This is a genomic window from Cohnella zeiphila, assembly GCF_014212055.1.
Taxonomy (GTDB): domain Bacteria; phylum Bacillota; class Bacilli; order Paenibacillales; family Paenibacillaceae; genus Cohnella; species Cohnella zeiphila.
Genome location: NZ_JACJVO010000032.1, coordinates 345120 through 402790, shown reverse-complemented (window position 1 = coordinate 402790; position 57671 = coordinate 345120). Strand labels below are relative to the sequence as shown.

Sequence of the window (57671 nt, the reverse complement as noted above, 5' to 3'; positions counted from 1 at the left end):
TAATCAGACTCCCATACCACATTTACATAACCCGCAAAATCGCCCTTAACCTTAGCCACCAGCGTCACGCGCTGCCTATTTTCTTGTTCCTCCAGATATTTGAGGAATTGATCTACTGGCTTCTTCCATCCTTGATTACGAAAAGCTTCCGAGATTATGGCAGGATCGCCTTCATTCATCAAACGAATGGCAGTTTCGCCCATTAAGATCACCTCGTTTCTATTCTTGTTCTGCTTATTATAAGTTAATTTCTAACTGGCATCCGGTACAAAACGATTAAATTCAGAAAAAGCCAGCCGATCAAGATGACCGACTGGCGTTGGGCTTCTAGGTCCAAATTTACTTTTTTCGATTAACTGCGCCAATACTTTTGATGAGGATAGCGAAACGTATCCGGCTCCATACGCTCGCCGAGGGCGAATTCCCCGTCCGGACGATAGACGAACGGCTCCTCGCCTTGAGAGTAAGAGACGGCGGCCCGGCGGTCCAAGCACTCGAGCAGCACCTGCTGCTTCAGTTCAAGGTACTCGCGCGTGTGCGGTCCGTAGTTCGATTCGATCTCGCCGGGGCGGAACTCGTAATAGACCGTGCGGCGCAACGGATTGCCGTCTCCCGCGGGGGAACCGTGCAGCACCGTAATGTCGTGGAAAATGGCGTCGCCCGCCTCCATGGGAACCGGAATCGCGTCCTCCGTACTGAATCGGTCGGGTCCATCCCGGTCGATCCGCGCTTTGCACGCCTCCGGCGACCACTTGTTGCTGCCGGGGATGACCCATAAGCAGGTCGCGAGGTCCGCCGGGTCCAAGTAGAAGTCGACGTTAAAAATGGGACGGGGATCCGTACAGCCGGACGGAACCTCCGCATCGCGGTGCCACGGTACGATGATGCCTTCATCCGGCATTTTGAGAACCATCGAGTCCCAAGTCGGAATGAAGTTGCGGCCCTGCAGCCTCTCGACCGAACGCAGAATAAAAGGGTGACCGAGAAGCGCCTTCATCGGATCGCTCTTGTCGATAACATATTCAATGCGGCGCAGGACGTTGCGGCCGGTTTTGCCGCCCGTGCCGTACATGTAGTCCGGGTCGTCCCGGACGCCGGCGGCGCCTTTGGCCGTCTGCTTTTCCATCTCGGCTTGAACGGTCTGAAGCTCTTCTCCCCGAAGCACCCCTTTGACGACAAGAAATCCGTTATCCAGAAAAAAACGGGCTTGCTCTTCCGTTATGCGGCTTTGCGTACGCGCATCGGCGTAGAACATCTCAACCTGCGGCTTGCTCATCGAATCGTCTCCTCTTTTTCATAGGGATTGGAGTTTCCTGGTCGTGCTTTCGAGTAAGATTGTATCGAAAACGACGTCCGATGTATTTGGTCCGAACATTGATTCTTGTTGCCGGAATCACTTTCCTTTACGATAGAGGAATCAGGGGGGCGATTGCCATGGTCGATGAAAAGCTGGAACGGTCGGCACCGGGCGGCCTGTCGCCGAGCGAAACGGCTTCGGACCCGCCGGACTTCGATTATCCGCCCTATATCACGCTGGCGCATTTGTTTCATGCACCGAAAGGGTGGGAGATTCGCAACCGGACGATGGGGCAGTTCGTCCTGCAATATGTAGTGGAAGGGAGAGCGGATTACCCGGTCGGCGGGCGTCTGTATTCTACCGTTAAAGGCGACCTGCTGTTCCATCGTCCCGGCGAGCCTCATTCCATCCTGACCTTGGAGGGAGAGCCCTATGTATGTCTATCCTTCGTGTTCCACTTCGGGAAGAGCGAATTCCCGGTACACCGGTTATTCGGAGAGACGCACCTGCTCGGAAACTATGCGGGTACGGAGATCGAAAAAAAACTGAATCGGCTCGTTCTCCTGTACCGGCAGCCGAGTCTTTCCTCGCAGTTGCAAGCGCAGGGCCTGCTGCTTGAGGTGCTCGGGGAGACGGCGGCGGGGCTGAATCGGACGCGGGACGGCTCCGCAGTGGAGGCTCGAACGAAGGCCAAGCTCCTGCTGCTGCAAAATCACATCCGCGAGCATTACGCCGAGAATGTCCAGCACAGCGACCTTGAACATATAGCCGGGCTGAGCCGCAACTATATTATCGTGCAATTCAAGCGGCAGTTCGGTCTAACCCCGATGCAGTACCTGACCTGGGTGCGCATCCAGAAGGCGAGGGAGCTGGCATTGCAGACAAACCTGTCGGTAAGCGAGATCGCAGGCCAAGTCGGATACTCCGACGTCCATACGTTCGGCAGAATGTTCAAGAAAAAAACCGGAACGAGTCTGTCCCAGTTTTGTTCGTCTCTGGTAACGTATAAAGTTTAGCCGCTCGCGTCCGGCCGATAGCTTAACAGCCTGCCGGATCGCCGGCAGGCTGTTTCAAAGCATTTCCTAAGATTACTGACGTTTTGCAAGGATCCGGAACGTGATCCCGAATTTATCCGTCACATTCCCGTAAGCGGGGCTGAAGAAACTTGCTTGCAGCGGCTCGTTCACTCGTCCGCCTTGCTTCAAAGCTTCGAAATATTGGGCAGCCTTTTCTTTGTCGTCGGTTTGAACGACGATGGTGATTTGCGTTCCCTTCTCATAGGCGCTGCCGGTAACATGGTCGGAAATCTGCAGTTCGGAATCGCCGATTTTCAAGACGGCATAATTCACCCAGTCCTTCTTTTCCGGCGGCAGCGGAGCTTCCGGATTTTCCGGCATGTCTCCGAACCGAAGCATATAGGCGACCTTGGCATCCAACGCCTTCACGTATAAATCGATGGCCTCATTCGCGCTTCCGTTCATTTCAAGAAAAGGAATCAAATTCGTACTCACAATCATCATCTCCTAGGTTTAAATGGATTCAACGGACAAGGCAAACTCTTCTTTCCCCTAGATCGGTTTCCCCTGTCACTGTCTATGTCGTAAGTCATGAAGGAAACGTGACAATCGTTTCGTATGCTTCCGTCACATTTTCAGAATTTCTTACGACAAATAAGTAGATAAATGAGAAACGTAGGGAGGGACTGTGGCGTTTGAACGATCACAACCGGCTGGTCGAACAATTCGAGGCGCATCGGAATCATTTGCAGGCGGTAGCTTATCGGATGCTTGGATCACGGAGCGAAGCGGATGACGCCGTGCAGGAGTCATGGATTCGTCTTACCCGCTCCAATACGGGCGAAGTCGAGAATATGGGGGGATGGCTGACAACCATTGTCTCGAGGGTGTGTCTGGATATGCTGCGAACGCGCAGGACGAGACGCGAGGAGCTCGTGATGCCTAGCGCGCCTGAACCGGTTACCGGTCATCAAGACGGCGGCAATCCGGAGCATGAAGCGCTGATGGCTGACTCTATCGGGAGTGCGATGTTCGTTGTCCTCGAGAAATTGAATCCGGCCGAACGCATCGCGTTCGTGCTTCACGATATATTCGCCTTGTCTTTCTCGGAGATCGCCCCCATTATCGGGTGCAACGAAGCCGCAGCAAGACAGCTTGCGAGCCGCGCCCGCCGCCGGGTTCAGGGTGCCGAATCGACATCGGAAGCAGCGGAGCTTCAGCGAAAAAGAGAGCTTGTCGAGGCCTTCCTCGCCGCGTCGCGCAACGGAGACTTTGAGAAACTGCTCTCGGTATTGGACCCGAACGTCGTCCTTCGAAACGACCCCGTATTCGCACCGGTCGCGAATGTGCCGGTGGTTCGCGGCTCAGAGGCCGTGGCCAAGCAGTTCAAGCATTTCACCGATCGTGCCAGGGGCATGAGGCCGGTGCTCGTGAACGGATCGGCAGGCATCGTCGCGGGCCAATTGGATCAACCGATCTTTATTCTCGAATTCGCGGTCGCGGACGGCAAGATCGCCGAGATCGGCATGATTGCCGACCCGACGCGCCTTCGCGGGCTCGACATCGCCGCTTTGAACGATTGATAAAAAGCACGAAAAACGCATTGTCGCGATCGTAGACAATGCGTTTTTTCATGACCAAAGCACTATGTTTATCTTATGCTCCGCTTACGGCTTTTTGATAGTTACGAAGAAGCAGGCTGTCGTCAATGGATCCATGGTGATGAATTTGTCTCCAACCGACCTCGGAGCCGATATATTGAAAAAAACGGGTAGTCCGAATATTCAGCGGATACGTATCCGAACCGATCCGGTAAGTCCCTCTTTCACGGCCGGCAAATACGGCATGCTCGGAGGACGAATACAGAATGATGTCGTGGAACTCAACCGTCACAAACACGTTCCCTCGGAAGACTTTTCTATACAACTCCTCAATATCTTCCGCTCCCCTCATGATGCCGCCTAGCGGATTATTAAGCTGAATCAACGGATGATCGAGCCACACCTCGGTAAACAAGCTTAGATTGCGAGTATTAAACGCATGGTAAAATGTATCCAATACCGCCATAGCGCCTTCTATCGAAGGAACGTTTCCTTCATCGAGGCGGTTTCGGCTTCCGGCGAACACGGCAGAATCCAGAGACTCGATATGGAAAGTAGACATGGTTATGACCTCGCTTCCATGAATTCAATCATCGACAGTATTCCGCTTGTGGCAGCTTCCATTTGATTAGGATCTTTCCGTGCCCTGGAAAGAACGTATCCTCCTTGTACGGCAGCCGTTATCGCTGTTGCCAGTTGCGCTGCATCCGCCTTCGGCGGAAACGCTCCTTCCTGCTGAGCCAATTGCAGTAGGAAAGCCAGTTCTTGTTGCAAACGGGCGAAGTATTCGGAAATAGGTGGCATCAAAGTATTTTGAGTGACCGATATCTCTTGCACGAGTTTGCCAATACGGCAACCGCGAAGCGCTTCTCTCGGCTGCTTTAAATAGTCTTTAACGCGTTCAAGCGGGGGCTTATCCGCCTCAACCAAGGCACTCAGCGCATTTTGCATGTCGTCTGATATTTCGCGTACCGCTTGAGCCGCCAAACTTTCTTTACTTTCAAAATGGTGATAAAAGCTCCCTTGCCCAACGTCGGCCTTCTTCTGAATATCCTTCGGACTCATCGCCTCATACCCATAGTCCCAAAGCAAATCCTTGGTTGCCGATAGCAGGCGTTCCTTTGCGGTCACGAATCAATCCCTCCTTTGTTTTTCATTATACATACTAGTAGGTACAAAAAACAAGCTGCATCTGGAACAAATTTCTTGTGCTGTTGATGTAGCTATCAAGAAACTGCCCCTCCAATGTTAGTTTATGCCTAACAATTGGGGAGCAGTTTATTGATTGGCAGAAGGAATCGGGGACACTCCGGTACCTTTTTGTCATTTTTTTAATGCAAACTCCAATAAGTCGTCGTTAAGGCGCTGCATATGAGTGATGTACAACCCGTGCGGAGCGTTCTCATAGACGACGAACTGATTGTTCGGCAGCAGCCGCGAGGCAACCATGCCCGACATCTCGATCGGGAAGGAGCAGTCCTTGTTACCGTGAACAATCAGCGCCGGGAGCGAAATGTCACGAAGTTCCTCGCGAAAATCCGTCTCGATAACCGCCAGATTGCAATCGAGAATCGCCTTGAGAGAGGTCTGACGCATATCCGCCTTGGTCCATTCAACGATTTCGGGGGAGACGGAGCAGCCGGGCAGACCAGCTCCGAAATACGGGCCTTCGTTCTCAAATAGCCAACGGGGATAATCCCTTTTCCACATCGCCCGGCTACTGTCGATCAGTTCCCTGTTGAATCCGTCCGGATTATCCGCGGTTTTGAGCGGGAAGGGAAGGGCCGTTCCGATCAACGCCAGCCTGTCGATACGGCTGCTGCCGTAACGGGTCAAATACCTGACGATCTCTCCGCTGCCCATGGAGTGCGCCGCCAATGTGACCCCGCGCAGATCCAAATGATCGAGAAGTGAAGCAAGGTCGTCCGCAAGCGTATCGTAATCATAACCTCCTCCCGGATCGTCCGAACGGCCGTGGCCGCGTCTGTCATAGGCGATGCAGCGAAGACCTTTCGTACTCAGATCAATCATTTGATAGCTCCACATCTCGGAGCTCAGCCCCCACCCGCTAATAAACACGACAGGATTTCCCGTCCCCCACTCTTTGTAGTAGAGACGGGTCGCATCCTTGGTTTCCATGTAAGGCATCGTTCATTCCTCCTCGGGGGGTCTCTTTAACTTTCTGCAGCATGCGCTTTGATCGGGAAACGCTTGATCTGTGTCAAGTATAGGCCGCTCTGGCGCCATCATCAATGCAATGCGCGTTACCGTTGCGTTAAGCGGGACTTAACAATAACGCCGGTTTGCTCGGCACGAAGATATTGCTGTAAGCATCGGGCGAAGTATTTCTCGCTGAGTAGCCTTTAATTTAAAACTACAATAGCTTAAGTAAATCATTCGCCGCTGTTTCTATTGTTAACTCTCGATTTTCCTCGTTCAGATGATAAAGTTTGATACCGGGAAGATTTTTTATTTTATCGATGCCAGGATGACTGTCAACGCAAATTGTCCCCAAAATCACATATTGGCCGCTCGAAATCGCTTCCTGGATCATATTTTCAAAGGAGGCTGATAACATTTGCATAAAACCGATCTCGTCGATAACGGTAATCTTCTTTGTTTCCAGCGAATGTCTCGCAGCGGTTAACGCGATGTTTTCGAAGGCGTCGATGTCTACCCCGTATCTCCCTACTCTTAGCGAACTTTCGCTATCAACGCTTGCAATACGAGCAGCCCCGCCGAGAAGGGACACGCATTGAAAACCGATGCGATCCGTAGAGTTACGGATTTCTTCCGTATAAAAGCCTCCAAAATGCTCAGGGCCAATCTTTTGAATCATATGCTTGATTGCCGTCGATTTCCCGACACGGGGTTTTCCGGTTAACAATAAACATTTATCCAAGTCTTCACTCTCCCGATACGACTAGAAAGGAAATGGCGGGCATCAAACACTCCGCTCCGCCTCAACTATGGGAAAACCTCCCGCTAATTTTTGCAAATCCTATCGATTAGCAGGGTCAAAGGGAAAACCTCCCGCTAAACTGGCTCGTTGGCTTCTTTTGAGGAGTTTGGCATGCAATAACGGGAGGTTTTCCTTTTAATCCTTTCTTCTAGCGGCTTTCACTTCTATTTAGAGGGAGAAATTCCTGCTGGTTCTAAAAAAAGAGCCCCCGTCCCCGCCCAAGCAGGCGGTTTCGGAGGCTTCTACACACCCGGCGCGGGGTGAGACGGCGGTTTCCCGCTTTCTCCCGTTGAGCCGAAGCTTACTGAACGCCGAACGTCGCGACTTGATCCTCGTCGGGCGGCAGATTGTTGTAATCCTTGATCGCGTTCGCTCCGGCGGAGCTGAGCTGCAGGTCGCCGATCTGGCCCGCGGTCAGTGCCGGGACGGTCAGCACGATGGTCTGGCCTTGAAGCGAGCCTGCGGTCGGATGCACGTCATGGCCGTTCACTTCGATGTCGAAGAAGTCGGTTTGATCCTTGTAGCCGCGAATCCCTTCGCTGAACGCGATGCGGATTTGCGTCCCTTTCGCCGTGACGCCTGCGATGGCGGGCGCGGCCTCCGTCAAGTTTGACGAGTAGAAGGAGACGCCGCCGTTCGTCGGCAGTTTCGCGCCTTGGTCGTCGGCGACTTGGCCGCGGCTCTGATCGTACGTCAGCCGGAACTGATCGTTCGACTTCAACCGCTGCCCCTTCGTCGAATCGAGATAGATCGTCAGCTTGGTCCGGTCGCCCGACATGACGTAGACGGAGTCCTGGTCGGGACGAATGCCGATGTCGTCCTGATCCGTTACGTCTTCGAGCGAGAAGCCTTTGCCGTTCCCGATCTGCACCGGCTCGCTGAATTGAACCGCCAGCGTATACCGGTCCAGCGCGGAAGCTTGGGTAACCTGCGGCGCCTGATTGGCCGAGGACGATCCCGTGAACACGACCTGGTAAGGCTCGCTGCCATCCTTCGTCCGGATGGCGTTCCAGCCGGCGGCGTCGGTGATTCCGCTTTTGAACTGCAGCCGGTACGTCCGGCCTGCTTGCATCTCATCGTCCAGATAAAGGGTCGCTTCGGTCACGACGAGGTTCGGATCGCTGACGCTGACGGAAGAGATTCCGATAGCGGAGCCGTCTTCCCGCAGCAGGCGGAACTGCGAAGCCGCGACGTTGCGGACCGGCTCGCTGAACGTCACCTTGACGGCGGTGTTGTTGACGGAGACCGCTTGCGTCGCGACGGGATCCGCGTTCTCGGCGGGCGTACCCGCGAATTTCTTCACGTTCGCGCCGTCGTCCGTATTCAGTCCGTCCACGCCCGTGACGCGGCCGATATACACCTTCCCGGCCTCGAACAAGTTCGGGTTCGGCTCCTTGTCGGTACGGAACTGAACCGTGAGGACGGAATCCGTTCCGCTCTTGCGGGACACGTATGCGTCCCAGCCGCTCGACTGCTCCGACCCGTCTCCCGCAAGAATGGCCAGCTGCGCCGAGCCGACGTCCGCATCGGTCACCCCGCGGCTGAACGTAACCTGGACCGTGTTCCGGTTCAGCGCGTTCAATTCCTGCAGCAGAACCGTACCGCCGTACTCGGAATCGACGCCGACGAACGACAGCTCATTGTGGTCTTCATCGACGGCAAGGCCGCTCAGATCCGTCACCTGCCCCAGCGTCAGCGTGTAGATCCGGCCTGCGGTCTGGGAGGCGGTCGTCAGCGTCACCGTGCGGCGAGCGTCGTCATACACGGCGCTCTGGGGAGCGCCAAGCCCTCCGTCGATCGAATAGTTCCGGACGTTGGACGCCGAAGCGGCGTTCAGCCGTTCGCTGAAAGTAAGAACGACTTGCTTGACGCCCGGCCGGACGGAGACCGCGTACGGCGGGATCCGGTCCACGATGCCTCCGAAATAAAGATCGTCCCGGTAATCCATCTCGTTGCCCGCCAGGTCGGAGATGCCTCCGATGCTGAGCCGATAGAGCACGCCGTCCTGCTGCGACGTCGTCGTCAGCGTCACGGTATCTCCCGCATCGTTCAGCGAGGCGAACGTCGCCTGCAGCCCGTGGTCGATCGAATAGTTGGCGAGGCTCGTCGCTTCGCTCGGATTCACTTTCTCGCTGAACTTCACTTGAAGCGTCGAATTGTCCTCGGCCTCGACGGACAAAACCGTCGGCTTCGTATCATCGGTGAATCCGGTGAACGTGAAGTCCCGCGAGTTCATCACGTTGCCGGCCAGGTCGGCGATATCGCGGATGGTGAGCGTATACGACTGGCCGTCCTTCTGCTGGCTCGTGTAGAGAAGAACCGTCGAACCGTCGGTGTCGAGCGTCGCCCGTCTGACTTTCAAGTTGCCCGTCAACCGATAGTTTTTCGCGTTCGTCGCGTCTTGGGAATCGACCCTCTCGCTGAAAACGATCTTCAGCGAAGAATTGCCCAGATTGTCGACCGACTTGACGGTCGGCTTCGTTCGGTCCGCGATTCCGGTGAACGACAGGTTCGTCTGCGTGTTCATGACGTTGCCCGCCAAATCCGCGACGCCCCATACGGTCATCTGGTAGGTAACCCCTTGCTTCTGGCCGGCGGTGCCGATCGTGACGGTCTTGCCGTCGGCGGACAGCGAGAACGTCTTCAGATCGAGGGTGCCGGCCGTGATCTGATAGTGGCTCGGATCGGTCGCGGACGCGTAAGTGACCGGCTCCTGGAACGTAATCTGCAGCGTCCCGTTCGCGCTGTTGGTCAAAGACGTAATATACGGCCTTGTCACGCTTGGCGGCGTGACCGGAGGAGTCGGGTTCGAGATGGCCGTGTAGCGCCAGCCGTCTCCGTCGATGTAGAGCGTATGGATGATGCCCGGCGTCTCGTAGCCGGTCGTGAGCGTGATGCTCTTGCCGTCCGTGGACAGCGTCGCCTGCAGGATCGAGATCGTTCCGCCCTGCTCGTTCTTCAGCGAGAAATGCGAGGTGTCGGCTTTGGACACCGCCTGATTCAGCGTAACGAGCAGCGTCGTGTTATTCAGCGGCTGCACGGTATTCACCGACAGCAGACCGCCGTTCATCTGTTGGTAAGCGGTATAGGCCGCCTCCACCAGCAAGCCCCGCGAAGCCTGCACCGTATAGTTCGGCAGCGTCGGGATGAACTGGTGATCGAGCGCGATGCTGACCGCGCCCCGGGCCCAGAGCGACGTTTTGCCGGTCACCTGGGTCGAACCGACGCCCTCATACCCATAGGCCCTCACGAGCACGGTCGCGAGCTGCTCAACCGTTACCGTGGAGAGCGGCGAAAATTTCCCGTTGCCGGTTCCTTGCATGAGGCCCGCCTTTGTAACGGCCTCGATGTTCGTGTACGACCATCTGGATTTGAGCACGTCGGAATAAGTGGCTTTCGCCGGATTCTCTTCCTTGAGCGACCACAAGCGGAACAGGATGGCGGCGAATTGCTCGCGCGTCATCGGATCGTTCAGTCCGGCGCTTCCGTCGCCGTAACCCGTGAAGATCCCTTTGTCCCTCAGGAAATCGAACTTCTGCTGCGTCGTCATCGAATCCGCGCTCGCGCTCGCTGCGACAGCCGGCAGACAAAGCGCGAGCAGCAGGACGGCGATCAGCACCTTGCGCAATCCTTTCATGGCATCTCCTCCCTTTCGCCTCCCGCCGGGAGCGATCGGCGAATCGTGATGCATGTAAAACGCGGGAAGGATACGTAATGTTTCGGTTTGAAGATCATTTTTTTTATCGTGGAAAAGCCCAATTTTTCGCGTGGTTATAAGCTTTTCCCACAAAATAAAACCCTCCGGAGGGAGGGTCTAAGAGAGTGGGCAAAGAGGATTATAGAGACATTTCGGAGCATTTTGTTGAGGGGGCGCGGAAAAAATTTTTTCGACTCTCCGAATCTCTCACATTTCGATGCCCATAACGGCCGGAACGCCCTCGTCGTAATAGTGCTTGATCGGCTTCATCTCCGTGACCAGATCGGCTGCGGCGACGACGTCCGGGTGCGCGCCGCGTCCCGTCAGCACCAGATGCATTCCCTGCGGGCGATTGCGGATGGTCTCCAACACGTCCGCAAGCGGCAGCACGTCGTCCACCGGAAAACGATCGATCGCGAGCGCGTTGTTGATTTCGTCCAGAACGATCAGATCGGCGGAGGCGGACAGGATTTTCTCCCTGGCGTAACGCCAGGCTTCGCTTAACGCGGCACGATGCTCTTCCGGCGTTTTCGTCCAGGTGAACCCGACGCCCGTCTGCACGATCCCGATGCCCAATTTGGCCAAAACGAGCTTCTCTCCGTACGTCCGCTGAGGAGACTTGATAAACTGCACGATCAGCACCCGCTTGCCGCGGCCCGCGGCCCGAATCGCCAGGCCGACCGCCGCCGTCGTCTTGCCTTTGCCGTCTCCCGTATAAACGAGCACCAATCCTCGTTCCTTACTCGGCGCCGCCATGCTCTTGCCCTCCTTGAACGATGTGATAAATACGCTCCATATCCAAGTGCTTGCGGACGTGATCGGCCAGCCGGTCGAACGCCCGCTCTCGGCTCTCGGCGTATGCGGCCTCCGTCGCTGCCGGCGGAAGGCCCTTGTCCCGGCGAAGCTCGTTCAACCAGAAGCGCCGAAACCCGTCATTGTCGAAAATACCGTGCACATACGTGCCCCATAACCGTCCGTCCGCCGAAACGGCGCCGTCCTCGCGAGCCTCGCCCGTTCCGTCCGCATTCCGCAGCTGAAGGAGCGGCCGAAGGCCCGGGTCTTCGCTTTCCGTAACGCCCATATGAATCTCGTACCCGGCGACGGGGAAGGCGGGGGTGTTGCCAGCACGTTCTTCGGGGCCGCCATGAGCGCGGGCATCGAGTCCGGTGTCGGCACGGATGCCGCCGGCTGCTCCCGGTGCGTCCGTCGGGCCGTCGCACGACTCTTCGCGCCCGGTATCGGGACGGTAGCCGGATCCGATGAGGCTGGCCGCGGAGCCTTCATGGTCTCGTGCGCCGCGCCCAGCCTCCGCTCCGAAGCCGGAGCCCGGCCAACCGGCGGTCGTTCCGACGATGCGCACCGTGCGCTTCTCCCGCTCGAAGCGGGTGGACAGCGGCAGCAAGCCGAGTCCCGGCGTAAGCGGCCGTTCGGACTCCACGCCGTCCGGGTCGAGCAGACGCTGTCCCATCATCTGGTACCCGCCGCAAATGCCGGCCACCCGGCCTCCCCTTTCCGCGAAGGCGAGCAGCTTCGCTTCCAGCCCGATTTGGCGCAGGAAGGCGAGATCTTCGGCGGTGTTCTTGCTGCCGGGGAGGACGACCGCGTCGGGGCTTCCCCACTCTTCGGGCGACGTCACGAACCGGACCCGGACGTCCGGCTCGGCCGACAGCGCGTCGATGTCGGTGAAGTTGGAGATGCGAGGGTAGCGCGGCACGGCGATATCCAGCGGCCGACTCGCTGCGGAGGCGGTCTCGGACCGGCCGTCCAGCGAGGCCGAGTCCTCGTCCTCCAAGCCAAGGTTCGGCAGGTAGGGAACGACGCCGAGCACCGGCTTGCCGATTCGCTCCTCCAGCCAGTCCAGCCCCGGCTTCAGAAGCGAGACGTCTCCGCGGAATTTGTTGATGACGATGCCTTGAACCCGCTCGCGTTCATGCGGCTCGAGCAGCTCCAGCGTGCCGACGATGGACGCGAACACGCCGCCGCGATCGATGTCGGCCACCAGAAGGACCGGCGCGTCCGCCCACCCGGCCAGCCGCATGTTGACGATGTCGCGGCTCTTCAGGTTGATCTCGGCGGGGCTTCCCGCCCCTTCGATCACGACGACGTCGTAGGCGCCGCGCAGCCGGCCGAGCGCCTCCCGGACGATGCCTTCCGCCACCGGAAGGTAGCTCTCGCGGTACGTCCGCGCATCGAGATCGCGATACGGCTTCCCATGCACGACGACCTGCGACGCCATCTCCCGGGTCGGCTTGAGCAGAATCGGGTTCATGTCGGTCGTCGCCGGAATGCCGCAGGCGTCCGCCTGCATCCCTTGGGCGCGCCCGATCTCTTTGCCGTCCGGCGTCACGTACGAGTTGTTGGACATGTTCTGCGACTTGAACGGCGCGACCCGATACCCGTCCTGCCGGAAAATCCGGCAGAGCGCGGCGGTCAGAACGCTTTTGCCGACATCCGACGCGGTTCCTTGCAGCATGAGCGTTCTCGCCGCCGGACGATCGCGTTCCCGGTCCGAAGCCGTCATCGGCGGCCGCCTCCTTCGTTCAGCGCCTGTTCCAGCTCCCGCAGGAACCGGCCGTTCTCCTCCCGCAGCCGGACCGCCATGCGGAAATGCCGCTCGGTCAGGCCCGGGAACAGCGAAGCGTCGCGAACGAGGATCCCCCGGCGCCCCAGCCGGTCCTGCAGCTCCAGGACGGTCAGTCCCGCTTCTTCCGGCAGCTCGCCCAGCAGGTAGTTGACCTCGCCGGGACATACCCGGATGCCGAGAGCGCTCAGCCGATCCGCGAGCCACGGCTTCTCCTCCCGCAGCCAAGCGCGCGTCCGCTCCGCGTACCCGGTCTCGTCCAGCACCGCTTCGCCGATTCGCTGGGCGAGAAAGTTGACACTCCACGGCGGCTGCAATTCCGTAAGTTCCGCGACCGTTCGCGGATGAGCGACCAGGAAGCCGAGCCGAATGCCGGGAATGGCGTAAAACTTCGTCATCGAGCGGAACACGACGAGCCGCTCCGATTCCGCCGCCTCGCGAATCAGCGAGCGTTCCTCTTCGTCTTCCACGAAGTCCATGAACGCCTCGTCCAGCAGCAAATCTGCCGGGCCTTCCCGCAGCCGGCGAATCGTCTCGTCGGGCACGAGCCGGCCGGTCGGGTTGTTCGGGTGCCCGAGGAAGACGACATCCCCTTCGCTCAGGTCGCGGATCGCGGCGGATGCGGCCTCGGCGGCAAGGCCGTCGGCCGGTAGGTTTGGCGCATCGGCGAGACTCTCGGCCTGGGCTGCGCGTCTCCGGTCATATCGGTTCGGCCCGACGTTCCCCAGCTCGGCGGAAAAATCCCGTTCCGCGTCCAGCCGCCATTCCCGGATCGGAACGCCCGCTTTGCTCAGCGCGTCTCCGTACTCCTTGAACGACGGCTGCGCGAGCAGCGCCGAGCGCGGCTTCAGGCCGCGAACGGCCAGATCGATCAGCTCGGCCGCCCCGTTGCCGACCAGAATGGCGTCGGCCGGAATCCGGTACGTCCGGGCCAGCTTGGCGCGCAAAGCGCGCACCGCCGGGTCGGGATAGCGCGCGATGTCCCGCCAATGGTCGCGGAAAACGCGTTCCACCGATGCCGGCGGTCCGAACGGGTTCATATTGGCGCTGTAGTCGAGCCACCCTTCCGGCGGGCGGCCGAACCGCTCCTCGGCGGTGATCCAGTCCCCGCCGTGTCCGTACTTCTCCAGCATACCGGTCAACCTCCTCGGGTCATGCGTTATAGACGAAAGTGACGGCGCCGAGCAGCAGCGCCAGCTCGATGCACTCGTTCAGCGCGCCGTACACGTCGCCCGTCAGCCCGCCCAGCTTGCGGCTGGCGGCGGCCGCCAGCGGCGCGCCGAGGCCGTAAGCGATCGGCGGCGCGGCCGCGATCGCCGGGCTTCCGGCGGCGAAGGCAACCGCCGCCGTCGCGATGGCCGCGAGGCCGGCCGCCCAGGCGGCGTGCCTCGCGGAGACCGAGCGGAACAGGCCGCCGAGGCCGCCCGTTCCGGCATCTTGCGCGCGGGCATACGGCCAGCCCGCGATCGCCGTCGTCAGGAACGCCCGGCTCCACACGGGCGTTGCGATCAGAGCCGCCGCCAGGAAGCCGGGTCCGGCGGCGGCCAGCAGGCTCGCGAGCAGCGAAGCCCGCAGCAGCACGGCCAGCGCGCCGGCCATAACGCCCATCGCGCCGACGCGGCTGTCCTTCATAATCTCCAGCATCCGCTCGCGGGAGCGGTGACTGAGCAGGCCGTCCGCCGTGTCCATCAGCCCGTCCATGTGCAGCCCGCCGGTGAGGCCGATCCAGAAAGCGGTCGCCAGCACCGCGGCCACCCACGGCGGCAATACGTTTCGAAGCAGCACGGCGAGCGCAGCCAAGAGCAAACCGATGACAAGCCCCGCGAGCGGAAAACAGACCGAGCTCCGCCGAAAATCCGCGTCCATTCCTTCCTCCGAACGCGGAACGGACGGCATCGGCAGTCGCGTCAGGAACTGCATCGCATCTACCCAAGCCCGAAAGCTTTTCACCAAACCGCCAGCAAGCCGCACAGCAATCCCCCCGCGATCCAATAGCTCACTCCGTACAGCATCCCGACCGCGGACACGATGTCGTCCGCCCGCAGCTCCCGGGTCGGCCACCCCATGCGCGCCCGTTCGCTCACGACGCCGCCGTACCGGTTCGTGCCTCCGAGCTCGATGCCGAGCGCCCCGGCGACGGCCGATTCCGGAATTCCGCTGTTCGGGCTTGGATGCAGCTTGGCGAACCGGCGAATCGCCCGAAGGGACGCGGACGCCGAGGCCCCTTTGCGCACCGCCGCAGTAAGCGCGAGCAGCCAGCCCGTAAGCCGCGCCGGAATCCAGTTCAGCACGTCATCGAGCCGGGCCGACGCCCAGCCGAAATCGCGATATTTCTCGTTGCGGTACCCCACCATCGAATCGAGCGTGTTCGCCGCCCGGTACAGCATGGCGAGCGGGGCTCCTCCCAATAGCGCGAAAAACAGCGGCGACACGAATGCGTCCACCGTATTTTCCGCCACCGTCTCGACGGCCGCTCGGGCCACTTCCTTTTCGCTCAAATCCCCGGTGTCCCGGCCGACGATCCAGCCGACCTTCTCCCGCGCCTCGGCCAGATCTCCCTTTACAAGCGGATTGTATACCCGGTAAGCCGCCTGCTTCAGCCCTTTGACCGCGAACGTCGTCGAGACGAGCCAAACGTTCGCCGCGAGCCCCAGCCACGGATGAAGGAGCCCGGCCAGCGCCACAGCGGCCCATGCCAGCGCTCCGGACGATGCCGTCACGGTCAACGTAAGCGCCGTTCCTCTCAAGCGGGCCGCCGCCGAAGGGAGTCCGTTTCGCAGCAGCCTTTTTTCCAGGAACGAGATCAGTTTGCCGATGCCGACAACCGGGTGCGGCAGCCGGGCCGGATCGCCGACCAGCCAGTCGACGGCGATCGCCAACAGGGCGATCAGGACCGTTTCCCGCCACGAATGAAAAATCATGAGCGCTCGTCCGGCCAACGGTACGCGATGCTTTTCAACTCGACGGGAATTCCCGCCGTTACGAGAAATACCTGATCGCTCGCCGCGGCGACCCTCTGGTTCGTCAAGCCGGCCAAGTCGCGATACAACCGGCCGAGCGGATATTCGGGCACGATGCCGTCCCCGACTTCGTTCGTCACCAGAACGACATGGCCGGAATGCCCGCGCAGCGTGTCGGCCAATTCGTCCACTTGCTCCAGCACGCGGCGCGACGCTTCTTCCTCCGCGTCATCCTTGCGAAGGAGCACGTTCGTCAGCCACAGCGTCAGGCAATCGACCAGGACGACCGGCTCCCTTTCCGTCCGCTTCAGAACGCCGACCAGATCGAGCGGTTCCTCTATCGTCTCCCAGCGAAAATCCATCTCCGCCCGCCGCCCGCGATGCCTTGCGATCCGCTCCCGCATTCCGTCGTCCAATGCCTGCGACGTCGCCACATAAATGCCCCGATCCGCCTTGCGCGCCGCATATTGCTCGGCGAAGGCGCTTTTGCCGCTGCGGGCCCCGCCGGTTACCATCGCGATCATGACCGCGTTCACGCTCCTCTTCCGTTACACGCTTTTCTCCGCTCAGCTCTCCGATACGCCCGCGCTGTCGAACGTCGCCATCTTGTTCAGCACCTGAACGGCCGCGTCCAGCAGCGGGAAGCATAGAGCCGCCCCCGTTCCTTCCCCGAGCCGCATGCCCAGATGCAGCAGCGGGTCCAGGCCGAGCTGCCCGAGCGCCAGCCGATGTCCCCTTTCCTCGGAAAGGTGCGAGGGAATGAGATAAGCTTGCGCGGCCGGGACGAGCCGGCAGGCGACGAGCGCCGCCACCGTCGAGATGAAGCCGTCGATCACGACGGGCAGCCGGTTCGCCGCCGCCCCGATGACGAGGCCGGCCAGCCCGGCAATCTCCAGCCCGCCAACTTTGGCGATCACGTCCAGCGGATCTTCGCTGTCGGGCCGGTTCGTCCGGATTGCGCTCGCGACCGCTTCCCGCTTGCGAACCAGGCCCGCCTCGTCGACGCCCGTTCCCCGGCCGACGACATCTTCCGGCTCCAAGCCGCAGAGTGCCGCCAGCATCGCCGAGCTCGGCGTCGTGTTGCCGATGCCCATCTCGCCGGTCGCCAGCACTCCGACTCCTTGGGCCGCCAGCTCCTCCGCCAGTCCGATTCCGGCCTCGACCGCCCGAACCGCCTCTTCCCGGGTCATCGCCGGCCCCCGGACGATGTTCGCGGTTCCCGCCCGCACGTTGCGGGAGATCAGGCGCTCGTCCTTCAACTGCGCCTTGATCCCCATGTCGACGCATACGACGTCCGCTCCGGCCTGTCCGGCCAGAACGTTGATCGCCGCTCCCCCGTTCAGAAAATTAAGCACCATCTGCCCGGTCACTTCCTGCGGGAACGCGCTGACCCCTTCTTCGCAGACGCCGTGATCCCCGGCCATGACGACTACCGCCTTGCGGACGACCGCAAGCTCGCTCGTTCCGGCAATACCCGCAAGTTGGACCGCCAGCTCCTCCAGCCGCCCCAAGCTTCCCGGCGGCTTCGTCAACCGGTCCAATCTGCGCCGCGTTTCCTCCATTGCCCGCTCGTCCAGCGGTCTTACCGCTTCGATGGCCTTTTGCAGCTTTTCCATCATTCATTCCCCCAAATGTCTCTCATGTCGCTTTGGTTGCAAACTTCCGCTCTAACTTCACTTCGTGCGCTTACAGCTCGCTTCTCCGCGCTTCTGCCGCTCTAACTCCACTTCGTGCGCTTACAGCTCACTTCTCCCGCGCATCTGACTCTCTAACTCCACTTCGTGAGCTTACAGCTCACTTCTCCCGTGCTTCTACCGCTCTAACTCCACTTCGTGCACTAACAGCTCGCCTATCCGCCACTTCTGCCGCTTTAACTTCGCCTCGTGCACTTACAGCTCACTTCTCCCGTGCTTCTGCCGCTCTAACTCCACTTCGTGTACTAACAGCTCGCCTATCCGCCACTTCTGCCGCTTTAACTTCGCCTCGTGCACTTACAGCTCGCCTATCCGCGCTTCTGCCGCTCTAACTTCACTTCGTACACTTACAGTTCGCTTCTCCGCGCTTCTTCCGCTCTAACTCCACTTCGTGCGCTTACAGCTGGCTTCTCCGCGCTTCTGCCTCTCTAACTTCACTTCGTGCGCTTACAGCTCGCTTCTCCCGTGCTTCTGCCGCTCTAACTCCACTTCGTGCGCTTACAGCTGGCTTCTCCGCGCTTCTGCCTCTCTAACTTCACTTCGTGCGCTTACAGCTCGCTTCTCCCGTGCTTCTGCCGCTCTAATCGCGTCCCGCCGCATTCGGCTCCAAGCTTAATCTTCCGTTCCCGGCATCCAGCCGCCCGGCTGCAGAAGCACCTGCGGTACGCCGCGAACCGGATGCGTCGTCAGGATCGGCGCGATGCCGTACACTTCGGCCAGCCGTTCCGCGGTCAGCATCTCCGCCGGCGTGCCGATGCCGGCCACTCGGCCGCGATGAAGCAGCAGCAGCCGATCGCAATACAGCGCCGCCAGGTTCAGATCGTGCAGCACCGCGATGACCGTCAGCCTCGCTTCGTCCTGCCACTCCCGAATCCGGTCCATCAGCTGAATTTGCCGCCCGATATCCAGGTACGTCGTCGGCTCGTCCAGTATCAGCAGCTCCGGTTCCTGCGCCATCACCTTGGCCAAGGCGACCCGCTGCTTCTCTCCGCCGCTCAAGTGCTCCAGCGTGCGGCCCGCCATCCGGCTCAAGCCGAGCTTCCGCATAATCGAATCGATTCGCTCTTCCGAGTCCTCCGTTTCGTCGCCGAGCCAATTCTGGTGCGGATAACGCCCCATCTCGACAACCTCCCGCACCGTAAAACCGACCGGAGGAAGCGTCTCCTGCTCCAGCACCGCCATCCGGCGGGCCAGTTCCTTCCGTCCGTAGGCGCCGAGCGGCCGGCCCGCAAATCGAACCGCCCCATCGTCCGGCGCTTCGACGCCGGAGAGCAGCTTCAGCAGCGTCGATTTCCCGCTTCCGTTCGGGCCGATGATGCCGAAGCACTCGCCAGACTGCACCGAGAACCCGACGCCGTCCAGAACAGGCGATCGATCGTATCGCTTGCCGATTTCTTCGGCCTCGAGCGCCGCCTGGTCCCAATTTACCGTAGCAGGCTTCGCTTCAACCTCCGCTGCCTTTATCCCGGTTGCCGGTTCCGTAACGTAAGCCTTCTTCACCCCGAACCTCTGTCCCCGATAACCGACGTTTGTACTCATATGTCCCTCCCCTAGAGTCCTGTGACCGCCGTCCTCGCCTTTCATCGTTCGCCCGCCGTGTCTAGTTCCGTTAATGTGAGTAATCCAGCTACACTCTTTCGCCCACCGAGCCTACATTCCGCCCATGTGAGTAATCTGATTACTCTCTTTCGCCCATCGCGCCAAACTTCCGCCAATGTGAGTAATCCAGTTGCTCTCTTTCGCCCACCGCGCCAACATTCCGCCAATGTAAGTAACCTGTTTACTCTCTTTCGCTCACCGCGCCTACATTCCGCCAATGTAAGTAACCTGTTTACTCTCTTTCGCCCATCGCGCCAACATTCCGCCAATGTGAGTAATCCAGCTACTCTCTTTCGCCCATCTCGCCTACATTCCGCCCATGTGAGTAATCTGATTACTCTCTTTCACCCACCACGCCTGCATTCCGTCAAAGTGAGCAATCTGTTTACTCTCTTTCGCCCACCGCGCCAACATTCCGCCAATGTAGTAACCTGTTTACTCTCTTTCGCCCCTCACACCGCCACAAGCTAATTGGAACGGCAGCAACAAGCTCTATTCTCAGCTTGCCCTGTTTGTCAACGGCGGAAAAGAGAAGGAGCCCCATACCCGCTCCTCCCCTGCGTCACCTTTCCGCCTCGCGCGAAAAAGAAAAACCCCCTGCTTCCGTCGGGAAACAGGGGGTCGGCTACCAGGCGAGTTCAAATCGAAGCGAGGGCGGAGTCGGAGCCCTCTTGCTCGGAGCGGGCTCGCTTCGCCGCCTATTCGGCGAAAGCGCCTCACGCGTCGATTCCTGATTCAGCCGGTCCTTTCCGCGAAGGGCCTTCAGGCTATGCGAGTAGGCAGGTTTCCTGACTGTCGGGTATAGAGCCCCTCTCGCCTTCCCATTCCATTCCCGGAACAGTGGCATCTTGCAGAGGGATCCCCGATTCACAGTGGCGGGACCGTGCCGGATTTACGCCGGCTTCCCTTTTAACCCACGCCTCGTCGGTCGAGGCAGGGCACCTACTTGCTTGGCAATATTCATAGTCGCACAAAAAATCGCTTGACGAAATTATAGCCCATCCTCGCCCGGAAAGGTAGTTTTTCTTTTCCAACGCCGGTTCCGTCCGTCAGAAGGAGTATCGCCACAACGAGGTGTCATCCTTGCGGTAATACAAGTTGCCGTCCTTGTCGGCCGCCAGCATGTCGGCGCCGCCGGCAGACTGCAGGACGGTCACTTCCTTGCTCGCCTTATTGAGCTTGAACAAGTATTTGTTGCCGATCGTGCCGTAAAGGTTCTCGGGATCCTTCGCGACCGACACGAGATCCGCGTCCCTGTAGGTGCCGCCCGGATAAGTCACGTCGGCAAACTTCTCTTCCATGTATTCGAACTCGGCGGTTGCCGGGTCGAACACGAACAGATATCCTTCGGCGAAGCCCCACAGCTTGCCGTCTACCGGAATCAGCTCCGTAATCGCGGTCAGCTTCTTGCCCGACGGGGTCGGGGGCAGGCTGTATTCGGCCGTTTTGACGCCCGCGACCGGGTCGTAAGCGAACAGCTTCGCTTCGGTCTGCGACGGAACGCTCTCCAGTCCGCCCCGGATCGTCGTGCCGCCGTACAGCGTTCCGTCCAGATAAGCGAGCGAGATAATGCTTTGGTCGGTGACGATGTTTTTGTGCACGGTCGTCGTTCCGGTCGCGTAATCGTAGACGGACAGGGCTCCCGGCAGCGCTCCCGTCTTGCCCGTCGTGCCCATAAAGACGCGGTTATCGCCGTAAGCGATCGCTTTGGGACGGTCTTGGTCGTACCCCGACGTACCGATGAGAAGCTTCGGGTTAGTCCCCGGCGACCATGCCTGCGACGGGTCGTATTCGTACAGCTGCCCGCCCGGATACACGCCCAGATACAGCTTGCCGTTGAACGATTCGATCTTGTCGATCTGGTTGATCGGGGCGAAGACGTACTCCGGCTGGCCGTCGTTGGCGTCCCCGGCGAAGGGGATGTACCGGCCCAAGCCTCCCGTCAAGTAAGCGCTCGTGTAGATGCTCCCGTCCGGACCGGCGCCGATGCTGTTGATGGCCCCCGGAATCCGCGGCGATCCTTCGACCCGAGCCATGCGGAAGGCGCCGTTCTGCGGGTTGTATTTCATCAGATACGTCTCGTTGTTCGTAGAGCACAGAGCGACGAGCGTCTCTCCCGGAAAATCGCCCTGATCCTCCAGCGTGACCCACCCGAACCGCTGAACGCGTCCGGGAACGGTCTCCTCGATCGGGGTCACCGTTGCCGAAGCGATATCGTAGCGGGCCAGCTTGCCCGATTGGATCAGATAGACGCCGCCGTTCCGAGCCGGCGACACGCGGGGAGTCGTTCCCGTAATCGCGGCTTCCTCCGTCGTCTTCACGCTGCCGTCCGGCTGAACGTCGACGCGCAGGACGACGATGTATCCGCCGATCGAGACGAAGACCCGGTCCCCCTCGTATTCGACGGCTCCCGCCAGCGTGATATTGGAATACGCGGCGGGCAAAATATCGCTCATTTGCCCGGTGGCGTGGTCGTACCGGACGAGCGAAGCGTTCGCGCCGACCGCCAGGTAGGAGACGTCATGAACGGCATCGTACGCCAGCGCTCTCGTATAAGAAATGTTCCGGCCGGGCGGCGCATAGACCGGCATGCCGCCGATTTGGGAGAAGCCGCTCGCCGGGTCGTATTGGAAAAACCCCGCATGATTGTAAGTGCCGCCGTATACTTTGCCGTCTCGGCCCGCCGCGAGATCGTAAACGTACGACTCGCCGGGAATCGCCTGTCCCAGATCGGTCAATGCCGCCGCGCCGGGCACGTATTTGTACATTCTCCCGTTCGTGTAAGCCCCCAAGTAGACGGTTCCGTCCGTTGCGGTCGCCGTAGCCCAGACGCCGGTCGGACGGGCGCCGTCGGCCGGGAGCGTCACCGAGGTCGCGACGCTCTCCGTATCGGCGTCGATGACTTGCATCACGGGCAAGTCGTTGGCGTTGCCGGTGACGACGGAATAAATTTTGTCCTGGTTGGCCCCGTTGCCGAATGTCGATCCGAGCGGAGCGGCGCCTCCGACCTGAACGCCAAGGTCCGTAAACGATGAAGTGAAGCGCACGCGATCCCAATAAGCCGTACCGGTGTTGATCTTGTCCGAATAGAGGAGGACAGCGGCATAGGCCGTGCCCGCGGGCGCTTCCATGCTTGCCTGTACGGGAGACCAGGCGCCCGTGACGGGCGCGACCGCGACGGCCTCGTCCAGCAAGCTGCCGGCGTCGCTATAGTAACGAAGATGCAGCTCGCTCTCGCCGCTAAGAGATTTCACGTCGGCGTAGGCGATATAGGTCGTGCCGGCGGCGGCGGACAGTTTGCCGCTCTCCAGCCCATAGGCTCTCGAATTCTTGGTATCGGTCATCTTGACGCTGTGCGTCCCGTCGGTAGAGCTATCGCTCGAGACTTGGAAGCCGCTTCCGCGGTCGTCTTGATCATTCCCGTTATCCTTATCCGTCACGGGCATCCAGCCATTCAAATCTTGTTCAAAGCTGAAGTCGGTCGTCGGAATATCCGCCGCTCTCGCAGAATGCCCGGGCAAACTCCCGGCCATGATCACCGTCGCGGCAAAGATCAAAATTCCCAGCTTCAGCACCTGATTCAGCTTGTTCGCCATTCTCCTCAACCCTTCCTCCGATACTGAATGAGATAGACCGATGACCTACGCCGGAACCGCTAGTTGCTCCAACCCTCCTTGGCGTCTTTGATTCGAATGTTCGCATTGATCTCCTGAATGAGCTGCTCGCCGCCCATGGCCTTCCATTCCTCGACCATCTTGTCCCAGTCGGATACCGGACGCTGGCCGGCGATCATCTTGGTCTGTTCGTCGTACAAATATTTCGTCAGATCGGCGCCCTTGGCCAGCTCCGTCTCGGAGACCACCCTGTTGTTCGGACTCGTATAATACTTCATGGCGCTGTAGTTTTTCATAATTTCGGAGGTCAATTGACTCAGCTTCGGATTCGAATAGTCCGCGGGATAATTGACATCGGTATCCTTCTCGGGCCAAGCGGTCGAATCTACGAAGTACTCTTGCGGATAGAGTCCCTCCGTGCCGGCCGTACTCTTCAGCACCGCTCGGCCGTCCGCCATATCGTAGCCTTGGCCGACGTTGCCGTTCAGCCAGTCGAAGTCCGGATTTTTGTCGTTCTTCTGGTCGTCGGGGAAAAATTGGCGGCCGTAATCGATCATGTCCAGAATGCGCTTCACCTTCGCCGGATCTTTGCCTGCCTCCGCCGATATCGTCGTAATGCCAAGGAACCCGCGGCCCGCCAACATCCCTTTGGATCCGTCCGGCGCCTGGAACATGTCGAGGGCGACGAATTCCGCGCCCGGATCGATGGCGAGAAGCCCCTCCATGTAGGCCTGGGACATTCCGCGCGGCGTGCCGATGAAGATGCCCGCTTTGCCGGAATAGAACTCCTTGTTCGTATCCGCCCAGTTGAGCGTCGCCATATCGCGCGTAATGGCGCCTTCCTTGAACAGATCGGCGTACATCTGAATGACGTCCTTGCGCGCGTTCGAGATCAACCCGGGGATGAACCGTCCCTGGTCGTCCTTGTGATACCAGGCGGTCGGATCCCAATAAGGACCCTGGGCGAACGCCGGATTGATGGAGGCGCCCATCGCCATGCCGTACGTATCGTTCTTCCCGTTCCGATCGGGATCGTTCTTCGTAAAAGCAAGCGCGACTTGCTTCAATTCCTCATAGCTGGCAGGCGGCTGAAGCCCGAGGTTGTCGAGCCAATCCTTGCGGACGACGGTCGTGAAGCCGAAGCGGGGGTAATATTGCGGGATCGCGTACAGCTTGCCGTCGACCCGGAATTGATCGAGCACGGAAGCCGGGATTCTCTGGAAGGTAGGATAGTCCTTGATGTAGTCGTCAAGCGCCGCGAAGGCTCCCTGCTTGGCGAATTTATGGTAACGGTTCGTCAAATCCCCTCCCTGGAAGGAGACGATGTCGGGAATTTTTCCCGAAGCCAGCACCGTTGCCAGCTTGTCGTCATAGTTCGCTTGAGGAATAAAATTGATTTGGTAATCGATATTGAATTTCTCGTCTATCATCTTGACCCCGCGCCCGTCCGCCGGAGGAACGTCCCCGTAGAAGAAGTCCATCGCCGAAACGGCGATCTTCTTGTCGCCGGCACCGTTACTCGGACTCCCCGCAGCTCCGGACGACGCGGACGATTCCGGCTGGTTCGATGATGAGCACCCCGCCAACGCGACAGCGAAGACAACCATGCAAGCGGCAAAAACCCGCGATTTCTTTTTCAAGGCGAAACCCTCCTTTTGATATGAGAGAACGATTAGCCTTTAATGGAACCGATCAACACCCCCTTGGCAAAATGCTTCTGCAGAAACGGATATACGATCAGAATCGGCAGCGTCGCGACCAGGATCGCGGCCATCTGGATCGTTTCCGGCGGCGGCTGCACGTCAAGCAGCACTTGCTCGACCGCGCCGAGCGCGTTTTTGGGATCGCTCAGCACGACGATTTGCCGCAGGATGACCTGGATCGGCCACATCTTCGGGTCGTTCAGATACAAAATCCCGGCGAAATAGGTGTTCCAATGCCCCACCGCATAGAACAGGCTGAACGCCGCCAGCGCAGGTTTGGATAAGGGAAGGATGATCTTGCGGAAGATCGTCAGGTCGTTCGCCCCGTCCATGACGGAAGCTTCGTAAAGCTCGCCCGGAATGTTCTGGAAAAACTGCCGAATGACGATGAGGTTAAACGGGGCGATGGCGGCAGGCAGGATCAACGCCCAGATCGAATCGAGCAGCCCGGTCATCTTCACCATCAAGTACGTCGGAATCATTCCGGCCGAGAACAGCATCGTGAACAGAACCATGAAAGTGATGGCCCTTCCGCCATAGATGTTGCGAGACAGCCCGAACGCCATCGTGGAGGTGAAAATCAGGTTGACCGCGGTTCCCGCCACCGTCAAATAGACGGTCATCCAGAGGGAGCGCAGAAACGAGCGGGAGTGAAAAATGAACAAGTACGCGTCGGGCACCCATTTTTTCGGCCATAAAAGAAAATCGCTCTTCAAAAACTCATCGAACGTCGTAAAGGAAACGGAGAAAATGTACAGGAACGGAAAGAGCATGCCTGCGGCAAGGATAACAAGGAAGATCGCATTCCCCCAGCGAAACAGGCGATCCTGCCAAGCGGAACCGTTCATTCGCGTTCTCCTCCTCTCTCGTCAGTAAACGCCTTCTTCGCCGAATCTCTTGGCCAGGCGATTCGCGCCGAGAACCAGAATCAAGCCCACGACTCCTTTGAACAAGCCGACCGCCGTGGCGAAGCTGTAGTCGGACTGCATGATGCCCTTGGTATAAACATAAATGTCGAGCACGTTGCCGATGGATGAGTTGAAGGAGTTGAGCATGAGGAAGATTTGTTCGAAGCCGCTGTCCAGCACTTGACCCAGTCGGAGAATGAGCAAGATGACGATGGTCGTGCGCAGGCCCGGCAGCGTGATATGCCACATCCGGCGCCAGCGGCCGGCACCGTCCACGATGGCCGCTTCATATAGCTCGGGACCGATTCCCGCGAGCGCGGCCAAAAAGATGATCGTTCCCCACCCGATCTCCTTCCAAATGACCTGCAAGATAAGGAGAGGCCGGAAGAAGACCGGATCGATCAAAAAATCGATCGGCTTCTCCATGCCGAAGGCGGTATGCAGAAAGCCGTTGATGAAGCCGTGCGTGCGCAGAAAAATCATGGAGATCCCGACGACGATAACCCAGGACAGAAAGTGGGGCAGGTACACGATCGATTGAATCAGCCGTTTAAACGCCTGATGGCGAACCTCGTTGAGCAGCAGCGCCAAGAGGATGGGCGCCGGAAAAGAAAACAGGATTTGCAGGAAAGACAGGTACAAGGTGTTCCAGAGAACGCGGACGACCTCCGCACTGTCGAACAGCGTGGCAAAATGCTTGAAGCCGACCCATTCGCTCCCGGTAAAGCCGAGAAACGGACTGTAGTCCTGGAACGCGATGACCATTCCGAGCATGGGAGCGATCCGATACACGATAAAATAGGCAAGTCCGGGCAAGACGAGCAAGTAAAGGAAGCGGTCTCTCCATGCCTTCCTTCTCGCTTTGCGCCATCTCGACGCGGTTGAAGGGGCTTCCGCCATGGCCGCCGGGGGGCTGAGCTCGGTCATCGTCACCCCTCCCCTTTTGCCTCAAGCGGGTCGGCATGCGATCGGGCAGTCGGATCCATCCTGTACAGCTCCGACTTCGACGCGAAATAGAGCTCTCCCGCCCGCGTCGCCGCAGCCGCATGAACCGGGCCCGGCAGCTCGGCAGCTATCCGTGCCTTGGCTTCCTTCACGGAGATCAGATAGAGATGCTTCGTTCCGAAGGCGGCGATCTCATCCTCGCTTATTTTCGCCATCCATCCGCACGCTTCGCCGAGCTCGATCGTGCGCGCAAACGAAAAGGTGCCGGGAAGAAACTCGCGAATTCCGTTTCCGGCGGCGACGAATACTTTTCCTCCTGCGGCCATCACCGCGCTTCCCGTGCGAACCCCTTCCTCGAACCGATGGAGGCGGACGACGCGCCGCTCCTCCGCCGACCAGACGCCGAAGTGGCAGGGCTCTTCCTTATAGGCAAGTCCGCTTGCGCCGCCGTTCGTCGTAAAGTAAAGGTACCGCGCGTCCGCCGTCAGACCGGCCACCTGCTGCTCCGGGACGGGATCGTACCAGCTCTTCACCTCCAGCGTACCGGGATCGATTCGGGAAAGGCCGCCGCCGTAGGTACCGTATTTGGCCGACCATCCGGTCCACACGCCCCCGTCGGGTCCGAGCACCGTGCGGCCGGTCGGCCGGATCAATTCCGGAGCCACGGACCTAAGCGTGCGCGGATTCTCGTTGAGAAGCTGATTCCACGGCCGGCTCGTATCGTAGACGACGTGATCGCCGCCCACATAGCAGGACAGGAACAAGCGAGGGCCGATGAAAAGCATGCCGTACACTTCTCCCCCTTTGTCGCACACGGCGGGAGAGTTCCAGCAAGCTCCGTCTGCGGGGTCGTAGGCGAAGATCGTTTGGCCGAAAGCACAGGAGCCCCATATTTTCCCGTCTTCTCCCTCTAGGAGCGTATGGATCATCGTGGCCGGGGCAGGTACGGGGATGGGCTTCAATTCCGGCGTTTCCGACAGGCTCCCGGCGATGAAATATTCCTGTCCGCGAACGCCGCCATATCGGCCGTCCGCGAGAGGAAGCACCCGGTTCTTCTTTCCGTTCGGAAGCGTAATGTCCCGATCGGCGAGTTTGGAGAGGTACGGTTCGGGCGGCAGCGGTTCGAGGGTTCGAGGGTTGTAAAACTCGTATTCGCCGTCCTTCTCCGTACAGATGAATTCGGAAGCGATCTCTTGGATGGTAAAGCCGGGAGAGCCGAAATCGGCGAAGGTGCCGGATGCGATGTCATAAGCTCTGAGCTGCACGCTGTCGAAGCCGGCAAGGACGAAGACGGTCCCCGGAAGCTCTCCCCAGACCGGGCGGCTGTAATGGTTCTTCCCGTTGTCCGATACGCGGCCGAGATTCTCGAGCGTGTGCCGAACGGGATTGTACCGGAGCAGCGAGCAGCCGGGCCAGGTCCCTCCGTACACGTTGCCGTCCGAGCCGAGGGTCAAATTCCAGAAGTATTTCTCGCCTTCATCTCGGAGCGGGCTTCGCCAAGTGCGGGACTTGAGCTCGAAGCTATGAAGATAGGCATATTCCGGGCATGTGCCGACGACCAGCAGCTCGTCGTTCCAATTGACAAGCCCCCAAGCTCCGGCGTCTCCGGGAAGGAGGAACGACTCTCCTTCGCCTGTCTCCGTATCGATAAAAATCAGGTTCCCGGTTTCCCCCAGAGCCATATTCGACAGCACGAACTTCTCTCGGCCGTCCCAGGGGTCGCGGATAACCGCGGTAGCCGGGATATTGAAGTTGCGGCAGGGCCGACCGACGCAGGCATACGAAGCGAATTCAAGGTTCATAGAAGCTCCTTTCCCCAATTAAATATATGTATCATACCTGTATTGAAACAATAGTAAACCCGTTTTTGCCGCTTTGTCAACAGAAAGAAAAAACGCCGGAATGATCCGGCGTTCGACCTGCACCTTACCAATCGGCCATGCGGCTCTCGTCCTCGATCGACTGAATCTCGTCCGCGCCGATCGCGATGTATTGATAGCCTTCCTCGGCCTGCTTGCGAAGGGCGCGCTCCTTGAAGAACCGGGGGCTCCCTTCGCCCGCCTCCTCGTCGTAGACGAGGAGAATGCCGTCCGTCTTCCGCAGCAGCAGCTCGTCCCTCGCCTTCAACTGCCAGACGCCGCTGTACGGCTGTTTGCTGGCGGAGCCGTAATAATCGACGCCGCGCAGAATCTCTTGAAAGTGCTCCTTCCGGCCTTCGTTCCATTTCTCATCCGGGTTGGCGTAAGCCGCCAGGATGGACAGCTTGAGCCAGGGATAACGCTTCTTCAGCTCGATCACGGTCTCGCAAGCCCATAGATCCACGCCGTACTGGCCGGGCGTAATGACCCACTCCAAGCCTTCCTCGACGAGCGGAACGAGCTTGGCCTCCATCGCTTTCCGAATGGACGCGATCCCCGGATGCTTCCGGCTGAAAATGCCGAGTTCATGGGCCCGGTAGCCCGTTACGAGAAGATTTTTCATACCTTAAGCATATCGCGAAATCGAACTCGGTTCTACCCGTCAATCGTTCGCGATGACGATCGCTTCATATTCGTGGAGAACCGGAAGCACGAACGAAAGCGTCCCCTCGCTTCGTTCTCCGGCCAGCGTCCGATTTCCGCGCAAGGAGCGAATCGTGCATTCCCCGCTCCAACCGTCCCTTTCCCGCAGCCGGATGCGGACATTCCGCAGCGGCAGAACGGAGCTCATCGGCCGGGTCATCGAGCCCGTATAGTTCACCAGATGGATCAGGAGGGAATCTCCTTTGATCCGCAGGGACACATGCACGGACGCCACGTCCGTCTCGAAGCCGCATTCCAGCTCCGGCTCGATCATCTCTCTCACGGCGTTGGCCAACAGCGTGCGATATTCCGGAAGCGCGTAAGCCGAGTAGAAGCCATCGACATTGCCGGTAAAATAGATGCAGCTTCCTTGTCCGTAAGCATGCCGCACGATATAAGGAGAGGAAGTCGCGTCCGGAAGCTCGGAGTAACGGGACAACTGGCGTTCCCGATAGAACCCGGAGACGTCCGCCCCTTCCCGAACCGAACACTCTACCCCAAGCAGTGCCGACGGCACCAGCGTTTGATCGATTTCGGCAAACAGATCTTGCCCGGCCTCGACCGCGATATGATCGAAGGCATTGACCCTCGTTCCGCGAACCTGCCGAACGCCGAGCACATCGGCAAGAGAAGGCTCGTCGAGACGATGGCCGTACTCGTCGTAAAAGGACGTATCGAACGTAGCGATCAGCCTGCCGCCGGCCTTCACGAACCGGCGAACCGCCTCGGCGTCCGCCGCCGCCATGCAGCTTGCGCCCGGCAGCACAAGCAATTCGTAGCCCCCCAACGTCCCGTCCGTCAATGCCGTGTCGTCGATGACGTCGAACGGCACGCGGCTTCGCGATAAGGCATCGAACCAGCCGTTGAACGCCTGACGGGAGTCGTTCCGGTCCAGATGCCGAAGCCGGCTTTTGGCATCGGTAAAATCGGTGGCCTCCGCCGTCGTCTGATAATAGTTGGCCGTGGCGTAAGACCACAGCAGGGCAACCCGCGCTGCCGATCTGGTACCCGTGTAATGCTCCTCATGAGCCGCCAGAAAATCGTTGATCTCGCGCACGGTCCGCATCCGGGCGTCCTTGTTGTTGTCGTTGTATACGCCGTACCAGGTCCAGGCCCCGTGCGCGACGGCCATGGCATGCGCGATCCAGGTCTCCGCCGCCGTCAGCAAATATCTGGACCAGGGCGACAGGCGCCCGGCGATCGCCACGCAATAGGGCTTGCCCCCGGCCTGCGTCTCCAGCAGCATGGCGGTCGCCGCGGGCTTCCAGACCGGAACGGTTCGCAGGTCGCCGCCCAGAAATCCGCCTTCGGCAAGCAGCATGTCCTGGTGGGCGACGGTCATGCGATTGTCCCGGCAGCACAGCCGGTTCGGGGCGAGCTGCGGGCTGTTCATGTAGATGATGGCGCCGGGATTCGTCTCTTGCAGCGCCTGCCTGGCTTCGCGCATGAACCGGGCGATGGACGAACGCCGGAAGCCGAACCAATCGTGGTCCTCTCGCGAAGCGATCGCGGCGCCGACCGGCGGCTCATAGCCGTATTCATCCTGGAATTGTTGGCGGCAAGCCTCGCAGTAGCAGCCGTCCTCCCGGAAAATCGGCCCATCGAGAAAGATTCCGTCAATCCGGTGCTTCGCCAGCGTCCGGATCGTTCCGAACGCATATTCCCGGAACGGCGAGTTGATGCAGGAATATCCGCCCTGTCCGTAAGCGCTCGGAATGACCTCGCCCGCGGAATCGCGCTGCAGCCACTCCGGCTTTACTTCCGACAGGGAAGGCGACAGCCAATGCACGTTGAAATAAACGATCGTCTTCACGCCGGAAGCGCCGTTCCGGCTCGCGATTTCCGTCAACAAATCTTTCCGGTTCTCGACCGCAAATTCCGAAGGATAAAACGTAATGCCCGACTCGCCCAGCGAAACGTCATGGACCTCGATATGCTCGGCATTAAAGCCGAGCTCGCTCCGAACGGCCGCTTGCTCGGCCATATCCAGCGCTTCGTACCGGTCAGGAGCGGGCGGAATGAAGTCGACGATGCGCAGCGGCCGCTCGTGCCACGATGTTGCGGTTGTCATGGTTCTCCTCCTCGCAGGTTGCAAGCTTCTTCCAACTTCATTGTAGGTCAACCCAGACGGCGAACCCGGTCAACGGCGCTTCAAGACCGGACAAATATTGATACGTTCGAACGCGGATTTGTCCGTCTTTCTCCGCCCGAATCCGGTAAAGTGATACCGACGGACAATATCCGGAAAGGATGAGGACGATGGAAACGGAACTGGCGCTGGGAACCTGCAAAATGGAGATTACGCCGAATTTCCCCGTTCCGCTGGCCGGGTTCGCCTCGCGCTTCGGGATGGATCCGGCGGCTTCCGCTTCCCGTCCGTTAAGGGCGAGAATCTTCGCCTTCGCCTCCCGCGACGGCGGGGAAGAACGCCGCAGCTTGCTGATCTCCGCCGATCTGATCTGGTGGGGAAGCGACCGGGTGCCCGGTCTGAAAAGGCGAATTCAAGAACGTTACGGCATCGACGAAGCGGCGATTCTGCTGCATGGAACGCATACGCATTCGGGTCCGCAGACGAGCGGCCTGTTCACGTCTTTCCTCGGCGAGCCCGATCCCGTCTACTTGGCCGATCTGGAAGAACGCATCGTGGCCGGAATCGGCCGGGCTTATGACCATCTCGAACCCGTACGGGCGGAAAGAAGGATCGGCCGGTCGGCGCTCGGCATCAACCGCCGCGGCTTGCGGAAGCTTCCTCCTGTCGCCGGGCCGGCCGACCATGAGCTAAACGTGATTTCCTACGTCTTGCGCGGCGGTCAATCGAAGGCCGTGCTTGTCCATTATGCCTGCCATCCGGTGATCACCAACGAAAATCGGTTTTCTTCGGAATATGTCGGGGTCGCCATGGACGCCATAGAGGAACAGCTCGGCCAAGGTCTCGTTGCCGGATTTCTGCAAGGAACGTGCGGCGATATCAATCCGGGGGACGGGCAAAGCGTCATTCGGGGCACGGATGAGCGCGTCGTCGAGATCGGGCGGGCGTTCGCGGAGGATGTTCTGCGAACGTTGGAACAGCCGGGCTCAGCCTTGACCGGCTGCCAGCTGCGGTGGCGTTCGGAGTCGATCTCCCTCCCTTTGGCCGCGCTGCCGGACAAAGCCGACTTGGAAAGCGGCCTGGCGCTTCCCGGAGTGGAAGGCGAATGGCATCGGATTCAGCGAAGCAGATGGCCCTCGCCGGAGAAGGCGATGCCGATGGAAATAACGTTATGGAGGCTTGCGAAGGAAGTCTCGCTGCTTGCCATGAATGCCGAAGTCGTCGTGGAATACGGGCTTTATATCCGGCGCCTGTCGCAGGGACGTATCCTGCCCGTCGCTTATACGAACGGAATGTTCGGATACGTCCCCACCGCGGAGCAGCTCGCGGAAGGCGGATATGAGAGCGTCGAATCCACCCGCTACTTCGCCATGCCGTCCGTTTTCGATCCGGCGGTCGAACGGGTGTTCAAGCAAGCGCTCGACCGGCTGATCGACGAATGGCCGTGAGCCGGGCGGCGCTAGACGCTTTTGCGGTATTCCGAGGGCGGCATGCCCTTCAACGCTTTAAAAGCCCGGGAGAACGTGCGGAAATAATCGTATCCGACTTCGGAAGCGATCTCGGTAATGCTCATGTCCGTCGCGGAGAGCAGGGCGGCCGCCCGGCCGACTCTCAGCTTGTGCACGTAATCGACGAAATTCATGCCGGTCGCCTTCTTGAATTCGCGGCTGACATAGGCCTCGCTCCGGCCGGCCAGGCCGGCAAGCTCCTTGAGCGACAGAGGCTCGGCGAAATGCAGGTGAATAAACCGCACGACCTCCCAGATCGTTCGGTACGTCGGCCGCCGGAACGCGGCCGCCTCCGCCGGGCGGCCGTCATGGCTGCTCATATAATGCCGGACGGTCCGGGCCAGCGCCTCGATCAGCTTGCTGCGAAGGACGATGTCCTTGCCGTACTCGTCCCGCCGGTATTCGTTCATCATCTCCCGTAACAATTGAACGATCTGACCGCTTTGAAGCTTGGGAAGGTGAAAACACGACGGAACCGCATCCCCGGCCTGCAGCAGAACCTCTCTCAAAGACCCGTCATAGGCCGAATCGAACAGGATCTGTTCGTCGAACAGACAGGTATAAAGGTGAAGAGGGTCGCCGGGATTGCTCTGAATGGCATGGAGGTGATGCGGCCGCAGAAAGACGGCCGTTCCCGGCCGCATCGCGTGCCGCTTGCCGTCGATCCATCCCGCTCCGGTTCCTTGAACCACGACGGTAAATTCCACGCAATCGTGATGATGGAGTCTCGCGTTCTGGATGAGAACGTTATACAGCATAGCAACGGGAAGCTGATTCTCGCTTAACTCCGCTTCGGCGAGCGCATCCTGGTAATCGGGATACATGGACATCTCCTCCGCCCGAGCCTTTACCTGCCGATCGTCTGCGTGTTCCGATCGGTCCGGATCGCCGCCTCCGAGGCGGCCAGAATATCGCTTTCGTCCATGCAGCCGGGTTCGCCGGCGATTCGGCGCAGAAAGTCTTCCGACAGCGTGGCTCCCGGATCCGGCAGAGCGATTCGCGCCGGTTCCCTCGCATCGGTCACCGCGATCAGAATCTCTTCCCGGGCGACCAGAGGGTCGCCTTCGAGGCGGATTTCGGCCGAGCCGCGGGTTCCGGTCGCGAACAGGCGGCAGTCGCCCCAGGTCCAGCTCTTCGCGGGCGTGTGCCAGTCCGCATAAAGCTGCGCCGTCGTCCCGTTCTCCGTCAACGCCTGAACCGCGGCCGAATCGTAAAAATGCGGGTGCTCGGGAAGAATGCTCTTCGTCATGATGCCGGAGGAAGCGCGCAGCTCGCTGCCCGTCAGCCACCGCAGCAGATCCAGGTCATGAACAAGCAGATCGATGACGAGGCCGCCGTTGCGTTCTTTGTCGAAATGCCAGGCGGGCCGCTTCCGAGGGTTGAGCAGATGAGGTTTTCGCATGTGCAAATGAACGATGCGGCCAAGCTCTCCCTCGTCGATCATTCGCTTCAACGCGATGACGGAAGGACGGAACCGCTCCGTCAGCATCATGCCGATCCGGATGCGCCCGCGTTCCGCCACCCTGCGCAGCCGCTGCAAATCCTCCTCGTTCGTCACCGCCGGTTTGTCGACCATCACGTGCTTGCCATGGCGCTCGCACCACTCGATGACGTCGATCTTCCGGCTGTTGACATCCGCGCACCCGATCACTTCGATGGAAGCGTCAAGGAACGAATCCGGCCCTGAGAAGACCGGCACTTGATAGATTCGCGACATCTCCGCGGCGAGCTCCTCGTTCTCCGCTTCGCAAATGCCGGCGCATTCATGGCCCAGCTCCAGCATCTCCTTCAGAAAAAGACCGATGTGGGCATGCTGGCAGCCGACGATGGCAAATTTCATGTGCTCCCCTCGCTCTCGCGTCACTTCATTCCGTCATTGAATCGAATCTCTCCGCCTTCCCGCGCGGACCGGTACATCGCCTGAACGACCCGTACCGCCTGCCAGCCGTCTTGTCCCGTCACGAACGGCTTGCGCCCCTCGGAGAGCGAAGCGAGCAGATCGGCGAGCTGTTCGCGGTGATACTTGTTCGAGATCGACAGCGGATGGGAGACGCCGCCGCCGCTTCCCTCGTCTGTCTCCAAGTCCGGTTCGGGCACGCCGGGCACGGTCCAATGGACGATCCGGGTTCCCTCCAGCTTGATCGTACCGTTCTCTCCATAGAGGCGGAGATACGGATCGAAGCCCGGCTGCAGGCTGGTGGAAGCGGTGAAGGTTCCGAAGGCTCCGTTCTCAAACTCCATGAGCGCCGTCCCGATATCCTCCGCTTCCATCCGATGGGTTCGCGTTGCGGTTTTCGCGTATACCGTGCGCACGCCGCCTCCGAACCAAAGCATCAGGTCCAGGGTATGAATGCCCTGGTTCAGGATCGCCCCTCCGTCGTGAGCGACCGTTCCCCGCCAGCCGGCCGAGTCGTAATAGGACTGAAGCCGATAGAACGGGCACCCCGCTTCGATCAGAAGCAGCTTCCCGAGGCTTCCTTCGGCAACGAGACGATGCGCGATCCGGTGCTGCGGCTCGAATCTCCGCTGGGAGATGACGGCAATCGTCAGTCCTCGCTCGGCCGCCAGCCGGTTCATGCGGTCCGCATCGTCGGCCGTCATGGCCATCGGCTTCTCGACCGCAAGATGCTTGCCCGCCTCCAGCACCTCCATGCCGATCTGCGCATGACTGCCGCTGGCGGTCGTTACGCAGACGATATCGATCTCCGGGCGCGCCAGCAGCTCCCGGTAATCCGTCGTCCAGCCGCAGGCTTCCCGGATTCCGATCTCCGCCGCCCTCGCCGGCTTCCGATCCGACACCATCGCCAGACGCGCGCCGGGAAGCTCGCGAATCGCCATCAAGTGAAAATCCGCGATCGCTCCGCAGCCGATCAGCCCCAACGTCCATTCCCGCTTCATGGCCGCACGGAATCCTTGGAGCCACAAGCCGCCAGCACCTTTTGGACCGCCCTGGCGATATCGTGCATATCCTCTTCGTCGCCCAGCAAGACGTTCTGATGGAGCCAGAGCGTCTCCTTCTCGCACGCCCGCTCGCTGACGGGGCAATCGTTCACGCGGCGCTCTCCCGTCAAGCTCTCGATCTCGCGGAGCACCGCCTCATTGCGGTTGAGAGATACGTATCCGGCGGATACCGGAATGCCTTCCGCTTGAATGCGGCGAATCACTTCGGATTTGGCGACGGCGTCCGCCACTTCGGGCGCCAGCTTAAACATGTACAAGTGATAAGCGTGCCTGGTGATCCGCGGATCCCGGCGCAGCGTCCGAATCCCTTCGATCTCGCCGAGCAGCTTCGTGAGCAGCTTGCCGTTGCGCTCCCGCTTCTCCATCTGCTCATCCAGCCGGGTCATCTGTCCGAGCAGGACGGCCGCCTGGAATTCGGTCATGCGCAAATTCCAGCCGATCCGTTCATGCTGATACCAGCCTCCTTCGCGTACGCGGCCGACATTGGAGAACGACCAGACCCGGTCGGCCAACTCTCGGTCGTTCGTGAGAATCATGCCGCCCTCGCCCGCATTGAGGTTCTTGCTGGACTGGAAGCTGAACGTCCCCAGGTCGCCGATCGCCCCGACTCCCTGCCCTTCCCACCGCGCGCCGACGGCTTGCGCCGAGTCCTCGATCAGACGGAGCCCGCGCCGCGCCGCGATTTCCTTCAGCCTTGTCATGTCGGACGGAGCGCCGGCGATATGTACCGTAATAATCGCCTTCGTCTTGGACGTAATCAGCGGCTCGACCTTCTCGGGATCGAGCAGCAGCGTATCCGGCTCCACATCCGCGAATACGGGGACGGCGCCGAACAAAAGCGCGGAGGTTGCGGTTGCGATAAACGTGTACGGCGGCATAATCACCTCGTCGCCGGGGCCGACTCCCGCCGCCATCAGCGCGGCCGTAATCCCGATGGTTCCGTTCGCGACCGTGATCCCGTAAGCCGCTCCGTGATAAGCGGCAAACCGCTCCTCGAGCTCCTGCAGCTTGACGCGCCCGGTTCCGCCCCATTTTCCGGAATGAAGCACCTCCAGCAAGCCTCGTTCTTCGAGCTCTCCGTAGATCGGCCACTGCGGAAACGGCTTCGTGCGCACCGGGGTTCCTCCGTCGATCGCCAATGTATCCACCAGCTCATCCTCCCATTAAGGTATTTGTATCATACCTGTATTATATCTTTGCATGCTATAAAACGCCACATAAATTTTCATCCTCCTGTACCTGTCTTGTGCCTCGCCTGTATTTCACTTGTATTGTATTTTTCGATGCTTTACAATACAACTAATTGAATGCAAGTTTAGGGAATAGGAGAGGCGTCATGAGACGAGAGAACGAGTTTCGATACTTGAAATTGGCTAATATTTTACGAGAACAGATTTTATCCGGGTTTATCAAGCCCGGCGAGTTCCTGATGTCCGAGAACGAGCTCTGCAAATATTACGGCATGAGCAGAACCTCGGTCCGCAAATCGTTGGAGCAGCTTCTCCAGGAAGGGCTCATCGTCAAAAAGGTCGGGCAGGGCACCATCGTATCGAACGACGTGGTCCCGAATCCGACCCAGAACAAGGTGCTGCGCATTTTCGCCATCTCGCCTTCCCATTTTCACGATATCGGCATGCCGATCATCGTCGAAGAATTTCAAAAAGAGAATCCGAATGTGGAAGTCAAATTCCTGCCTCTCGCCGCCTCCGATTATTGGGATTCGGTAGACACGAGCAAGGAATTGGGACTGCAGCCGGACCTTCTCTATATTTACGATCGTCCCTATGCTCTTATCGAGGACTTTCAGCAATTCGCGGATATGGAAGTCCCGTCGGGCGAAGATTTCGCCCCCCTTTATCCGCGGCTGCTGAACGCCTTCAGTCCGGAAGGGCGATTAAAGGCGATGCCCGTTACCTTCTCCACGGTGTTTCTGGCGTATAATCCCGAGCTGTTCCGGCAGTACGGCGTGCCGGAGCCGACCGAGTCCTGGACCAAAGAAGATTTTCTGAGAACGGCCAAACGGCTGACGATGGACACGAACGGGGACGGAATTCCGGACATCTACGGCCTTTCCTTGCCCATCTCGCTGAGCCGCTGGCCGGTCATCGCCCTGCAGAACGGCATCAACTTCAAAGCTCCGGACCTCGGCCTGCTGACCGGAACGTTCCGATTCCTGCACGAGCTGCTGTATATCCATCGGGTCGCTTTGCTGTCGCCGCGCGACGTCCTGAACTCCGAAGCGTTCATTCGCGGGAAGGCGGCCATGGTTCTGACCACCTCCATCGAGATTGCCGGCTGGGCCAACCAGGAGATGCGGTTCGCGCCGAAGGTCGCGCCGCTGCCGTTCGGCGACCGCAAGGATACGATGCTCATCGCGAACTCCTTCATGATTCCTCGGGACAGCAGCGAGCCGGAGCTCGCCCGCCAATTCGTTCAAAAGGCGATTCAACCGGCGGTTCAGGAGAAGATCAGCCGGAACACCGAGTTTATCTCCGTGCTTCCTTCCGTTAACGAAGCCATCCGAAGCCCGGCCCTCTTGAAGTCGCTTCATATTCATCGGGACGTCATCGCCAACAGTTATTTTTCGCACGAGCTGTTTCGCGACGTGAACCTGTTCGACGAGATGGAAGCGGAGATGTTCCTGTACTGGGCCGGACTGTATTCGGCCGACGAGATCGCCCGGCATATGCAGCGGATCCTGAGCGGACAAGCAGACTAAGGCGGCATGCAGAAAAGAGGGGCTGTCCTGCCGGTATCCGGGACAGCCCCTCTTGCGCGATCGTCCTTACCCTTTAATCGCTCCAATGAGCATGCCTTTAATAAAATAGCGCTGGAGAAACGGGTAGATGATCAGGACCGGAATGATCGCCACGACGACGGTCGCCATCTTGATCGTCTCCGGAGGCAGCGTCTGCAGCAGCAGCGGATTGGAGATGGACAGCTCCTGGCTGACGTTGGGCGTCTGAATCATATTGCGCAGCACCACTTGAATCGGATACAGCGACTTATCGTTCAAGTACATAATTCCCGCGAAATAGGCGTTCCAATGCCCGACCCCGTAGAACAGTCCCAAAGTGGCCAGCATGGGCGTCGACAGCGGAAGCACGATCCGAAAAAGCGTCGATACGTCGCCGCAGCCGTCCACCTTGGCCGCTTCTTCGATCTCGTGAGGCATGTTTTCGAAATAGGTTTTCATAATCAGCATATTGAACGAGGACACCAGGCCAGGAACGATCAAAGACCAGATCGTATTGATGAGCCCGGTCCCGCGTACGACCAGATAGAGAGGAATAAGCCCTCCCGAGAACAGCATCGTAAAGACGACGCCGAGCAGAACGACGTTGCGCCCCGGAATAAACCGCTTGGACAGCGGATAAGCGAGCAAGGTCGTCACCGTCAAATTCAGCAGGGTGCCGATCAACGTCACCTGAATGGTGATCTTCAGCGCCTGGGGAACCGTATGGCTGGAGAAGACGGCTTTGAACGCCTCGAACGTCACCTGCGTCGGGTAGATGACGAAGCCGCCGTGGCGCAGCACCTCCGAGTACGGCGTCACCGATACGACAAAGACATAGTACACCGGGAAAAGCGTCAGCAGCCCGAACAGAGCCAGTATTCCGTAAATGATAACATCCGCGACGCGATCCCATCCGCTCTTGGATACAACGCTCGTCATCGCTTCGCCTCCCTACCAGATTCCCGAGCCGCCGAATTTTTTGGACAAGCGATTGGCCCCGATAACCAGAATGAACCCGATGACCGACTTGAACAGGTTGGTGGCGACCGCCACGCTGAATTCCAGCTCTTCCAGGCCGCGCCGGAATACCCAGGTGTCGATGATATCCCCGACCCCGTATACGCGGGAATTCAGGAAAATATAGACTTGCTCGAAGCCGGCGTCCATGATGTGCCCGATGCGGAGAATGAGCAGCAGCAGGAATACGTCCCGAATGCCCGGCAGCGTCACGTGCCAGACCTGGCGCCAACGGTTCGCGCCGTCCATGACGGCGGCCTCGTACAGCTCCTGGTTGATCGTCGCCAGCGCGGCCAGATAAATGATCGCGCCGTACCCCGTGTTTTTCCACACGTCCGTCCCGATCAGGATGGAACGAAAGTATTCGCTGTTCGCCAGGAAGTTGATCGGCGTGCCGCCCAGCTCCTGAATGTAATGGTTGACGATTCCGCTGTCCTGCGCGAGGAACGCCGTCGTCAGCCCGTAGACGATAAGCCACGACAGGAAGTAAGGCCCGTAGGTGACCGTCTGAATGACCGACTTGAACCATTTCTTGCGGATCTCGTTCAGCAGCAGCGCCAGCAGGATGTCGGGAAACATGCCGAAGACGATCCGGTAAAAGCTGATGACGACCGTATTGCGAACCAGTTCGTAGAAATCGGGGGTGCCGAAGATCGTTTGGAAATTTCGGAACCCCACCCACTCGCTGCCGAAGATGCCTTCCCGCAAATTGTAGTCCTTGAACGCGATGATGATGCCGGCCATGGGAACGTAATGATAGATGAGGAAATAGAGAATGCCCGGAAGCATCATCAGGTAATACCACCGATAGCGGCGCAAGGCTTTGACAAGCTTGGAACGGGACGGCGCCTCGGGTTTCGTCAGGGAGCTGCTTAAGACTGCTTGGTCTTTCATCTTCATCTGCCCCTCCCTTCAACGTCTTACTTGATAACCCCCGCCGCTTTAATCTGTTCGGTATACGTGTCGATCATCTGTTGGCCTCCGTAATTCTTCAGCAGATCATCGCGGTACTTCGGCCAGTTGGAAGCATCCGGCTCGTCGAATACGATCTTCACGTGATATTCTCTCATCTTCTTCCGGTAATCCGCGAGATTGAAGCCCGTAGGCGGCGCGACGTTCGTTCCGATGGACGGGATCAGCTTGTAGGAAGCGATCGTATCGGCTATCGCGCGGTCCCGGTCCGTCATGCTCTCGTCGACGACGGTCAGACCCAGCACGTCGGCTTCCTGGCTTCCCGTATAGAAAGATTGCTGGTAGACGCCCATAAAGTTCCCTTTCTCGATGTTATCCTTCTGCAGCGCATCCACGTTGGCTTGGGAGACGGTGATCGTGCTGCCGGAACGGGTATAGTGCTTGCCTTCCTGACCGTAATTGATCAACAGGAAGCCTTCCTCGCTGGCGATCCAATTCAAAATCTGCACGATCCGCTCGATCTTCTCCGGATCTTTCTCGGCCGTATCCCGGGAGAGCAGGAACGCGGTATCCGGCAGATTCTCCGTCCATGCGCCCGTCTGGGCGAACGGATGGAACGGCTCCCAATCGGCCTGCGGATTGATCGCCTTCGACGCATTCTGGAGGCTCGTCGGATTGCTGTCGAAGGCGAAGTTCTTCGTCCCCCCGACCACGATTCCGAGCTTGCCGCTGGCCGCCTTATCCACGGCTTCGTTGCCTTTCATCAGGAACCAGTCCGGATCGACGACTCCTTCCTTGATCGTGTCTTTGACGCCCTGAAGCACTTGCTGCACTTCCGGAGCGGTCTGGACGTCCACGAACTGGTTGTCCTTGATCATGAACGATCCGATCAGACCGTTCTGAATCCATTGCGGAAAATCCAGCGAGATCGTCGTACCGCTGCCCACCGTGCCGAAGCCGTACGTGTCGTTCTTCCCGTTGCCGTCCGGATCGTTCTTCGTAAAGGCCCGCATCGCGTCCATCATCCCGTCGTAATTGGTCGGCATTTGGAGGCCGAGCTTGTCCAGCCAATCCTTGCGGATATAGTAGGAGCGATAGACCTTGCGCGGGAAGATGACCGGCGCGCGTTCGAACTTATTTTCGACCGCGTAGCGCTGCAGCTCCGTCTCGCTGACCCATTTGAAATAATTCGGCATCTTCTCCGGCGTCACGTAAGGCGTCATGTCCGCGGTGATGCCGTCCATAATCATTTTCTGCGAGGCGGTGCCGGTCGTAATGAAGAGATCGGGGGTATCGCCCGATGCGATCAAGAGGTTGAGCTTGTTGTCGTAATCGGTACCGCCGGGCAAGTACTGAATATTCAGGTCGACGTTGAACTTCTTCTCGATCGTGCTTGTGATGAAATCCGTCTCGCCGTCCGGAAGGACGGCATTCGCCGGAGCCATCAAGAACCAATTCAACGCCAAACGCTTGCCGGACGAATCCGAGACCGAATCCGGGGCTCCGGCCGACGATGCCGCCGAAGACGCCGCACCGGATGGCGATGCTTCCTGATTGCCGTTCCCGCCCGAACAAGCGCTTAGAACCAAAGCAATGGCGGTGAACAGGAAGAACAAAACCTTAACCTTCGCTTTACTCATCCGAATCAGACCTCCCGATAATTTTGTCAGCTTCCTTCCCTTCAAACAGCTCGACCAAACGTTCACCGGCCCCCTCTCGTTCTCTCACCAAACATCATGCGTTAGGTTATTTAACCTAGATATGATGTAATATGTATCATACTTGTATTATAATATGCCGTTTTTAATCGAGTCAACGACTATTCTCTGTAATGCAACCGCTTACTAATTGTTTTAAGAAGTAAAACGATTTTTATCGATTCTCGCTCTCTCTTATTGACCGAATTTAAACAAAAGGAAGTGTTATGTTTTATGACATTCCCAAGCATTCCTTCCGGTAATGAATCGCCACCTTGCGAATCGCGGCGACCGCATCGTCTATGTCTTGCGGCGTATGGAATTCGTTCACGCTCAATCGCACGGCCGTCTGCAGGATCAGCTCCGCGTTCGGACACAGGCCCCGCTCATACGTCGTCCCGTTCAGATCGAAGGGAAAACGGCTGCCCGGATACGCGCTCAGCTGCTGGAACAAAGGCTGCATGTAGACCGGATCCGGGATATAGCCGGGCGTGTTCGGAATGCCTTCCGCCTTGAGCGCCTCCGAGAACTCCGCCCGGGTGCAGCCGAGCTCCTTCTCGTCTACCCTCAGCATATAGAACCAGTAGGTGCCCGTATTGCCGGCTTCCACGCGATGCGGATGAATGCCCGGCAGCCCTTGCAGACCGGCGGTGATGCGGTCTCCGTAAGCCGTCCGCCGCTCGCAGATCCAAGGCAGCTTCTTCAACTGGGCGATGCCGACCGCGCCTTGAAGCTCGGTCATCCGGTAGTTCGGAGCCAGCGTGCTGATGTGCCGGACGACATCGGTTCCGAAGCGCATGTAATTCTTATCCGCGAACGCATGCGCGACAAGGAAATCTTCCTCCCGGCCGGAGTTGACCGTCACGATGCCCCCGTCGCCCGTGGAGATATGCTTGAAGTCGTTCGTGCTGAAGCATCCGTAATCGCCGATCGTTCCGGCGAGCCGTCCCTTGTATCGGGCAAGATAGCTCTGGGCGCAATCCTCGATCACTTTCAGGTTGTAACGCCCGGCGATTTCCATGATCGCATCCATATCGCAAGGATTGCCCGCCAGATGCACGACGACGATCGCCTTCGTTCGGTCCGTGATGCGGGCCTCTACCGAGACGGGATCCAGATTGTAGGTGTGCGGGTCCAAATCGGCGAAGATCGGCACGGCGTTCTGGTACAGGATGCCGACAACCGTCCCCTGATCCGTAATCGGACTCGTGATGACCTCGTCGCCGATCGTAACGCCCGCCGCGCCTAGCGCAACGTGAATCGCCGCCGTGCCCGAAGAAGCGGCCACGCTGTAGCGGACGCCGTATAAGCTATTAAAATCTTCCAGAAACTTTTTGACCTTGCCGCCGTGATGATAGAAAAGCGTGTTCTGCTCCAGCGCTTCCGCCAGCTCCTTGATCTCCTCGAAGCCGAACCTGCGACCGGTGCCGAACGGCGTCGTCTTCGTCTTCGGTCCCCCGTGAATGGCCAGCTGATCGTTCATGCTTCTATCCCTCCTTCACCGCTTGTTGGCTTGCGCGCCCGAGCGCTTTTCTGATGCACGGAACGCCGTAGCGCATCTCGGCTGCCGCGGCTTCTTCCGCGCCTTCCGGAAGCGGAATATAGACGACGGCGTTCGCCGCGCTTTCGATTCCTTCGGCGACCAGCTCCCCGTTGCTGCCGAAGCCTTTGATCCTCACCTTGCGGCGGGCTCTCTCCCAATCGTTGATCTGCTCCGAGGTCCAGAACTCAAACCCGCGTTTGCCGGCCTCGGCGACCAGCTTCCGCAGCGCGTTCGCTACCGGCGGCTGTTGATGAATATGAACTTGATGGAACAGGAAATGCGCGACGCCCCCCACTCTCGCGACGCCTTCCAGGAAAGGGACGATGACGCTGGAATCGGCTAAAGAATGATGGTCGAGATCCTGCGTGAGAAAGCTGATCTCCAGCACGTCGTACATGCGGTTGTCTTCATCGAACCAGGCGATCGGAAAATAAGGATGGCACGTACCGAACAAAAAGCCGATGTTTCCCTTCTTGCTCGGGCCTCTCGTCTGATCGGCCTGAATCCCGTGCCGCTCGCACCATTCGAACTGCTCTCCCCAGCCTTCGAACCGGGTATAGTGGTTTTTGTTCGAGGCGACCCGCGTCTTCCCCGTCGCCTTCTTCATCCACTCCAATTGCCGGGCGAACTCCGCTTCGCTCCATTTGCCGCCCTGCGCGTCCAACGCATTATAATGAAAGGCCAGCTCATGTCCCGCCTTTTTCACGAGCTCGTAGATCGAAGGGCTGAATCCGGGCTCGATCATGCACCAGGAGGTGTTGATGCCGCACTCCTTCAGAACGGCCAGCGTCGACTCCGCGCTCTCGTCGATATTGAGGTCGCTGTCATGCGAGACGGTCGCGACGGCGTTCACCCCTTCCGGCCAGCAGCCGAGGAAGGGTAGCGTCATGCCCTTGGCCGTGACGCAGGCCAGCAGATGCCCGATCAAGCGCTCCTTCCAGAGGTCGGCGTAAGGAAAAGCGAAATAAGGCGCGCCCGTCTCGGTCCGCGACCGGTCCAGCTCCCAATCCATGCCGATGCGGTCGTCCGCCTTCAGAATTCCTTCATCGACGGCTCCGGTTCCGTCCTTCGCCGGAATCCCGTCGTCCAGCACCGGCCCGATTCCCTGCTGGAACCGCACGATCGTCTGCGGAATGTCGACGCTCCATCGCTCGACGGAGCCTTTCCCGATGACGAACCGCTGCAGCGCCGCGCCCGCCCGATCGCCCGTCGGCCGTTCCCTCCGGATCGCTCCGAATTCGGCTGCGGGATAAGCATTCGTCTCCAATCGCTCCCAGGGGGTCGCTCCCAGAAAACGCAGCGGTCCGCTGTCCGCTCCCGAATCGGCGTATCCGACCGGAATGTCCGGCTGCCTCAAGCAGCCGAGCTTCGCGGCGAGCACGTTCAGCCCCCCGTAAGAGATGACGGTTCCGCCCTGCTCCGCGTACGTCCACAGTCGCTCCGCCGACGCCTGGTCCTCCTCCGCGCAAGCCGCAAGCAGAAGGTCCGGCTTGCGCCTCGCAAGCTCCTCCGCCGAATCGATCCATTCGAACGGAATGCCCGCGTGCGCGAGCACCTCGCCGACGAACGCTTCGAACACGTTGATTCCATAGCGGCGGCGCTTCTCCGCCGCCTCCCGATCCAACAACACGCCTACCTGCGCCATTCTCATCTGCTGTGCCCACACCTTTCGTTGGTTAAAGAACAATGGTTTGGCCGGACTCGCGGCTCTCGTTCGCCGCCTCGATGAACCGGATGATCTCAATCGTCTCCTCCGGCCGGATCGGGGCCTCGCCGGTCTGGAACATCGTCATGATTCTCTCCAGCAGGCTGGCGTAATAGGGCTTCTCATGCGCGTATACATCGACGGCTCTCGTGCCGCTCTCCCGGTGTAGAAGAGCGCCGAACTTGTTGTTCCCCTTGCGGTTGCCGCGAATGGTCCCGATCCTCCCGTCCTGCCAAAGCCCGACGACGAATTCATGGTCTTCATTGCGGGTCGCCGTTACTTGAAGGCAGCCCATGCCCATCGCTTCATAGAGCATGTCGACGGTATGGATGCCGTACCAGAACAGCCCCGGCTGCGTTGCCTGAAGAGCGGTCGGGCCGTAGCAATCCATGCCGAAGATCGATTCCTTGCCGCCCGCCGCAAGCTCGACCGTCAAACCTTCCGCATAGCGGACTGCGGAGCAGCTCATCAACGGCACGCCGTAATGGCCGGCGATGGCGGCGATCTCTCTCGCATCCGCGGAAGATACGGCGAACGGCTTATCGATGAACACTGGCTTTCCGAAAGGTGCGGCCCTTCTGAACTGCTCCAAATGAACGCGCCCGTCGACCGACTCCAGCAGCAGGGCGTCGCTAGCTTCCGCCACGTCCTCGACGGTTTTCATGATTGGCACGCCATAGGTTTCGGCCAGCGTGTCGGTATAGCCCCGCACCCTGGAGCTGCTCAACTCGAAGTCCGGCGAGCCGCCGGGAAAAGCCGCCACGACCTGGCCTCCAGGCACATGGTAAGGATGCTCAGGCCGATTGAGCAGCTCCGTAAATGCCGGGACATGCGAAGTATCCAGCCCGATGATGCCGATCTTCAACGACTTGCTCATCCTCCCGAACCTCCATCAAAGGAATGATTTAATAATAATATATGTATCATACCTGTACTATAATTAATTGTTTTTTTTGCGTCAATGATTATTTTGCCAGTCGAGGGACTTAAAGTCCTGATAATAAAGGGAAATCCTCCTCCTATTTCTTGCAAAAACCATACATTAACAGGATTAAAGGGAAAAACTCCCGTTAATATTGACTCGTTGGTCCTTTTGAGGGGTTGCGGCATGAAATGGCGGGAGATTTTCCCACTAATCCTATTCCTGAGATTTCCGGTTCTATTTAGAGGGAGAGATTCCCGTTCGTTCTCTCGATCGAGCCTGCTTCTTTTCCGGACCGCTTAGTTGGCGGCGTATCTGTTCTGGAACGCCTTGCCAAAGATGCAAATACGACGAAACTCCCCTCTTACCCTGAACGGATGTAACGTACTGTTCCACCAGAAGCGCTTCCTACATTTTTCTTGCCAAGCTCGGCCGATTCCCGCATACTGAATTTAATTCGTATAATATTTATACTAATTGGATTGATGAAACGGAGGATGATTCCTGATGATCGCAAAGCGCACTGTCGATTTATTGAAAATCCGCGTTTACGAGAATCGCCGGGAGCTCGGCAAGGCCGCGGGAGACGCCGTCGCAGGGCGGATGAGGGAACTGCTGGCGAAGCAGCCGGGCGTCCGGATGATTTTCGCGGCGGCGCCTTCCCAGAACGAGTTCCTCGAGACGCTTGCCGCAGCCGAAGACATCGACTGGTCCCGAGTCACCGCCTTCCACATGGACGATTACATCGGTCTCCCCGAGAATGCGCCGCAGCGGTTCAGCCGCTTTCTCCAGGACCGGCTGTTCCGGCTCGTTCATCCGGGGACCGTTCGTCTGATCGACTGCTCCGCGCCGATCGAAGCGGAATGCGCCCGGTACGGCCGTCTGCTGCGGGAAGCGCCGATCGACATCGTCTGTCTCGGAATCGGCGAGAACGGACACATCGCGTTCAACGATCCGCCGGTTGCCGACTTCGCCGATCCGGAGACGGTCAAAGCCGTTGAACTGGACGACGCCTGCCGCACGCAGCAGGTGAACGACGGCTGCTTCCCTTCGTTCGGGGATGTGCCGACGCACGCCTTGACGCTGACGATTCCGACGCTGACGGGCGCCAGGCATCTGTTCTGCATGGTGCCCGGCCAGACAAAGCGGAACGCCGTGAAGGAAACGCTGGAAGGACCAATCTCCGCCGCCTGTCCGGCGACGATCCTGCGCCGCCATCCGGACTGCACGCTGTTCGTCGACGCGGACTCTTACGCGGAGGTCAAGGCGTGATTGCGGCATGGGTCGAAGGCCGGCTGCCGGCCGGCGAAGCGGTGCGCGTTGCGATGGAAGGCGGACGCATCGCAGACGTCGTGCCGATCGCCGACCGCGAAGATTTGCCGTGGCTGGCGCCGGGCCTTGTCGACCTGCAGGTGAACGGCTTCGCGGGCATCGACTTCAATGCGCTTCCTCCGGAGACGCGGAGCATCGGGTCGGCCGTCCGCATGCTGCTGAGGCAGGGCGTCACGACCTTTTTGCCGACTGTTATCACGAACAGTGACGAAGCGATCGAACAGCTGCTGGCCAGCATCGCTTCCGCCTGCGCCGAAGACGAGCTCGTTCGCGCGTGCGTGGCCGGCATCCATCTGGAGGGCCCCTTCCTGTCGCCCGCAGACGGCTCCCGCGGCGCGCATGACCGGAAGCACATCCGCGCTCCCGATTGGGAGAGCTTCCGCCGCTGGCAGCGAGCCGCCGATGGCCGCATTCTCATTCTGACGATGTCGCCCGAATGGGAGAACTCCGCGAGGTTTATTTCCCGCTGCGTCTCCGAGGGCGTCATCGTCTCCATCGGCCATACGGCGGCGACACCCGGGCAGATCCGCGAAGCGGCGGCCGCGGGCGCCAGCATGAGCACGCACCTTGGCAACGGCGCGCAATTGCAGCTGCCCCGGCATCCGAATTACATCTGGGAGCAGCTGGCCGCCGACGAATTGACCGCCTGCGTCATCCCCGACGGCTTCCATTTGCCCGATTCCGTGCTGAAGGTGTTCCTCCGCGCCAAAGCGGGCCGCATCGCGTTCGTCAGCGACGCGGTCAGCCTGAGCGGCCTCGCCCCGGGCGCCTATCGGACGCCTGTCGGCGGCGACGTCGTGCTGACGCCGGAAGGCCGTCTGCACCTGGCGTCCGACCCGCAATTGCTTGCGGGTTCGGCGCAGATGCTGATCGACGGCATCGCCGGCGTCGTCGGAAGAGGCTTGTGCACGCTCGCCGAGGCGTGGGAGCTGGGTTCGGCGGCTCCTGCCGCCGCAGCCGGGTTGACCGGCGTCGGTCGAATCGAGCCGGGCTCTGCGGCCGATCTGGTGCGGTTCCGCCGCCTGCCGGATCCGCGCATAAGCGACGGCGGCGAGGCTCGGTTGACGATCGAGGAGGTCTATAAAGCGGGCAAGCTCGTCTTCCGCAGGGAAGACGAGCTTGATCAGAAAACGATGGCGCCGAGCGGATCCTCCTGACGCTCCCAGTCGCGGACGACGCCCGCGGCGGCGCCGATGGCGGCCGACAGCGGCTGCAGCGACGAACGAACGATCTCGGTCTGCGCGAAGGCGAAGGGAAGCGTCTTGCCGCACATCTCCTCCGCGATGACCGTGAGCAGGCTATCCGACGCTAGCATCAGGGGGCCGTCGAGTATGATACGCCGCGGGTTCATCAGATTGACGAGCCCGGCGAGCGCAGTGCCGATCGCCCGTCCGGCGCGCTCCATCTCCGCGCGCACGGCCGGATGCCCTTCGCGGACGCTAGCGGCCAGCCGGCCGGCATCGAACGGCTTGCCCGTCGCCGCTTCCAGCCGGGCGCAGATGGCGGTCAGGCCGGCGACGGCCTCCAGGCAGCCGGCATTGCCGCAGGAGCATGGCGGCCCGCCGGGCTCGACGGCGATGTGGCCCAATTCGCCCGCGAAGCCCGCTTCGCCGCGCACGATCTCGCCGTCGATCACAAGGCTGCAGCCGACGCCTGCGCCAAACGAGCAATAGGCGAAGTTTTTCAGGCCTTGTCCCGCGCCGTACCACAGCTCGCCCTGCGATGCCAGCTTCACCGCGTTATCGAGCAGGGTGATGCCAAGCGGCAGCGCCTCCGCGAGCAGCGCCTTCAGCGGCACGTTCGTCCAGCCGAGGTGCGTCGACTGCACGACGCGCTCCCCGGCGGGATCGACGACGGCCGGGACGCCCAGCCCCAGGCCGACGAACGTGCCATCGGGCGCGATGGCCAGCCGTTCGCGAACGAAACCGGCCATCGCGTCTACCACGTCCTGCGGCTCAGTCTCGGCAACGGGCAGCTCCGCCTGCTCGAGCGGAGCCCCGTACAGATCCGTCACGACGGCGATCAGCGAGCGGTTCGCCAGCTGAAAGCCGAACGCCTGCCGTTTCGCCGGCTCGAACGCGATGCCGAGCGCCCGGCGGCCGGCGCCGCCTCCGCCGTCCTGCAATCCGATCGCTCGCACATAGCCGGCCGACATCAGCTCTTCGACAATCGCGTTCACCGTATTTTTATTGAGACCGAGCGCCGCCGCCAGCTCCGTGCGCGTAGACGTTCTTTGGCCCTTCAGCGTGCGGTAGATGAGCTTGCGATTCATGTCCTTCGACAGCGTCGGACCTCTCCCGCGCGTTCCCGCCATTCCAGATGCCGCTCCTTCTTCCCGTTTGTCTCTTAAACATAACACAAAACCGGCACCGCTGCAGACAGCCGATGCCGGTCTCCATTTTCAGATTCGCTGCCGGATCGCCGCCCGCTCCTCCTCATCCCGCGCTCCTCGCGCCCTTCTTGCGCCGCCGCAGCAAGTAGGCGAAGAACGGCGCGCCGATAAAAGCGGTCACGACGCCGAGCGGAATTTCCGTCGGGCTGAGCAGCGTTCGCGCCAACGTGTCCGCCCACAGCATGTAGACGCTGCCGAGCAGCGCCGACAACGGCAGCAGCAGCCGGTAATCCGGCCCGGCGAGCAGCCTTACCAGGTGCGGTACCACCAGGCCGACGAAGCCGATCGTTCCCGCCACCGCCACCGCTCCGGCCGTCATCAGCGTGCAGACGACCAGCACGATCACCTTCGTCCGCTCCACGCGAATGCCGAGATGGGCGGCCTGCCGCTCCCCGAGCGCGAACAGGTTCAAGGACCTGGAGTAACACAGCAGCACGACGAAGCCGACGGCCAGATAAGGAAGCAGCGCGGCGGTATACGGCCAGCCGTGAAGCGACAGGCTGCCCATCAGCCAGTAGACGATCTGGTTGACCACCTGATTCGACAGCGATACCATGAACGACACGATCGCCCCCAGAAAAGCCTGCAGCACGACGCCCGACAGCAGCAGCGTCTCCATCCTGAGCTTGCCCTGTTCCCGGCCCATGCGAAGCACCAGCGCCAGTGTGAGCAGCCCGGTTCCGAAGGCGACGACCGGAACGGTCCACTGTCCCAATCCCGCAATCTGAATGCCGGTCAGCAGCAAAAACGCCGCCCCGACCGCCGAGCCGGACGCCACCCCCAGCGTATAAGGATCCGCCAGCGGATTGCGCAGTACACCCTGAAAACCCGCCCCCGCCAGCGATAAGCTTGCGCCGACGACGACCGCCAGCGCCACGCGGGGCAAGCGGATTTTCAGAATGATCTGCTCGGTTTGCTCGGGCCACGTCCCCGCGTCTAGCCAGCCGGACGGCAACGGGAGTTGATGAAGCATAACCCCCCACACATCGGACAGCGGAAGGCGAACGGACCCGAGCGACAAGCTGGCGACAACGGAAAAGAGAAGGAGCGCCAAAGCCGCTCCTCCCCATAGGGTCAATCTTCGGCTCATTCCTTCACCAGGTCGGGATAGATCGCCTTCGCGACGGCCAGCAGCCCTTCGGCGATCCGCGGCCCCGGACGCGACAAGACGTCCTGATCCACGCCGATGACCCGGTTGTCCTGAATGGCCTTGATCTTATCCCAGCCGCTGCGGCCGCGAATGACCTCTTCCAGCGATTTGCCCGACTGGTCGTCCGTCACGCCGAGCGTAAAGAGAATGACGTCCGGATTCGCCTGAACGATTTTCTCCTCGCTGATCTGGTTCCAGCCTTCCGTATCGCCCGCGACGTTGACGCCGCCGGCGATCTGGATGAGCTCGTCCATAAATTCGCCTTTGCCGACCGTCCACCCCGGAGCGAACTCGACGTACACTTTCTTCTTGTCTTCCGGCTTGACCCCGGCCACGGCATCCTTGACTTTCTGAACGTCCGCCTTCATGGAAGCGACGATCTGCTCCGCCTCGGTCTGACGATCCGTAATCCGGCCGAACGTCAAAATATCGTTCATGATGTCGTCCACCGTTTTGGGATTCGTCTGGAACAGGCTCAGCTTCAGCCCGCGCAGCTTCTGCACCACTTCGGACGGCATCGAGATGCCCGTCACGACGAAGTCAGGCGTCAGACCGACCAGCGTCTCTTCGTTGGGCTTGGTGATGCTGCCCACCTTCGTTTTGTCTTTCGTCTCCGCCGGATAATTGTCATAATCGGACACGCCGACGATCTTGTCGCCCAAACCCAGCGCGAACAAAATTTCCGTTTCCGCGGGAGAAGTCGAGACGATTCGTTCCGGCGCTTTCTCGAACGTAAAGGACTGTCCCGTTCCGTCCGTTATCGTCAGCGGGTATTGCGTATGCTTGGCTTCGTCGGACGCCGCCGACGCGGACGCCTGCGCCGGCGACGAAGCGGGAGAGGAAGCCGATGGGCTGGCCGATGCCGAAGACGCGCTTCCCGAAGCCGCCGGCGAGTTGCTGCCGGAGCCGCAGCCGGCCAGCGCCGCTAGCATGGCCGCCAGCAGCAAGATTCCTGTGAAGTAACGTTTCATGGTCATTCTTCCCCTTCTTCTGTCGAATCGAATACGGCGGCCTGCCCCGGCTGAATCTCTATTGCCCCGCAATCCGCGCAAAAGGAAACCCCCTGTTTCCGCTTGGGAAACAGGGGGCCAGCCAATCAGGGCGAGATCATCCAAGACCATGCGGCGGCATTGCCATGCCCGCCGGCAGGCGCACGCATGCGCGCAAAAACCTCCGGCATCGCCGTCTCCTGATTCAGCCGGCCCTTTCCGCGAAAGGCCTTAAGGCTTGGCAAGCAGGCAGGTTTCCTGACTGTCGGGCTTAATCGATTCTTCGCGCCTTCCCATTCCGGCTTCCGGAACAGTGGCTTCCTGCCGAAGAATCCCCGATTTACAGTGGCGGGACCGTGCCGGATTCTCACCGGCTTCCCTTTTAACCCGCACCGCGTCGGCCGCGGCGGGGCACCAGCTTGCAATGAGTGATTCAGTCGAACAAACAGATCGCTTGACGAAGATTATAGCCGATCCCGGGGCCGATGGGTAGCTTTTCTTTTAGACGGGCCTTTCCGCCTTCCGTACCTCGTCGAGCGGCAGCTCCAGCGTCGCGGCGACTTCGTCCGGATCGAAGCCTTTTTCGAGCAGCTTGCGAATCAGCTGCAAACGCCCCTCTTCTCTTCCTTTTTCAATGCCTTCTTCGTACCCCCAGCGCTTCCACATCGGCACCAGATCCTTCATTTCCATGATCGCTTTCGCTCCTTCCGGATCTTGCTTGCCCAGATCCCGAAGCATCGCTTCATCCTGCTCCGGATCGGGATTGAAATATACGTCGGCGACGGACATGACGAGCGCAAGCCGTGCATCGTCCAGCTTTCTTCCCAATCGCAGCAGCATCCGCAAATAAGCAAGCCGCACTTGTTTTTTGTCCCTTTCATTATAGCCCATCTTGGCCAAAAGCGCAGCGGCCACCGGGTTGTCCGAATCGACGAATTTGCGCCAATCCTGCCCTCGCAGCTCCACCTTTAGAAAGCGGAATTTCACGATCTCATGCCCTGGAATTTCCATCGCGTACGTGTCCGGTTCGTCCCGCGCCTGGTCTGAGGTGAAAATGGCGATCGGAATGACCAGCTTGTGCTGACGGCGATGCCGTTCGAACAGCCGGCTGAAATAAATGAACATCCTCTCGTGAAAATCGTCCTGCCGGTACGACTGCGGCTCCAAATGCACCAGGATGTATGGTCCGTCGCCCGATACCGCGTCTCTACCAGCAAATCCAGGATGCGGGCCTCCTCCCCGACGACGTCTACGAGCAGCTCTTGCATGAGCAGCCTCGTATGCCGGTAATCCAGCAATTCATTCACTTCCGGAAAAAACAGTTCGAGAAATTCCGCGAAAAACGTCTGCAGCAGCTTCTTGAACGCCTCGTCGTGCGGAGCGACTCCTTTGGATTCCCGAGATGGCCCGCCCATTCGGCTCCCCTCCCCTTCAAACACAAAACGCCGTCCGATCTCCGCTTGGAGAGATCAGACGGCGCGTGCTTCGCGACCGTTCATGTGAATGATAGAAGAAGCATAGCAAACAATGGCAGGCTTTGGCAAGCCTTCGCATCGTCAGCCAATCAACTCGCCCAAGGCGCCGCGGCCGGCTCGCCTTGAATGCCGGCCTCGCGGCGTCTCCGCTACTCCCGCAGCGCCTCGCGAAGCTTCGTGGACATGCCGCCGCCCGCTGCCGCGGCCAGTGCCTTCCGCGCCTTGCGCAAATCCTCGGCAAGCTTGCGATTCGCCTCTCGCAGCACCCCAAGCTCCTCCGAATCCGTCTCTCCATCCGGCTCCTGAGCTCCCAAGCTCTCCCCGTTGGCGTAATAATCCCGCTGCCGATACGTCCGGAATGCGACTTCCATTTCCGGCAAGCCGAGCGCTTCCCGAAGATGCCGATCGACCGCCCGGGCGAACCGGTCCTGCGCTTCCCGCCCCCGATCGAACCAGGCCACTTCGACAAAAGGATACGAAGCAACGAACTCCCCGGCGAACACGGCGGCCGTCGTCAGGCATTCGAATGCAAAATAGTCCGGCGGGCATTCGCAAATCTCCGCCAGCTCCTCGGTCAGCATCGCGCTCGCGGCGCGGACGCGCTCGGGATCGATGCCCCGGATAAACAAATGCGGCATGTCGGATTTGACTCTCCTTCGTCCGATATGGTTTCCTATCATCATAACGGATTTTTCCTTTAAGGAGAAATGGACTTTGGAACACTTCCAGCACCTGCTCGACCAGTACGGCTATTGGATCCTGGGAATCGCCCTGATGCTTGAAGTGCTTGCGCTTCCGCTGCCGGGCGAATTCCTGATGAGCTACACCGGGCTGCTCATCTTCCAGGGACGGCTGAGCTGGCCGGTCGCCATTCTCGCCGCCGCGCTCGGCAGCTCCATCGGCGTTACGGCCGCTTACTGGATCGGCTTCGCCGTCGGCCGGCCTTTCTTCGAGAAAGTCGGGCCGAAGATTCACCTGGGCCCGGACAAACTGGACAAAGTATCGTCCTGGTTCGACCGTTACGGCAACAAGGTGCTGCTGATCGCTTACTACATACCGGGCGTCCGCCATTTTACCGGTTACTTCGCGGGAGTGACCCGGCTGCCGTTTCGCACGTTCGCCGTTTACGCCTATACCGGAGCGCTCGTCTGGACCAGCTTGTTCATTACGCTCGGCAAAATATTGGGGCCGCAGTGGGAGCAATTTCACGAGTCGATCCAGAAGTATCTCGTGCTGGCCGCCATACTGGCCGCCGTTTTCCTGCTCGTCTTCTATATCATCCGCAAGAAGCGGGAGCAGTTCAAAACGACGAGCCTTCGCCTGATCGAGAAAGGTCTGGCCGCTTTCCACTCCTCCAAGAGGCTCGAGTGGGCCGTCGGCGGTTCCTTCGTCGTCTGCGTCGGAACCGTGACTTGGGCGCTGTACCTGATCCAGAGATACCTTCGCCACGAATATTCCGAATTCGACGAGCTGGCGCCGATCGTGATCCGGGCCGTGTTCGACGGGAACGAGTGGAGGATCGCGCTGGAGAAGTCGCTCGGTCTGCTGACCGGGCCGTGGTTCCTGCTCCCGCTGATCGTGACCGCGCTGGCCGCGATCGGCCTTCGTCACCGGGACAGCTTTCTGGCATACATTTTCTACGGAATCGGGCTGGTCGGAGGCGTTCTTGGGGAAAATCTGCTGCGGAGACTGCTCGATCGGACAGGACCCGAAGGCGAGGCCTATTCCTTCCCGAGCGAGCCCGTCATCGTCGCGGCCATCGCCCTCGGCTTGTCCGCCTACTTCGCGGGGAGAGCGGCCAGGCCGGGCTGGATCAAGCCGATTCTCGCCGCGGCGGTCCTCGCCGCCTGCCTGCTGGTCGGCATCGCCGCCATCGACACGGGCCGCGCGTATGCCACCGACGTCTCCGCCGCCTACGCTTTCGGCGGGGGGTGGATCAGCTCCGTCGTCGTGCTGTTCGAAGTCGCGCTGCTTATCCACCGGACGCTCGCCCCTTCCCAACCGCCCGACGCTGGCCGGAAGAAGCGGCGGTAGAACCGACGCGCGAAGCGCCGCCCGCGACGCCCCCATCGGGGCGGACGCGGGCGGCGCTTCGCGTTTCGGTTCGCTTTTTTTATACGTGCGGCTGCCATCCCGGCGCAGGCGAAAGGCGCGGCGGCCGTCCGCCGATCTCTTCGTAGAAATGGACGAACGTCGTAATCATATACGGATACACCCACAACAGGCCGATTCCGAACGGAATCGATCCGAGAATCAGCCAGCCGATGAACGTAAGGCTGAGCACGAACAGCCGCCCCTTGTTCCCCTTCATCATTTCCTTGCTCCTGCGAATGGCTTCCAGCGCGCCGATCGACGGATGGTCCCGGAGGATGTAATAGGCTTGCGAATAACGCAAGGCCGCGATGATGCCCGGAATGACGAGCAAAAGAGACCACAGGAAGACGAAAATCGCGATCAGCAGGTAGAGCAGAAACGCGTCGACGAATTGCGAGAATCCGGTGAACAGGGTTGCCGTGTCGCTTCGGTTCGAACGGACGAGCTCGAGATAATACGCGTACATGCCCAGCATCAGCGGCCCCGTGAGCAGCAGCTCCGCCAGCCATCCCACCAGCGGAATCGAATTCAGCAGGCCGATGACGAACAGGATCACGTACAACAGCAGCGTCGTCAGCACGGCTCCCGTCCAATTTCCCCTCAGACTTGCTCTGGCTCTGAAGCGAAGTTCCGAATAAGTCGGCATCGGTTCGACAACTCACCTTTCTCCTCCATTGGGAATATTCATAGCGATCCCGCAAAGCCTGTTAGACCCTATGAAGCGGAGAAGGCAATTATTCCCTGCGAGTTGCGGCCGGGAAGGCGAGGCGCTCTTTCCGTCGCGGTCGCCATCCTTTATAATCAGGTCAAAAGGAGGAATTTCCATGAGCAGAAGCAAGTCCAAGCGAAGCAGACTCAAAGCGGCCAGAGCCGGAGACCTGAACCCGGAGATCGGGAGAGGCCAATGGCAGCGCAAGCCCGAGACGCAAGTCCAGCCGAACCGGAAAGCAGAGCAGCGCCGATCGCAATGCCGCCGTCAGGGCAGCCGCGAAGGCGCTGATTTTTTTTACAAGCGATATGGGGCATGAAATTAACGAAAATCGGGAGGCGTACGTCGGGCCACGCCCGTCAGAATCGCCGTCTCGATCACGGCGTGGCGGACTTTGGCGACGACCTGCTCGTTGAAAATGCTCGGGATGATGTACTGCGCGTTCAACTCGCTGCCCGAGACGACGGATGCGATGGCCCGCGCGGCGGCCAGCTTGATCGGCTCGTTGATGCGCCTTGCCCGGCAATCCAGCGCGCCGCGGAACAGGCCGGGAAAGACGAGCACGTTGTTGATCTGGTTCGGATAGTCGCTTCTTCCGGTCGCGAACACTTTGACGTGAGGCAGCGCCTCCTCGGGATCGATCTCCGGACGGGGATTGGCCATGGCGAAGACGATGCGGTCCGGAGCCATCGCCAGCACGTCGTCGGCCGACAGCAAGCCGCCCCGCGACACCCCGACGAAAACGTCCGCGCCGCGGATGACTTCCTTCAGCAAGCCCGTCTCCGCTTCCACCTGCGGCTGGTCCGCCAGCCACTGCCACATCGGATGATGCGGATAGCGGCCTCCGCGCACGATCGCGCCTTCCCGATCGACCGGAACGAGCCGCTTCACCCCTGCCGCCAGCAGCATTTTGCAGATCGAGACGCCCGCCGCCCCGATGCCGTTGACGACGACCCGCACCTGATCCATGCGTTTGCCGACGACCTTGAGCGCGTTGAGCAGACCCGCGACGACGACGATCGCCGTTCCGTGCTGGTCGTCGTGGAAAACGGGGATATCCAGCTCGTCCGCGAGCCGGGTTTCGATCTCGAAGCAGCGCGGGGAGCTGATGTCCTCGAGATTGATGCCCCCGAAGATCGGCGCGATCGCTTTGACCGTCCGCAATATCTCTTCCGTATCCTTCGTGTCCAGGCAGATCGGAAAGGCGTCCACGCCGGCCAGCTGCTTGAACAGCATCGCCTTTCCTTCCATGACCGGCGCCGCCGCGTAAGGACCGATATCCCCCAAGCCGAGCACGGCCG

At 59.9% G+C, this 57671-nt stretch carries 48 protein-coding genes and 2 riboswitches (2 of these 50 cut by a window edge); of the genes, 8 read left to right on the top strand and 40 right to left on the bottom strand.

Annotated elements, in window-relative coordinates; all coding sequences use genetic code 11:
- Together H7C18_RS25815 and H7C18_RS25810 are read right to left on the bottom strand one after the other, a co-directional pair.
- On the bottom strand, positions 1–203 hold the start of the coding sequence (locus H7C18_RS25815; protein ID WP_185131980.1) for a GNAT family N-acetyltransferase. The gene continues 325 nt to the left of window position 1, outside the view; the window shows 203 of its 528 coding nt (coding positions 1–203); the start codon lies at positions 201–203; its stop codon lies off the left edge, out of view.
- Between the two features lie 149 nt (positions 204–352).
- Positions 353–1276 carry a phytanoyl-CoA dioxygenase family protein gene (locus H7C18_RS25810; protein WP_185131979.1) on the bottom strand — a complete coding sequence of 308 codons (924 nt, stop codon included), beginning with the start codon at positions 1274–1276 and terminating at the stop codon, positions 353–355.
- A gap of 158 nt (positions 1277–1434) precedes the next feature.
- On the opposite strand from H7C18_RS25810, the gene H7C18_RS25805 reads away from it, so the two are divergent.
- On the top strand, positions 1435–2313 hold the full coding sequence (locus H7C18_RS25805) for a helix-turn-helix domain-containing protein (RefSeq protein ID WP_185131978.1): 879 nt from the start codon (positions 1435–1437) through the stop codon (positions 2311–2313).
- Positions 2314–2385: 72 nt separating this feature from the next.
- On the opposite strand, the gene H7C18_RS25800 is transcribed toward H7C18_RS25805, so the two are convergent.
- Positions 2386–2808 carry a VOC family protein gene (locus tag H7C18_RS25800; protein WP_185131977.1) on the bottom strand — a complete coding sequence of 141 codons (423 nt, stop codon included), beginning with the start codon at positions 2806–2808 and terminating at the stop codon, positions 2386–2388.
- Between the two features lie 200 nt (positions 2809–3008).
- On the opposite strand from H7C18_RS25800, the gene H7C18_RS25795 reads away from it, so the two are divergent.
- A complete protein-coding gene (locus H7C18_RS25795) occupies positions 3009–3896 on the top strand; it encodes a sigma-70 family RNA polymerase sigma factor (RefSeq protein WP_185131976.1) in 888 nt (295 codons plus the stop codon).
- 73 nt (positions 3897–3969) lie between these two features.
- Here H7C18_RS25795 and H7C18_RS25790 read toward each other — a convergent pair whose 3' ends face one another.
- From H7C18_RS25790 to H7C18_RS25695, 20 genes are all read right to left on the bottom strand, one after another.
- Positions 3970–4476 (bottom strand): YybH family protein, encoded by a 507-nt coding sequence (locus H7C18_RS25790; protein ID WP_185131975.1) that lies wholly within the window; start codon positions 4474–4476, stop codon positions 3970–3972.
- A 2-nt stretch (positions 4477–4478) separates the two neighbouring features.
- Positions 4479–5045 carry a TetR family transcriptional regulator gene (locus tag H7C18_RS25785; protein WP_185131974.1) on the bottom strand — a complete coding sequence of 189 codons (567 nt, stop codon included), beginning with the start codon at positions 5043–5045 and terminating at the stop codon, positions 4479–4481.
- 192 nt (positions 5046–5237) lie between these two features.
- A complete protein-coding gene (locus H7C18_RS25780; RefSeq protein WP_202887438.1) occupies positions 5238–6053 on the bottom strand; it encodes an alpha/beta fold hydrolase in 816 nt (271 codons plus the stop codon).
- A gap of 235 nt (positions 6054–6288) precedes the next feature.
- Positions 6289–6816, bottom strand: coding sequence for a nucleoside-triphosphatase (locus tag H7C18_RS25775; RefSeq protein WP_185131972.1), 528 nt, complete (start codon positions 6814–6816; stop codon positions 6289–6291).
- 361 nt (positions 6817–7177) lie between these two features.
- Positions 7178–10513 (bottom strand): Ig-like domain-containing protein, encoded by a 3336-nt coding sequence (locus tag H7C18_RS25770; RefSeq protein ID WP_185131971.1) that lies wholly within the window; start codon positions 10511–10513, stop codon positions 7178–7180.
- Between the two features lie 267 nt (positions 10514–10780).
- Positions 10781–11329 carry a cob(I)yrinic acid a,c-diamide adenosyltransferase gene (cobO, locus tag H7C18_RS25765; protein ID WP_185131970.1) on the bottom strand — a complete coding sequence of 183 codons (549 nt, stop codon included), beginning with the start codon at positions 11327–11329 and terminating at the stop codon, positions 10781–10783.
- The gene (locus H7C18_RS25760) at positions 11313–13094 is read right to left on the bottom strand and encodes a cobyric acid synthase (protein WP_185131969.1); all 1782 of its coding nucleotides are present in this window, start codon (positions 13092–13094) and stop codon (positions 11313–11315) included. The genes cobO and H7C18_RS25760 overlap by 17 nt, the downstream gene beginning before the upstream one ends.
- Entirely contained in the window at positions 13091–14287 is a 1197-nt protein-coding gene (cobD, locus tag H7C18_RS25755) for a threonine-phosphate decarboxylase CobD (protein WP_185131968.1), read from the bottom strand. Before cobD ends, H7C18_RS25760 begins: the two co-directional genes overlap by 4 nt.
- Positions 14288–14306: 19 nt before the next feature.
- Positions 14307–15125, bottom strand: coding sequence for an adenosylcobinamide-GDP ribazoletransferase (gene cobS / locus H7C18_RS25750; protein WP_337913901.1), 819 nt, complete (start codon positions 15123–15125; stop codon positions 14307–14309).
- Positions 15101–16075: an adenosylcobinamide-phosphate synthase CbiB gene (gene cbiB / locus H7C18_RS25745; RefSeq protein WP_185131967.1), complete on the bottom strand. Its 975-nt coding sequence runs from the start codon at positions 16073–16075 to the stop codon at positions 15101–15103. Before cbiB ends, cobS begins: the two co-directional genes overlap by 25 nt.
- Positions 16072–16638 (bottom strand): bifunctional adenosylcobinamide kinase/adenosylcobinamide-phosphate guanylyltransferase, encoded by a 567-nt coding sequence (gene cobU / locus H7C18_RS25740; protein ID WP_185131966.1) that lies wholly within the window; start codon positions 16636–16638, stop codon positions 16072–16074. The genes cbiB and cobU overlap by 4 nt, the downstream gene beginning before the upstream one ends.
- Before the next feature lie 42 nt (positions 16639–16680).
- A complete protein-coding gene (gene cobT, locus H7C18_RS25735; RefSeq protein WP_420481885.1) occupies positions 16681–17730 on the bottom strand; it encodes a nicotinate-nucleotide--dimethylbenzimidazole phosphoribosyltransferase in 1050 nt (349 codons plus the stop codon).
- 690 nt (positions 17731–18420) lie between these two features.
- Entirely contained in the window at positions 18421–19347 is a 927-nt protein-coding gene (locus H7C18_RS25730) for a heme ABC transporter ATP-binding protein (protein WP_185131964.1), read from the bottom strand.
- 821 nt (positions 19348–20168) lie between these two features.
- Positions 20169–20368, bottom strand: a riboswitch (cobalamin riboswitch).
- 88 nt (positions 20369–20456) lie between these two features.
- Positions 20457–23003: an NHL repeat-containing protein gene (locus H7C18_RS25725; protein ID WP_185131963.1), complete on the bottom strand. Its 2547-nt coding sequence runs from the start codon at positions 23001–23003 to the stop codon at positions 20457–20459.
- Between the two features lie 59 nt (positions 23004–23062).
- Positions 23063–24661, bottom strand: a complete 1599-nt coding sequence (locus H7C18_RS25720) for an extracellular solute-binding protein (RefSeq protein WP_238357946.1) — start codon at positions 24659–24661, stop codon at positions 23063–23065.
- Between the two features lie 32 nt (positions 24662–24693).
- On the bottom strand, positions 24694–25572 hold the full coding sequence (locus tag H7C18_RS25715; RefSeq protein WP_185131962.1) for a carbohydrate ABC transporter permease: 879 nt from the start codon (positions 25570–25572) through the stop codon (positions 24694–24696).
- A 21-nt stretch (positions 25573–25593) separates the two neighbouring features.
- Positions 25594–26559 (bottom strand): ABC transporter permease, encoded by a 966-nt coding sequence (locus H7C18_RS25710; protein WP_185131961.1) that lies wholly within the window; start codon positions 26557–26559, stop codon positions 25594–25596.
- A gap of 2 nt (positions 26560–26561) precedes the next feature.
- Entirely contained in the window at positions 26562–28379 is a 1818-nt protein-coding gene (locus H7C18_RS25705) for an NHL repeat-containing protein (RefSeq protein ID WP_185131960.1), read from the bottom strand.
- 124 nt (positions 28380–28503) lie between these two features.
- The gene (locus tag H7C18_RS25700; RefSeq protein WP_185131959.1) at positions 28504–29058 is read right to left on the bottom strand and encodes an SLOG family protein; all 555 of its coding nucleotides are present in this window, start codon (positions 29056–29058) and stop codon (positions 28504–28506) included.
- A gap of 39 nt (positions 29059–29097) precedes the next feature.
- Positions 29098–31209 carry a beta-galactosidase trimerization domain-containing protein gene (locus H7C18_RS25695; protein WP_185131958.1) on the bottom strand — a complete coding sequence of 704 codons (2112 nt, stop codon included), beginning with the start codon at positions 31207–31209 and terminating at the stop codon, positions 29098–29100.
- Between the two features lie 188 nt (positions 31210–31397).
- Here H7C18_RS25695 and H7C18_RS25690 point away from each other — a divergent pair, with 188 nt between their 5' ends.
- The gene (locus H7C18_RS25690; protein WP_185131957.1) at positions 31398–32675 is read left to right on the top strand and encodes a hypothetical protein; all 1278 of its coding nucleotides are present in this window, start codon (positions 31398–31400) and stop codon (positions 32673–32675) included.
- A gap of 11 nt (positions 32676–32686) precedes the next feature.
- Here the strand turns inward: H7C18_RS25690 and H7C18_RS25685 are convergent, their stop codons facing one another.
- From H7C18_RS25685 to H7C18_RS25670, 4 genes are read right to left on the bottom strand one after another with little or no spacing between them, the layout of a single operon-like run.
- A complete protein-coding gene (locus tag H7C18_RS25685) occupies positions 32687–33559 on the bottom strand; it encodes an AraC family transcriptional regulator (protein ID WP_185131956.1) in 873 nt (290 codons plus the stop codon).
- A gap of 23 nt (positions 33560–33582) precedes the next feature.
- Positions 33583–34575, bottom strand: a complete 993-nt coding sequence (locus H7C18_RS25680) for a Gfo/Idh/MocA family protein (RefSeq protein WP_185131955.1) — start codon at positions 34573–34575, stop codon at positions 33583–33585.
- A gap of 20 nt (positions 34576–34595) precedes the next feature.
- Complete coding sequence (locus tag H7C18_RS25675) at positions 34596–35633, bottom strand: Gfo/Idh/MocA family protein (RefSeq protein WP_185131954.1); 1038 nt, start codon at positions 35631–35633, stop codon at positions 34596–34598.
- The gene (locus tag H7C18_RS25670; protein WP_185131953.1) at positions 35630–36844 is read right to left on the bottom strand and encodes an aminotransferase class I/II-fold pyridoxal phosphate-dependent enzyme; all 1215 of its coding nucleotides are present in this window, start codon (positions 36842–36844) and stop codon (positions 35630–35632) included. The genes H7C18_RS25675 and H7C18_RS25670 overlap by 4 nt, the downstream gene beginning before the upstream one ends.
- A 188-nt stretch (positions 36845–37032) precedes the next feature.
- On the opposite strand from H7C18_RS25670, the gene H7C18_RS25665 reads away from it, so the two are divergent.
- Positions 37033–38415, top strand: coding sequence for an extracellular solute-binding protein (locus H7C18_RS25665; protein ID WP_185131952.1), 1383 nt, complete (start codon positions 37033–37035; stop codon positions 38413–38415).
- Between the two features lie 66 nt (positions 38416–38481).
- On the opposite strand, the gene H7C18_RS25660 is transcribed toward H7C18_RS25665, so the two are convergent.
- From H7C18_RS25660 to H7C18_RS25635, 6 genes are all read right to left on the bottom strand, one after another.
- Positions 38482–39372 carry a carbohydrate ABC transporter permease gene (locus H7C18_RS25660; protein WP_185131951.1) on the bottom strand — a complete coding sequence of 297 codons (891 nt, stop codon included), beginning with the start codon at positions 39370–39372 and terminating at the stop codon, positions 38482–38484.
- A gap of 12 nt (positions 39373–39384) precedes the next feature.
- Positions 39385–40344: an ABC transporter permease gene (locus H7C18_RS25655; RefSeq protein WP_185131950.1), complete on the bottom strand. Its 960-nt coding sequence runs from the start codon at positions 40342–40344 to the stop codon at positions 39385–39387.
- A 26-nt stretch (positions 40345–40370) separates the two neighbouring features.
- A complete protein-coding gene (locus H7C18_RS25650; protein ID WP_185131949.1) occupies positions 40371–42002 on the bottom strand; it encodes a type 2 periplasmic-binding domain-containing protein in 1632 nt (543 codons plus the stop codon).
- A gap of 289 nt (positions 42003–42291) precedes the next feature.
- Complete coding sequence (locus H7C18_RS25645; RefSeq protein WP_185131948.1) at positions 42292–43542, bottom strand: DegT/DnrJ/EryC1/StrS family aminotransferase; 1251 nt, start codon at positions 43540–43542, stop codon at positions 42292–42294.
- 4 nt (positions 43543–43546) lie between these two features.
- Positions 43547–45253 (bottom strand): polysaccharide deacetylase family protein, encoded by a 1707-nt coding sequence (locus H7C18_RS25640; protein ID WP_185131947.1) that lies wholly within the window; start codon positions 45251–45253, stop codon positions 43547–43549.
- A 25-nt stretch (positions 45254–45278) separates the two neighbouring features.
- A complete protein-coding gene (locus tag H7C18_RS25635) occupies positions 45279–46184 on the bottom strand; it encodes a Gfo/Idh/MocA family protein (protein ID WP_185131946.1) in 906 nt (301 codons plus the stop codon).
- Between the two features lie 552 nt (positions 46185–46736).
- On the opposite strand from H7C18_RS25635, the gene H7C18_RS25630 reads away from it, so the two are divergent.
- The gene (locus tag H7C18_RS25630; protein ID WP_185131945.1) at positions 46737–47501 is read left to right on the top strand and encodes a glucosamine-6-phosphate deaminase; all 765 of its coding nucleotides are present in this window, start codon (positions 46737–46739) and stop codon (positions 47499–47501) included.
- Entirely contained in the window at positions 47498–48718 is a 1221-nt protein-coding gene (locus H7C18_RS25625) for an N-acetylglucosamine-6-phosphate deacetylase (RefSeq protein ID WP_337913900.1), read from the top strand. The genes H7C18_RS25630 and H7C18_RS25625 overlap by 4 nt, the downstream gene beginning before the upstream one ends.
- Here the strand turns inward: H7C18_RS25625 and H7C18_RS25620 are convergent.
- The 5 genes from H7C18_RS25620 to H7C18_RS25600 form a co-directional block, all read right to left on the bottom strand.
- Positions 48685–49875 (bottom strand): ROK family transcriptional regulator, encoded by a 1191-nt coding sequence (locus H7C18_RS25620; protein WP_185131944.1) that lies wholly within the window; start codon positions 49873–49875, stop codon positions 48685–48687. The genes H7C18_RS25625 and H7C18_RS25620 overlap by 34 nt on opposite strands.
- Before the next feature lie 121 nt (positions 49876–49996).
- Positions 49997–51043 carry a FecCD family ABC transporter permease gene (locus tag H7C18_RS25615; protein ID WP_185131943.1) on the bottom strand — a complete coding sequence of 349 codons (1047 nt, stop codon included), beginning with the start codon at positions 51041–51043 and terminating at the stop codon, positions 49997–49999.
- Positions 51040–52074, bottom strand: a complete 1035-nt coding sequence (locus tag H7C18_RS25610) for an ABC transporter substrate-binding protein (protein WP_185132019.1) — start codon at positions 52072–52074, stop codon at positions 51040–51042. Before H7C18_RS25610 ends, H7C18_RS25615 begins: the two co-directional genes overlap by 4 nt.
- A 249-nt stretch (positions 52075–52323) precedes the next feature.
- A riboswitch (cobalamin riboswitch) is annotated at positions 52324–52526 on the bottom strand.
- A gap of 67 nt (positions 52527–52593) precedes the next feature.
- Positions 52594–53265: an RpnC/YadD family protein gene (locus tag H7C18_RS25605; protein ID WP_185131942.1), complete on the bottom strand. Its 672-nt coding sequence runs from the start codon at positions 53263–53265 to the stop codon at positions 52594–52596.
- A gap of 451 nt (positions 53266–53716) precedes the next feature.
- On the bottom strand, positions 53717–54205 hold the full coding sequence (locus H7C18_RS25600; protein ID WP_185131941.1) for a DUF1904 family protein: 489 nt from the start codon (positions 54203–54205) through the stop codon (positions 53717–53719).
- Between the two features lie 76 nt (positions 54206–54281).
- Here H7C18_RS25600 and H7C18_RS25595 point away from each other — a divergent pair, with 76 nt between their 5' ends.
- Complete coding sequence (locus tag H7C18_RS25595) at positions 54282–55601, top strand: DedA family protein (RefSeq protein WP_185131940.1); 1320 nt, start codon at positions 54282–54284, stop codon at positions 55599–55601.
- 79 nt (positions 55602–55680) lie between these two features.
- On the opposite strand, the gene H7C18_RS25590 is transcribed toward H7C18_RS25595, so the two are convergent.
- The gene (locus H7C18_RS25590; protein WP_185131939.1) at positions 55681–56307 is read right to left on the bottom strand and encodes a DUF975 family protein; all 627 of its coding nucleotides are present in this window, start codon (positions 56305–56307) and stop codon (positions 55681–55683) included.
- A gap of 178 nt (positions 56308–56485) precedes the next feature.
- On the opposite strand from H7C18_RS25590, the gene H7C18_RS25585 reads away from it, so the two are divergent.
- Entirely contained in the window at positions 56486–56689 is a 204-nt protein-coding gene (locus H7C18_RS25585) for a hypothetical protein (protein ID WP_185131938.1), read from the top strand.
- A 2-nt stretch (positions 56690–56691) separates the two neighbouring features.
- Here the strand turns inward: H7C18_RS25585 and H7C18_RS25580 are convergent, their stop codons facing one another.
- On the bottom strand, positions 56692–57671 hold the 3' portion of the coding sequence (locus H7C18_RS25580; RefSeq protein ID WP_185131937.1) for an NAD-dependent malic enzyme. The gene runs 427 nt beyond the window's last position; only the last 980 of its 1407 coding nucleotides appear in the window; its start codon lies beyond the right edge, outside the window; it ends in the stop codon at positions 56692–56694.

Excerpts from the sequence above, each read along its gene's own strand:
- H7C18_RS25620 (WP_185131944.1), bottom strand. The coding sequence starts at position 49,875 with ATGGCGGGAACGCGCGGGAGAGGTCCGACGCTGTCGAAGGACATGAAT.
- H7C18_RS25695 (WP_185131958.1), bottom strand. The coding sequence starts at position 31,209 with ATGACAACCGCAACATCGTGGCACGAGCGGCCGCTGCGCATCGTCGAC.
- cobD (WP_185131968.1), bottom strand. The coding sequence starts at position 14,287 with ATGCTGGAGAAGTACGGACACGGCGGGGACTGGATCACCGCCGAGGAG.
- H7C18_RS25640 (WP_185131947.1), bottom strand. The coding sequence starts at position 45,253 with ATGAGAATGGCGCAGGTAGGCGTGTTGTTGGATCGGGAGGCGGCGGAG.
- H7C18_RS25810 (WP_185131979.1), bottom strand. The coding sequence starts at position 1,276 with ATGAGCAAGCCGCAGGTTGAGATGTTCTACGCCGATGCGCGTACGCAA.
- H7C18_RS25630 (WP_185131945.1), top strand. The coding sequence starts at position 46,737 with ATGATCGCAAAGCGCACTGTCGATTTATTGAAAATCCGCGTTTACGAG.
- H7C18_RS25615 (WP_185131943.1), bottom strand. The coding sequence starts at position 51,043 with ATGAGCCGAAGATTGACCCTATGGGGAGGAGCGGCTTTGGCGCTCCTT.
- H7C18_RS25660 (WP_185131951.1), bottom strand. The coding sequence starts at position 39,372 with ATGACGAGCGTTGTATCCAAGAGCGGATGGGATCGCGTCGCGGATGTT.
- H7C18_RS25645 (WP_185131948.1), bottom strand. The coding sequence starts at position 43,542 with ATGAACGATCAGCTGGCCATTCACGGGGGACCGAAGACGAAGACGACG.
- H7C18_RS25705 (WP_185131960.1), bottom strand. The coding sequence starts at position 28,379 with ATGAACCTTGAATTCGCTTCGTATGCCTGCGTCGGTCGGCCCTGCCGC.
- H7C18_RS25685 (WP_185131956.1), bottom strand. The coding sequence starts at position 33,559 with ATGTATCCCGATTACCAGGATGCGCTCGCCGAAGCGGAGTTAAGCGAG.
- H7C18_RS25650 (WP_185131949.1), bottom strand. The coding sequence starts at position 42,002 with ATGAGTAAAGCGAAGGTTAAGGTTTTGTTCTTCCTGTTCACCGCCATT.
- H7C18_RS25585 (WP_185131938.1), top strand. The coding sequence starts at position 56,486 with ATGAGCAGAAGCAAGTCCAAGCGAAGCAGACTCAAAGCGGCCAGAGCC.
- H7C18_RS25680 (WP_185131955.1), bottom strand. The coding sequence starts at position 34,575 with ATGAAATTTGCCATCGTCGGCTGCCAGCATGCCCACATCGGTCTTTTT.
- H7C18_RS25600 (WP_185131941.1), bottom strand. The coding sequence starts at position 54,205 with ATGCCGCATTTGTTTATCCGGGGCATCGATCCCGAGCGCGTCCGCGCC.
- H7C18_RS25690 (WP_185131957.1), top strand. The coding sequence starts at position 31,398 with ATGGAAACGGAACTGGCGCTGGGAACCTGCAAAATGGAGATTACGCCG.
- cbiB (WP_185131967.1), bottom strand. The coding sequence starts at position 16,075 with ATGATTTTTCATTCGTGGCGGGAAACGGTCCTGATCGCCCTGTTGGCG.
- H7C18_RS25780 (WP_202887438.1), bottom strand. The coding sequence starts at position 6,053 with ATGGAAACCAAGGATGCGACCCGTCTCTACTACAAAGAGTGGGGGACG.
- H7C18_RS25655 (WP_185131950.1), bottom strand. The coding sequence starts at position 40,344 with ATGAAAGACCAAGCAGTCTTAAGCAGCTCCCTGACGAAACCCGAGGCG.
- H7C18_RS25610 (WP_185132019.1), bottom strand. The coding sequence starts at position 52,074 with ATGAAACGTTACTTCACAGGAATCTTGCTGCTGGCGGCCATGCTAGCG.
- H7C18_RS25590 (WP_185131939.1), bottom strand. The coding sequence starts at position 56,307 with ATGCCGACTTATTCGGAACTTCGCTTCAGAGCCAGAGCAAGTCTGAGG.
- cobT (WP_420481885.1), bottom strand. The coding sequence starts at position 17,730 with ATGGAAAAGCTGCAAAAGGCCATCGAAGCGGTAAGACCGCTGGACGAG.
- H7C18_RS25805 (WP_185131978.1), top strand. The coding sequence starts at position 1,435 with ATGGTCGATGAAAAGCTGGAACGGTCGGCACCGGGCGGCCTGTCGCCG.
- H7C18_RS25730 (WP_185131964.1), bottom strand. The coding sequence starts at position 19,347 with ATGAGTACAAACGTCGGTTATCGGGGACAGAGGTTCGGGGTGAAGAAG.
- cobO (WP_185131970.1), bottom strand. The coding sequence starts at position 11,329 with ATGGCGGCGCCGAGTAAGGAACGAGGATTGGTGCTCGTTTATACGGGA.
- H7C18_RS25635 (WP_185131946.1), bottom strand. The coding sequence starts at position 46,184 with ATGAGCAAGTCGTTGAAGATCGGCATCATCGGGCTGGATACTTCGCAT.
- H7C18_RS25760 (WP_185131969.1), bottom strand. The coding sequence starts at position 13,094 with ATGACGGCTTCGGACCGGGAACGCGATCGTCCGGCGGCGAGAACGCTC.
- H7C18_RS25725 (WP_185131963.1), bottom strand. The coding sequence starts at position 23,003 with ATGGCGAACAAGCTGAATCAGGTGCTGAAGCTGGGAATTTTGATCTTT.
- H7C18_RS25700 (WP_185131959.1), bottom strand. The coding sequence starts at position 29,058 with ATGAAAAATCTTCTCGTAACGGGCTACCGGGCCCATGAACTCGGCATT.
- H7C18_RS25715 (WP_185131962.1), bottom strand. The coding sequence starts at position 25,572 with ATGAACGGTTCCGCTTGGCAGGATCGCCTGTTTCGCTGGGGGAATGCG.
- H7C18_RS25665 (WP_185131952.1), top strand. The coding sequence starts at position 37,033 with ATGAGACGAGAGAACGAGTTTCGATACTTGAAATTGGCTAATATTTTA.
- H7C18_RS25770 (WP_185131971.1), bottom strand. The coding sequence starts at position 10,513 with ATGAAAGGATTGCGCAAGGTGCTGATCGCCGTCCTGCTGCTCGCGCTT.
- cobU (WP_185131966.1), bottom strand. The coding sequence starts at position 16,638 with ATGATCGCGATGGTAACCGGCGGGGCCCGCAGCGGCAAAAGCGCCTTC.
- H7C18_RS25710 (WP_185131961.1), bottom strand. The coding sequence starts at position 26,559 with ATGACCGAGCTCAGCCCCCCGGCGGCCATGGCGGAAGCCCCTTCAACC.
- H7C18_RS25675 (WP_185131954.1), bottom strand. The coding sequence starts at position 35,633 with ATGAAGCGGGAATGGACGTTGGGGCTGATCGGCTGCGGAGCGATCGCG.
- H7C18_RS25790 (WP_185131975.1), bottom strand. The coding sequence starts at position 4,476 with ATGTCTACTTTCCATATCGAGTCTCTGGATTCTGCCGTGTTCGCCGGA.